The sequence below is a fragment of the Amycolatopsis sp. NPDC031561 genome (assembly GCF_055580625.1).
Genome location: NZ_JBVILA010000046.1, coordinates 1 through 41432 on the forward strand (window position 1 = coordinate 1; position 41432 = coordinate 41432).

The window sequence follows — 41432 nt, forward strand, 5'->3', positions numbered from 1 at the left end:
TGAGTGGTAAAGAGCGTTCTAACGCTCTTTACCACCCACGACCCCTTGATGGAATTGCCCATTCAGTAGCAAATCGGACATCCGGTCAGCGACAGATGCCCACAGTGGACGCCTGGCACTGGTCGGCTCCCATTGGTCAGGGCAACCAAGCATGTAACCTGCGACAATCATCACCAGCGATGATCAAGATCTGCCCAAGATCAACTTAAGCTACGTGCCATTGGATTCTAGCCCTCTTTGCCACTCACAACCCCCTTCGCAAAGCGTGCATATGGGCATCAACCGGACATTTGCCCGCCTGAAGTGTCCCGAGTGGACAGTCAGAGTGCGGTCAGCTCTCGCCGGCCAGCTTGGCTCGGCCACCTACCCTGCGACCGACGCCTTCACGCGTCCTACCACTCACGACGTCTCAGGCGAGTGGCTTGTCCAGCACCGCTTTCACGTGGCTGAAGTTGTCGATCGAGTAGCGGCCGTGATAGCGCCCCATCCCGCTCTCCCCCACCCCGCCGAACGGCAGCTCGGGGGCCGCGAGATGGATGATCGCCGCGCCGAACACCAGGCCGCCCGACGACGTCTCCGTCTCGATCCGGCGCTTCGTTTCATCCGACTCCGTGAAGGCATACAACGCCAGCGGTTTGTCGCGTTCGTTGACGAACGCCAGTGCCGCGTCGACGTCGGGCACCTCGATGATCGGCAGGATCGGGCCGAAGATCTCGTCCTGCATCACCGGGGCGTCCGGGGAGACGCCGGTGAGCACGGTGGGCGCGATGTACTTCTCGTCGCGGTCGGACTGGCCGCCGACGACCACGGTTCCGTTGTCCAGCAAGGCGGCGAGCCGGTCGTAGTGCCGGGTGGAGATGATCCGGCCGTAGTAGTCGCTGGTGGCCGGGTCCTCACCGAACATCCCCTCGACGGCCTTGGTCAGGTGCTCCGCCAGTTTCGGGCCGGTGTCGCCGATCGCGAGGACGTAGTCGGGCGCGACACAGGTCTGGCCCGCGTTGGCGAACTTGCCGTAGGCGAGCCGCTGCGCGGTCACGGCGAGATCCGCGCCCGGCTCGACGATCGCCGGGCTCTTCCCGCCCAGTTCGAGCGTGACCGGCGTGAGGTGTTTCGCCGCCGCGGTCATGACGATCCGGCCGACGGTCCCGTTCCCGGTGTAGAAGATGGTGTCGAACTTCTGCTCCAGCAGCGCCGTCGTCTCGGGAATCGCCCCTTCGACGACGCGGACGCCTTCGACGTACTTAGGCAGATGTTCGGCGATCGCGGCCGAGGTGTTCGGAGACAGTTCGCTCGGCTTCACGACCGCGCAGTTGCCCGCGGCCAGTGCCCCGACCAGCGGTGCCAGCACCAGTTGCAGCGGATAGTTCCACGGCCCGATGATCAGCGCGACCCCGAGAGGTTCGCGGACGACGCGACCGTTCGCCGGCCGCAGCTGCCGGGGAAGGTCGGCGGGCTCCGGATTCAGCCAGGAGTCGAGGTTCTCCAGCGTGTGGTCGATCTCGTTGCGCACGAGCACGATCTCCGCACGCTTGGCCTCGAGGGCGTTCTTGCGAAGGTCGGCGTAGAGCGCCTTGAGGAAGACGTCCTCCTGCTCGGACAGGAGCGTGCGCAACCCCGTGAGCTGCGTCCGCCGCCAGGCCACTGGTTTGGTGGTACCGGAGCGGAAGAGTTCGCGCAGGTCATCGACGACGCCGGGCGCATCACTGCTGGTCATGAAACAGAGCCTAACCGCTCACGGAGGCGGTCGCCCTGCGCGACGCGGTATAGGTCGTTATACAGTCTCGTGAGTGGTAAGGACGGTTAGAACCGTCCTTACCACTCACGAGGACTCGCGGCGTTACGGGTAGCTGACCAGGTTGCTCGGCGTGGTCCCCGGCGGGGTCACCGCCCCCGCGTCGTTGATCACGTGGGTGATGGTCCCCTTGTAGTTCAGCGAAACCGTCACCAGGTTGTGGAACCGGACGCCGGATCGATTCGGCACCTCGAACGCGTGGTACAGGTTCACCGACGGGTTGTCGTTGAAGAAGCAGTAACTGCCCAGGCCCCACGCTTCATGCGTGGTCACGTTGTCCCCCACCTTGTAGGCGGCGTACCCGTTGAGCCCGTTGGGACTCTTCCATCCGGCCTGATCCGGGACGTCGTAAGGGATTTCGTTCTGGAAGAAGATCGTCCGGCCGTTCTGACCGTTCCAGATCACCTGGTACTTCTGGTAATGCTCGACGAACAGGCCGGTCGCCAGCACGTTGTCCCCGTTCACGACCACCCCGGTGTCGCCGGTGTTGATCGGCCAGCCGTAGGTGCCCGCGTTGCCGTGGTCGGCCCGCCAGGCCCAGATGTGGTCGATGATCGTGTCACGGCTGTTGACGATCAGGCTGTTCGTCGCCTTCCCCGCGATCTGACCGCCGATCCGGAAGAAGACGTCCTGCAGGGTCGTCGGATTGGCCGAGTGGTTCGCCGTCGACCCCGCCGGGCCGACGGTCAGCAACGACTGCGAGTTGGTCGTGCCGGCGTCGAACAGCAGGCCCTTGAGCCGGACCCCGTCCACGTCGGCGACCTTCATCGCGTCCACCCCGTTGTCCGGCACGAGCGTCGGATACCCGACCCCGAGGACGACGGTGTTGGCCTTGGTCACGTTCAGCGTCTGGTTGAGGTGGTAAACGCCCGGCGTGAAGAACAGGTTGCAGCCTTGGGAAAGGGCGTTGTTGATCGACGAAGCCGTGTCCCCCGCCTTCACGACGTAGAACTGGCTCATCGGCAGCGAGCTGCCCTGCGTGCCACCATTGGCCCAGCTGGGCCCGGAAGCGTTGGTACGCAAGGAAGGCAGGAACACCCGGTACTTACCGGACCCGTCGAGGTAGAGATACGGGACGTCGCGGGACACCGGCGTGGTGCCGAGCGTGGTCTCCGGCGGGTTCGGGAAGGTGTTCGCCGGGGCGCCGTTCGTCCCGGAGAACACCATGTTCCAGACGCCGCCTTCCCAACTGCCGTAGCTGCTGTCGCGGGTGTACCACTGCTGCTGCGAGATCGACGCGGTCTTGCCGGAGACCTTGGTGTCGGCGGTGTACCCGCCGCTGGCGAAGCCGTAGCTGGCCGGGAAGAGGTTCAGCCCGCCGCGGATGTCCATCCGGCGGAACGGCGCGGCCTGCGCGACGGCCCAGCGGGTCGCGCCGCTGCTCGGCACGACGGCGAGGTTCTCCGCCGAGCGCCAGAAGTTCTGCAGCGCCACACCCTTGTCCGACTCGTTGAAGGCGTCGACGGTCACGTCGCCGTTGATCACGACATCGCCTGGGTTCTGCCCGAGACCCGCGACGGAGGTGTAGTAGCCGACATCGTCGTGGATGCCGTTGTACACACCGGGCTTGAACAGATGCGCGTACCGGCGTTCGGTGAACTGCGCGGTCAGGGTGTCCTTCTGCGCGTTGAAGTCCGCGTCGAGCTTGGCCTGGATGGACGACGCCGACATCCCCGGGTCGAAGATCCGCACGTTCGGGCCGAAGTCCGGGACCTCGGCCTGGGCGGGACAGGTCGCCTGCGTCGATCCGATCGTGTAGCTCGCCGACGCCACCGGGGAGGTCGTCGAGCCGGACTTGAGCGCGATCGCGGAAACCGTCGAGGACACGGAGACCGTGATCGGCCCGGTGTACTGAGTGGACGAAGCGGTCGGTGTGGAGCCGTCCACCGTGTACCGGATGGTCGCGCCCGCGGTCGCGGTCGACAAGGTCACCGAGCGGGCGCTCGGATAGCTGCCGCCCGGCGGGTCGAACGTCGGCGAGGCGACGGTCGTGCCGCTGCCGCCGTGGGTGTAGCCGAAGTGCGGGGTGTCGTACTGCGGACCGTTCTTCTCGTAGGTGAACCAGTAGTCGAGCACGGTGCCGGCGGCGAGCGAACCGACGGTGTGCCGCCAGGTCCCCCCGTTGTCGGTCATGCGGACGTTCTGCTGCCCCACCCCCGGGACACCGGTGTAGTGGATGTCGACGTACCGCGCGGTCGTCGCCGGTGTGAAGGAGAACTGCGCCTGGGTCGCGTTCAAGGACGCGGCGCTCTGGCTGTAGTCGGCGGCCGCGGCGGTGGCGCCGCCCAGGCCGGCGGCGATCAGGAGTGCGGAAAGGCCGAGGGCGAGCACGCCCCGAACCCCTTTCCGCCGTTTGGGCTGCACAAAGATCCGGTTCACGTCGTGACACCTCCGGCGTTGGAAATCCACGGGCGAAGCAATTCGTTGCGCGCCACAACAAAGTAACCGTCCGTGCGATATGTCCAGATCACGCTTCGGTAACAGTGGTGGTCCAAACCACTGACTGCTCCCACCGGCGGCCGGGCATACGGCCGTTCGGCGTCCTCGGGTGGCGCGATCGGGCGCCTGTCAGCGGTCCGGGACGACGTACAGCGTCGAAGCTTCCCCGCCGTGCATGGCGCTCAGGCTGGCCTGACAGGCCCGGAGCACCTCGCGGTTCGCGACCGTGTCCGGCGGGACGCCGCATCCGTCGCAGAAGAGTTCGACCGATCCCGGGAAGGTCTCGTCGACCTCGACGTCGATCGTGCGATCGCACCGGCGGCACCATCGGTGCCCGGTGACGACCAGGACGTGCATCGGATCGGAGACGCAGTGATGCACCCAGCAGCGGTGGACGTAGCAAGTGGTCCGGACGTGCGCGCTCAGCCCGTGCTCCTCGGCCACGTCTTCGGCGGCGAGGATCGCGGCCAGCCGCCGGTCCTCGATCTCCCCGTACAAGTCCCGGCGCCGGGCCGGAGGTGCCGCGTCCGCCTCCGCGAGCAGTCTGAGATGAGCCCTTGAGGGTGGCGAAGTCCGAAGCACCATGTGGGTCTCAACCTTTCGGCGTCCACGGGAAGTCTTATCAGGTCACTTCCGATTTCGCCGGAGTGACACCCGACCGGGCGACAACGGCGCGCCCGTTTGTACGGCCCTTGTATTCGCGCTGCTCATGCTGACCGGACAACGGGTGAGTTCGTTCAGGAGGCAGGAATTGTTGACCAAGGTAGCCGTGCTCGCGACCGCGCTCTCGTTCGGCGTGGCCGCACCGGCCAGTGCCGAGCCGACCGCGGCCGCGTTGCCCGCGGCCAGCATGGAAGCGGTGCTCAAGGCCGCCCAGATCGACCCGCGCCGGGCCGACAGCGCCTTGACCCCCGGGGCCAAGGACAGCGTGCAGCTGGTGGAGCAGGCGCTGGCGGCCAAGGGATTGCTCGACCAGCAGTACGTCGACGGCCACTTCGGCACGTCGACGATCACCGCGTACTCCAGCTACCAGAAGTCGCTGGGGTACACGGGAATCGACGCCTCCGGCCTGCCGGGCAAGACGTCGCTCGAGAAGCTGGGCGACGGCCGGTACACGGTGACCGCGACGGTCTCGGCGGGTAGCCGCCTGACCTACCACGGCAAGACCATGAACACCCGGACCAAGGCGATGCTGGTGAAGGCGGAGGGTCTGCTCGGCAGGCAGCTCACCATCACGCAGGGCTCGTACAACCCCGGCGGCGTCGGCGCTTCGGCCGGTACGCACGACGGCGGCGGCGCGCTCGACATCGGCGTCGAGGGCATGTCTTCGGCCACGCGGACCGACGTCGCGAAGAAGCTGCGTCAGGTGGGCTTCGCGGCTTGGGTCCGGACCCCGGCCCAGGGTTTCGCCTATCACATCCACGCGATCGCACTGTCCGATCCGGACCTGTCGTCCGGCGCGCAGCACCAGGCCGGTGACTACTACCTCGGCTACAACGGCCTCGCCGGCCGGGGTTCCGACGACGGCCCCGCCGTCTCGCCGAAGGTCACCTGGGAGGAGTACCAGCGCGCGTGACCCCGCTGCCCGAAGGCCACCTTTCGCCGACGTTGATCATCGGCGAAAGGTGGCCTTCGGGCCGTCCGCGAACGCCCGGGTAGGCTTCGGCGCGACGGCGAAATCAGTGGGAAGGGAACATCGCGTGGAGGCTCAACCGGTCGGTCAGTGGCTCGACGAGCTGGCTTCGAAGGCCTCGACGCCCGGTGGTGGCGCGGCGGCCGCGATGAACGCCGCCGTGGGTGCCGCCCTGGTCTCCATGGTGTGCAACCTGACCATCGGCAAGCCGAAGTACGCCGAGCACGAGGCGAAGATGACCGAGGCTCTCGCCAAGGCCGAAGACCTCCGCGCCCGCGCGCTCGGCCTCGCCGCCGACGACGCCGCCGCGTTCGACGCCGTGGTCGCCGCTTACAAACTTCCCAAGGCGACCGACGAGGAGAAGCAGGCCCGCAGCGCCGCGATCCAGGCCGCCCTGGTCGGCGCGGCCGACGTCCCGCTGCGGACGGCCGCCCTTGCCGCCGAGGTCGTCGATGTCGCCGCCTCGATCCTCGAAGGCGCCAACACCAACGTCATCTCCGACATCGCGGTCGCCGCTTCCTCCGCCAAGTCCGCGCTCGAGTCGGCCGTGGTCAACGTCGAGGTCAACCTCGCGTCGATGTCCGACGAGCAGCTGCGCAAGGAGACCGAAGCCCGGCTCGCCGAGCACATCTCCGCCGCCGGGCGCGCCGACGCGCTCGTCGCCGCCGTCCGCGAGAGGATCGCCCGATGACGCTGATCGACGGGCGCGCGATCGCCGCCGCCATCACCGCCGAGGTCACCGAGACCGCCGCCAAGCTGCGCGAGTCGGGCACCGCTCCGACGTTGGCCGTGCTCGTGCCGACCGACGACGACGCCACCGCCTGGTACGTGCGCTCGATCGAGCGCGCCGCGAAGAAGGTCGGCGTCGACTGCCGGGTGGTCCAGCTCGAGAAGCCGACCGGCGACGACGTCACCCGCGAACTCGACAAGCTGTCCGCGGACCCCTCGGTGCACGGCATCATCTGCCAGACCCCGCTGCCCGAAGGCGTGACGCTCGACCACGTCGGCGCGCACATCGACCCCGCCAAGGACGTCGACGGCGCCAACCCGGTCAGCCTCGGCCGCCTCACCGCGGGCCTCCCGACCTACGCTCCCGCGACCGCCGCCGCGGTGCTGGAGATCTTGAAGCGTGAGCAGGTCGCCCTGTCCGGCGCCCAGGTCGCCGTCGTGGGCCGCTCGACCGTCGTAGGCAAGCCCGCCGCGCTCCTGCTGCTCGGCGAGAACGCGACCGTGACCGTCTGCCACTCCCGCACCAAGGACCTCGCGGCGGTCACCAAGACCGCGGACGTCCTGGTCGTGGCCGTCGGCCGCGCGCACTTCGTCGGCGCGGACCACGTCAAGCCCGGCGCCGTGGTGATCGACGTCGGCACCAACCCGACGCCCGAAGGCGGGCTCGTCGGCGACGTCGATCAGGCCGCGGTCGAGGGGATCGCGGGCTCGATCACGCCGGTCCCCGGCGGCGTCGGCCCGGTCACCACTTCGCTGCTGCTGCGGCACACGGTCACCGCCGCGCAGGCCTGACCCCGGAGCCGACGACGGCGGCCACGGTCTTCCGGACCTGGGCCGCCTCCGGCCTGGCTCCCGTGCGATCGGCGAACAGCAGATGCGTCGCGCCGATGAGCGTGGCCGCCAGCGTGTCGACGTCGGCGTCCTCGGCGATCCTGCCCGCTTCGCGTTCCGCCTTGAGATAACCGGCGATCATCACGGCCGCCTGCGTCAGCACCGGGACCCCGGCCGGCCACTCGCGGCGCAACCGGGCACGGAGTTCGTCGCGGAAGATCACGAGCGGGACGATCGCGACCGCGACCGACTCGAACACCGCCGTGAGTGCCTCCGCCAGGTTGTCGACGACCGTTCCGGTACCGACGGCCTTGCGCAGGCTCTCTTCGTCCAGCTTCTCGATCCGGTCCAGCACGAACTCGGCGAGGAACGCGTCGAAGTCGTCGAAATGCCGGTGCAGCACGCCTTTCGCGCAGTCCGCCTCGGTGGTCACGGCGCGGCTCGTGAGACCGCTCGGCCCGTCCCGCAGCAGGACCCGCTCAGCGGCGTCGAACAACTGCGCGCGCACGGCGCGCAGGGCCACCCCGGTCGGCATAATACGGCTCCTTCGCGTTGACGAGTGGGCAAGCGCCCACTTAAGATGGGCGCATGCCCACTCTACCGTCGGGGCAGGAGCCCCACCGTCATCGGCAGGCCGCGGAATCGTTCGGCGTGGACGCCGAACGCTACGACCGGACCCGGCCCGCCTATCCCCCGGAACTCATCGACCACCTCGTCGCGGCCGCTCCCGGCCGCGAAACCCTCGACGTCGGTGTCGGCACCGGGATCGAAGCGCGCCAGTTCCAGGCGGCGGGCTGTCACGTGCTGGGCATCGAACCGGACCAGCGGATGGCCGAATTCGCCCGCCGGAGCGGGATCGACGTCGAGGTCGCCAAGTTCGAAGCCTGGGAACCCGCCGGACGCCGGTTCGATCTGCTCGTCTCCGGGCAGGCCTGGCACTGGGTCGATCCGGTGGCAGGCGCCGTCAAGGCCGCCGAAGTCCTCCGGCCGGGCGGGCTCTGGGCCGCGTTCTGGCACGTGCCCGAACCACCGGCAGAGGTCACGGACGCCCTGGCGGACGCGTACCGGCGGTTCGTCCCCGATGCCCCGATCGACCTCAAGAGCGTGCCGAAACAACCCACGGACCCGTACGGGCCGCTCATCGCGAAGGTCGCCGACGGCCTGCGCGAAGCAGGCGGATTCGGCGAACCGGAGCGGATCCGTCACGACTGGGACCGGGTCCACACGCGCGACGAATGGCTGGACCAACTCCCGACGTTCGGCTCGCTCACCTGGGTCGAACCCGGTGCGCGGCAGAAGATCCTCGCCGAAGTCGGCGAGGCGATCGACAGACTGGGAGGCCGGTTCACCACTTGCTACGCCACCGTCACGATCACGGCGGTCCGGAACTGACGCGCCGGTGGCGGGAGCCGCGCCGCTCCCGCCACCGGCGTCCGTCAAGGCGTGACGGGGATGTTGGTCAGCCCGTTCACCGCCCTGGACACGGTGTTGGACGCGTGGACGACGTTGGGCCGTTCCGGGCACTTCGACGTCGACGTGATCTTGATGGCGTACTGGCCCACGCCGCCGAGATCGGACTTGTTGCCCCGCCAGACGTTCCCGCAGCCGTTGGGGAAGGACGGGGTGGTGCCTGGGTTGTGCGTCTCGTAGCCGTTCACGAACGTCCCCGGCGCGGCGAAGGTGCCGGCGTTGTCCTCGATGAGGTAACCGAATCCCTTGACGTCGACCCAGGAATCGGCCGAGTTCTGCCCGGAGATCCCTTGGCCGTCGAAGGTGTTGCCCCGGATGACACCGCCCTCGGTGCCTTCCTTGACGTCGATGCCTTCCGCGGCGACGTACGGTCCGATGTGGTTGCCGAGCACCTGGATCCGGTCGCTGCGGTCGACTCCGCCGGAGTTGCCGTGACACGCCCAGTTCGAGTTCGCCGAACCGAGGTAGACGCCCTCGCCGTAGCCCGCCTGCACGAGACCGGTGTGGCTGATCGTCGAGTCACGGATGACGCTGTCGGCCGACGAACGCCGGAAATGAACGGCCTCTTCGTCGATCCGGTGCACCCGCACGCCGTCGATCACGGTGTGGTGCGAGTCGTCGGCGACGATGCCCTTCTTCGACTCCTGCACGGTGAAACCCTCGAGGTGCCAGTACGGCGCGCCGTAGAGCCAGAATCCGTACCCGGAGTCCCAGCCCGCAGTCGGCGCCGGACACGAGGGCGCCTCGCCCGACGGGCCGTCGTTGATCAGGACCGCCGTCGACGGCCCGGTCACCGTGATCGGCGCACCGGCCGTCCCGGGTTTCGTGGCCACGAAGGAACCCCGGTAGGTTCCGGCGGCCAGTCGGATGGTCCGACCAGGGCTCGCGCCCGCCAGCGCGGCCTGCAGCTCCGCCGCGGTGTCGACGTCGACGACGTCGCCCACGGGGACGGTCATCGTGGTGGTCGGCGGCTTGCTCGTGGTCGTGGTGGTGCTCGGTGGCGTGGTGGTCGTCGGCGCCCCTCCCCCGCACGGACTTCCGTTGACCGTGCACCCGGTCGGCAGGCCCAGCCCGGCGGTGTTGAAGCCGAAACTCGCCGTCCCGCCGGGTTTGATCGTGCCGTTGAAGCCGGCGTTGGTGACCTTGTAGTGCTGCCCGGTCCTGGTCAGCACCGAACTCCAGGAGCTGCTGACCGTGGTCCCGGCGGGGAGATCGAACTCGATCGTCCACTGTGCACTGTTCGCGTCCCCGGCGTTGGTCAGCGTGTACTTCCCGCCGTAACCGCTGTCCCAGGCCGAACTCTGGGCGAACGCGGCGGACAGGCTGGGCGCGGCGGCCTCGGCGGTGACGACGGCGCCGAACAGGCCCGCCGCCGACGCCGTGGCCGCGATCGCGGCGAGCAGTCGTTTCCTCGTCATTCCGTGCCTCCGCATTTCGTTCCGGCGATCGAACACGCCACCGGGAGTCCCTGACCGGCGGCGTTGAAGCCGAACGTCGCCGTGCCGCCGGGTTTGACGCTTCCGTTGTGCGCCGCGTTCCCGAAGCGGTAGTGCTGGCCCGTCTTGGTCAGCACCGAACTCCAGGAGCTGCTGACCGCCGTCCCGGCGGGAAGGTCGAACTCGATCGCCCACGAACCTACCGCCGTCGAACAGGTGTTGGTGATGGTGAAACCGGCGCCGTATCCGCTGTCCCACACAGACTTACGGACGAACGCCGCCGTCAGGCAAGCGCCGGGATTCGAGGTGGTCGTGGTGGTCGGCGTGGTCGTGGTGGTCGAAGTCGGTGTGGTCGGCGTCGAGGTCTGGCCTGTCGACGAGGACGGCGGAGTCCCGTCGACGGACTTCAGGAACAGCGAAGACGCGGCGTCGGTCTTGGTCGCGTCGACCCCGTGCCCTCCGGTGTAGTCCCGCTGCTCGTTCTTCGCCCAGTCGGCGATCGGCGTGCCTCCGGCGTCGAGGTGCTTGTACGCGGTGCCGTCCCACCCGAAGGCGTACACGCGATGGCGGTCGGCGTAGAAGTCGTTATACGGGCCGTTGTCCGCGAGCTGTTTGGTCATGGCGTTGTTGAAGAACACGTTGCGGGGGCCGGTGGCACCCGACCATTTGACGGCCTTCTTTCCCGCGCCCCACCAGATCGGGAACCAGTTCGAGTCGTCGGGACCGCCGCCGCCCTCTTCACCGCAGTTGGCCCGGCAGTTCCCGGAGCGGTGCGCGTAGGGGACCTTGACCGTGTTGAGCTCGAAGAGGTTGTTGCGTTCCCAGCCGCCGTGCAGGTTCAGGTCGGAGTCGAACGAGTTGCCGACCACCACGTTGCCCGAGGCGGACCACTGGAAGGTGAAGTGCCGCAACAGGGTGGAGATGTTCCCCGCGTAGAGCGAGTCCCACACCCGGGAGCCGCGGAAGTAGCCGTTGCCGCCCTTGCCCTTGTTCCACGAGCCGTTGAGTTCGTTGTCGACGATCTGGAGGTTCTTGGCCTCCTCGGTGACGATCGGATGCGACCCGGTCATGTCGGCGCGGACGCCCCGGACCCAGGAGTTCGCCGCCCACTTGAACACGATCCCGTGCATCTCGGCGGCGGGCGCCATGTTCCCGTAGTTGTTGTTCGCCTCCGCGGGGTTCAGGCCCGGCATGTCCTGGGTGAACCCGAGATTCTCGAACCCGACGCCCAGCACCGGGTCGACCAGCGGCGCCGCCTTCGAGTCGTAGGTGGCACCCTCGATAGGAGCAGAACCGTCCGAAGTGGAGTTCACCGGGACGTCGTACTCGAGCGGTTTGTCGAGGGTGATGGTGCGCGCTGACGTGTCCAGCGCCGCGATGGTGAAGATCTGCTGGCGCGTGTGCATGTTCAGCAACGGGAACGTGGTCGGCGTCGCCTGCTGCTGTTCGTAGAACTTCTGCGAGTTCGCCGCGCGGATGTTGACCAGGTTCCCGGCGGCGAGCGAGGTCAGGGCGCCGCTGCTCGCCAGGTGGACGACCCGGTCCCCCATTCGCGCGGCGAACGCGGTGTCACCCGGTTTGCCCCGCAGCTTCACCCCGGCCTTCCAGTGAACGTTGATCGTGCCTTCGAAGATGTCCTTGCGGTTGGCGGGCGCCGAGGCATGGTCGCTCGTGTAGGACGAGTGCACTCCCCTGGACTGGACGCGGAACAGTCCGCGCCCCGGCCACAACCAGCCGCCCTTGCCCGCACCCGAGGTCATCCCGTCCTCGTCCCAGTCCGAGCCGTCCGGGGTGAGGGTGTCGTACCGGGTGTTCGCGTCGGGCCGGTAGACGAACTTCGTCGCGTCCTTGCCCGCACCGCGCAGGATCAGGTAGTCGGCGTCGACGTGGATCTCGTGCGTGACGTCGAACCGGCCTGCCGGGAAGGTGATGGTGCTCAGTTTGGTGTAGCTCCCCGACGGCGAGCACGCGCTCTTGATCCCGTCGATCGCCGCCTGGATCCCGTTCGTGTCGTCGGCACCGTCGTCGGGTTTGACGTTGTGCTGGCCCGCCAGTTCCGCGGCGGTGACCTGGCAGGCGGCGTTCGAATTCACTTCACCGGAGCCGGGCAGCGCGGCGCCGCCCCGGTACCCGGCCTTGAACCAGTCGTAGAGTCCCGCGACCGGCGCGCGGCGGTTGGCCGCGCCGACATCGAGGCCGGTCAGGGCGCCGGGCCCCGGCGCCGCGTCCGCCACGTCGGGCGGTACCTGCAGGAGTGCGGCGGTGGCGACCACGGCGGCGACCACCGGGAGGACGGCACGACGAAGAGGACTTTTTCGGGGCACCCGAAACCTCCGTGACGGACTGACGGAAGGTGTTGCGGCGTGTACACCCGGACTCCGTCTTTATAGTTCACGTCCCTGTCACTCGTCAACGGATGTGAACAACATCCATGTATGTGAACGCGATGAGTTTCCGGGCCTCGCGGGGTTATCAAGTCGAACCCCATCAGAGGAGTACTTCATGGGCACCGACGAAAGCCGGATCCGCACCCTCATCGAGGACTGGGCCAAGGCCGTGCACGCCGGCGATCTCGACGCCGTTCTCGCCGAGCACACCGGCGACATCGTGATGTTCGACGTCCCGCCGCCCTACGAAGGCGTTCTCGGCATCGACACCTACCGCGAAACCTGGCCGTCCTTCTTCAGCTGGCAGGCGACGGGCGCGTCGTTCGAGATCGTCTCGCTCGACGTCACCGCGGGCGAGGACGTCGCATTCGCGCACGCCCTGCTGCGCTGCGGCACGGCCGAGGAGTTCGAGCGGAACCCGGCGAACCGGCTGCGGTTGACCTTCGGGCTGCGCAAGGAGTCCGGCCGCTGGCTCGTCGCGCACGAGCACCATTCGTTCCCAGCCGACGCCGGTTCGGACTGAACCCGCTCAGCTCTCACCGGTACGGAAACGGTCGAGCACCCGGCGTTCCCGCTTGGTCGGGCGTCCCGCGCCCCGCTCCCGCCGCGCGACCGGCACGGCGGACTCGGGCGGCGGCGCGGGCGTCCGGTCGATGAAACAGGTCGCGGCGTCGGCGGCACCGACCCGTTTCTGGATCACCCGCGTCACTTCCAAGATCCGCGTGGTGTCGTTGACCCGGGCGCGCACCTCGTCGCCCGCCACGACCGTCGTCGCGGGTTTGGCGAGTTTGCCGTTCACGCGGACATGGCCGCCGCGACACGCGGCGGCAGCGTCGGGGCGCGTCTTGGTCAGCCGGACGGCCCACAGCCAGCGATCAACTCGAGTGGACTCCACAGCAGTACATAGTGGCCCATCCACCGGTGCGATGCCCATCTGCCTGGCCCAAGCGAGTCGAAAGAACTTTCACTTTCATTGCCTCCCGGCAGCCCCGCAGGTATAACTTGTTCTAAATCCCTCAAAGGTGAGGACGATCACGTGAGCGACGAAACCATGTGGAGCAGCGCTTCCGGGCAGTTATCCCGCCGCGTCTTTATCACTGGAACTGGTTCTATCCTGGGGGCGACAGCCCTGGGTGGGACCGCCTTCGCCTCCGCTGAGAACAGGCCGTCGGCGAAGAGTTCGATCGCGGACGCCGCGCGAATCCCGGCACTCGTCATCGGTTCCGGATACGGCGGCTGCGTCGCCGCGCTCCGGCTCGCCGAAGCGGGCGTCGACGTCCACCTGGTCGAGCTCGGCAAGGCGTGGGACACCCCGGGCACGGACGGCAAGATCTTCGCCAACACCACCACCCCGGACTACCGGTCCTTCTGGCTGCGGACGCGGACCAAGCAGCCGCTGAGCAACTTCCTCGGCTTCCCGCTGGACAAGGACGTCCCGCGCCACACCGGGATCCTCGACGCCGAGGAGTTCAGCGGCATCACCGTCTACCAGGGCCGCGGCGTCGGCGGCGGTTCACTGGTCAACGGCGGGATGGCCGTCACGCCGAAGCGCGAGAACTTCGCTTCGGTTCTGCCGACGGTCAACGCCGACGAGATGTACGGCGTCTACTACCCGCGTGCCAACACGGGTCTCGGCGTCGCCACCATCGACCAGAACTGGTTCGAAACCGCGGAGTGCTACCAGTACGCGCGGGTCGGCCGGAAACACGCGCAGCGATCGGGTTTCCCGTTCCTGTTCGTTCCGGACGTGTACGACTGGGACTACATGAAAAAAGAGCAGGCGGGCACGGTGCCGAGGTCCGCGCTGGCCGGGGAGATCCTCTACGGCAACAACGCGGGCAAGAAGTCGTTGCAGCAGACCTATCTCCCGCGGATCAAGGCGACGGGACGGGTGACGATCTCGTCGCTGCACCGCGTCACGTCGGTCACGCCGTCGTCCGGCGGCGGGTACACCGTGGTGATGGAGCAGCTCGACACGGCAGGCACGGTGACCGCGACGAAATCCGTGACCGCGGACAAGGTGTTCTTCGCCGCGGGCAGTGTCGGCACGAGCAAGCTGCTGGTCAAGCTCAAGGCCACCGGCGCATTGCCCAACCTCAGCACCGAGGTCGGCAAGGGCTGGGGCGACAACGGGAACGTCATGTGCGGCCGGGCGAACCACATGTGGGACGCCACGGGCGCGCTGCAGTCGTCCATCCCCACCGCGGGCATCGACAACTGGGCCGCGGGCGGCGCGTTCGCCGAGGTCGCGCCGCTGCCGACCGGTATCGAGACCTACGCCTCGTTCTACCTGTCCATCACCAAGAACCCCAACCGGGCGGCGTTCTCGTGGAACGCGACTACCAACAAGGTCGACCTCAACTGGCAGACAGCCTGGAAACAACCGTCGATCAACATGGCGAAGACCATCTTCGACAAGATCAATTCCAAGGAGGGGACGATCTACCGGACCGACCTCTTCGGGCTGTACAAGATCTGGGGCGACCACCTCACCTACCACCCGCTCGGCGGCGCGGTACTGGGCAAGGCGACCGACAATTACGGCAGGCTCAACGGCTATCCGGGGCTTTACGTGATCGACGGCGCGCTGATTCCGGGTAATACCTCGGTGAACCCGTTCGTCACCATCACCGCACTGGCGGAACGGAACATCGAAAAGATCGTCACCACCGATCTCTGACGCCGTCCGGGGCGGCGGGTGCCTCTCGCTCGCGGCACTCGCCGCCCCTTTTCCGGTAGCGTGACGTCGCTCTGCCAGCTGACTCCGACCGGAGGCCCACTTCGGCGCGGCAAGACAAGAACTGTCGTTCTCTTGAGGGGTAAGGCAATCGTGGCGTGTTCGCGGGTAGGGGTGGCGGCGGGATGAAGGTGTCCTTCGCCGCGTCCGATGCCCAGCGGTCGTGTCGCGAAAGCCACTTTCGGGACATCAGACGTCACGGAAGTGGCTTTCGCGACATCCGACCCGCCCCACGCGGTGCGAGCCTTCAGCCCTGGCCAGGAACGGGGTCTTTGGCGGAAACCGATCTCACGGCGATCGGCGAGGATGCTCGGAAGTGGCTGGAAGTCGCTCGCGTTTTCCTCTGATCACTCAAATCTTCGGCAGAACGCAAACGGTGTCGATTCCCAGAACGTGGTTCAGCCGTCCGAAGGCGAGCCAGGCACCGATGCTCATGCTCAATTCGACGATTTCCGCCTGGCTGTAGTGCTCGCCCATCCGCTTCCAGAATTCGTCGTCGATACCGTGATGATCGAGCGCGTAGCGTTCGGCGTACTCGGCGGCCAGCCGCGTACGTTCATCGAACGCCTCGGTGGTGCGCCACTCGGTCACCGCGTCGGCGAACTCCTCTTCGACCTTCACTCCGTCGCGTTCGGTCCGCCAGTCCAGGCAGAAGACACAGCCGTTGATCTGCGCGGTCCGCAGCCGCGCCGCCTCGAACTCGCGGAGCCCCAGCGTGGTGTGCGAGTAGACCGCGAGCGAGAAGTTCGACGCCGCGACACCGATGCCGGGCACCATCTCGCCCCACACGTAGCCGATCGGGTCCTTGCCCTCGGGAATGTCGATGTTCATCGCGCGCTCCTTCCAAGCTTGCCGATGGCCGGTCGCAACGGGACGTCGAGTGCGTCGTAGAGCCCCGGTTTGGCGTCCACGAGCCAGTCGATGGCGCCGACCAGCCTGCCGACCGCGGTCGCGTTGCCGCCGGCGGACCGGTTCTCCCCCTCGTCCGTGGCCTCCACCGAGACCTCGATCCTGGGACGGCCTTCGATGATCACCCGGTGCGCCCCGTCGCCGCTGGGCGGCTTCGGCCAGTCCGGCGCGCACGACGCGTGGATGCGGGTGACGTGCTCGATGACGATGCGGGGCTCGCCGTCCACGATCCCCTGCACCTCGAACCGGACAGCGCCCTGCGTACCCGCCTCGAACTCGCCCATCGCCCGCGTGGTCACGGTTTCCTCGAGCGGACGGCGGTCGAGCGTCTCTCGGATCTCGTCCAGGTCGACACCGAGGCCGCGGGCGATCAGCCGCACCTGCCCGCCCCACACCATGGTGGGAACCGACGGGGCCAGCATCGGCGGCTGGTAGTCCATCGGCTGTCCCATGCCGACCAGGTAGCGCACGGAATCCGGCTGGTCGTAGGTCGAGTAATCGAAGATCTCCTGACAGCGGACCGCGTCCACGGTGGTGCCGAGCCCGCTGATCAGCAACGGCAGGATGTCGTTGCCCCAGCCCGGATCGACACCCGACACGAACAGCGAGCCGCCGCCCTCGGCGATCGCCGTGAGCACCGGTTCCCGCAGTTCCTCCGGCGCGTTGCGCTGGTCGTACAGCGCGTAGAGCGCGGGTGTCACCACCACCGCCCCCGCCCGGATCGCGCGGACGATGTCGGCCAGCGCGTCGGCGGGCCGGATGTCGCCGGACGCCGCGTACACCACCGCCCGCGGGCCCGCCGCGAGCATGGCTTCGACGTCATCGGTCGCCGCCACACCGAATTCGCCGTCGACACCGGCGAGCGCGGCCGCGTCGCGGCCGACCTTCGCGGCGTCGTGCACGAGCACACCGGCGAGTTCCAGCGCCGGATGCGCGTCCACGGCGCGGATGGAGGCACGGCCGATGTTGCCCGTACCCCAGACGACCGTTGGAATCATGGAGTCGAGGTTAACCGAATCCCGTAGCGGTTCCCAGTACCGAAACAATCACGAAAACCGCAGGTCAGACCGCATTACTCGGCTTTATTCAAGGGGGCAACGAAAGCGTTCCGGTACGCGGAACGGACACCGCTTTCTTCGGTGACCGGCAATACCCGTTAGGCCGTTCGCCACGGCCTGTGTAATGTGCGCACTCGTGACGAGCCCCGAGTCGGACAGAATCCCGCCGCCGGTCATCCGGCGGCGAGTCGTCGTGTCCGGCCGTTAGACGCCGTCCCCCTCGCTTCCCGGTGACCGGAGCGCTCTTCCGTGCGCCCGGCCGGTTTTCCTCCTGTCCCGCGCACGGCTCCTCCTGTTCACTTGTCGCTTGGGAGTCGTCCGTTGCCCCTGTTCGTCTATGTCCTCGGCCTTGCCGTCTTCGCGCAAGGCACCTCCGAATTCATGGCTTCCGGTCTCGTACCGGGAATCGCCGGTGACCTGTCCGTCCCGGTCGGCGCCGCCGCCGCGCTGACTTCGGCGTACGCGGTCGGAATGATCGTCGGCGCTCCCGCGATGGCCGTGCTCAGCGCACGCTGGCCGCGCCGCCGGGTACTGGCCGGGTTTCTGACCGCCTTCGTCGTGGTGCACGTCATCGGCGCGGTCACGACGAGTTTTCCGGTGCTGTTCGGCACCCGGATCGTCGCGGCGGTCGCCAACGCCGGCTTCCTCGCCGTCGCCATGCCCGTCGCGGTCGGTTTGGCACCGGCGGGAAAGCAGGCGCGGGCGACCGCGGTCCTGCTGGCGGGGATCACGCTGTCGTGTGTCGCCGGTGTGCCCGCCGGAGCCGTCCTGGGTGATCTCGCGGGCTGGCGCTCCGCGTTCTGGGCGGTCGCCGCGCTGTGCCTGCCTGCCTTGGTCCTGGTGTTCCGTTCGACACCCGCCGAGGCGGTGGACCGGCCCGAAGTCTCGATCAGGCGCGAAGCACGCGAACTGAAAGCGCCTCCGGTGCGGCAGGCGATGATCCTCGCGGCCTTGGTCAACGGCGCGACCTTCGCGACGTTCGCGTTCCTCGCCGTCATCGCGACGGACGTCGCCCACCTCCCCGCCGGGGCGGTTTCCCTGCTGCTGGCGGCCTTCGGCGTCGGCGCGTTCCTCGGGGTCACCGTGGCGGGCCGCAAAGGCGACGGTGAACTCCGGCGTGGCCTGATCCTCGCTTTGTGCGCCCTGCCGGTGGGCTGGGCGGTGCTGGCGGCGACGGGAGCGTACCCGATCGCCCTGTTCGCCGTGACGACCGTCCAAGGTGGACTGTCGTTCGGCTGCGGGTCGGCGCTGGTGGCGCGGGTCATGCACGTGGCGACCGGCGCGCCGACGCTGGGCGGTTCGTTCGCGACGGTCGCGCTCAACGCGGGCGCGTTCCTGGGACCGGTGCTCGCCGGTTTCGTCACGGAAGCGACGGACGACTATCGCCACGCCCTCTGGATCAGCGCGGCGATCGCCGTCATACCGTTGCTGTTGCTGTTCCGGCGGGCAACGGTGCCGAGTCGCCCCTGAGCCGCGCGTGGAGGTGGACGTCGTGCCACCCGTCCGCGTGCAACATCGACGAGCGCAGGGTGCCTTCGAGGCCGTATCCGGCCTTGTCCGCGACACGGCAGGAGGCGTTGTTCGCGGTGGAATGCAGGAGGGACAACCGGTTCAGCCGGACGGTCTCGAACGCCCACCGCGTCAACGCCGCCACCGCGCCACCCGCGATCCCGGTGCCGCGTGCGGAAGGGAGAACCCAATAGGACAACTGCGCCGACGCCTCGAAGAGTGAGATGGTGCGGAGGCCGACCTGCCCGACCGGCCGGTCTTCACAGGCGTCGACCACCGCCCAGCTCGCGTCAGTCTCGTCCTTCCAGCGCTGCTCCCACCCCGCGATCCAGACGTGTGCTTCGGCCGCACCGTCGACGCGGCGGACGTGCCAGCGCTGGATGGCGGGACAGGCGAAGGCGGCTTCGACGCTCTCCGCGTCGTCGGCGCACCAGGGTCGCAACACCAGCCTGTCGTCGACGACCAGGCACGGCTGCTTGGCGGCCCGGAACGTACCGGCGGGCAGGACGGGCTCGATGAGCAGAGGCACCCGCTCATCATGGCGCATCGGCACCGCCGCTCTGGGTATCATCGGCCGGACCATGGAGATGATCACTGTGCCGGCGGGCGAGGTAACGCTTTCCGACCGGCGGACGCAGCGGCGCTGGACCCTCGCCGTCGCGTCGTTCCTGCTCGCGCCGGTTCCGGTCACCCGTGCGGTCGATAGGCATCCCCTCGTCGAGGTTTCGTGGCCGGACGCCCTCCGGTTCTGCAACACGCTGTCCGAACGCGAAGGGCTGACCCCGGCCTACCGGCTGGAGCCCGAAGTGTCGTGGGACCGGTCGGCGAACGGCTACCGCCTGCCGTCCGAAGCGGAATGGGAGCACGCGTGCCGCGCCGGTACGACCGGTCCTCGCTACGGACCGCTCGACGAGATCGCCTGGTACCGCGAGAACTCCGCGGAGTCGGTGCACGAAGTCGGCGGGAAGACGCCCAACGCGTGGGGCCTGCACGACATGCTGGGCAATGTCTGGGAATGGTGCTGGGACGTCTACGACGCCGACGTGTACGGCGAGTACCGGGTCCTGCGAGGCGGCGGCTGGTTCGACGAACACTGGAGCTGCCGGGCCGGGGTGCGGCGCCGCAGCCACCCCACGTTCCGCGTCGACGACGTCGGTTTCCGCCTCGCCCGGACACCTTGACCCCGCCTGCGGCGCGCGATGATCACACGATTGAATGACGCCACGGACACCCGGCCCGGGTGTCGGACCCTGGAGGAAACCGTGACCGGAACCGCTCCCCGAGACGTCGAACGCGTCTACTCCACCGCCGACGTCGTCGCGAAACTGCGCCGCCTCGCCGACGCGCTCGAGTCCGAGACCTCGTTCCGCATCCAGATCGCCGGGGAACGGTTCCGCGTCCCCGCCCGCGCACAGTTCTCGATCGAGCACGAACGCGGTGATGGCGAGGAAGAGGTCGAGTTCCAGCTGAAGTGGAAGATCGAGGAGTCCGACTCCGACGACGACGCCGAAGGCACCGTCGTCTGATCTTCCGTCCACAAAGGACCTGACAGGGCGGGCTCGCTAATTCCGTGGCGGGCCCGCCTTGCTCTTCCCTACTGTTTCCCCGTGACCAAGAACTACGACCGCCGCGCGTTCGCTCTCGCCTACCTCCAAGCTCAGCCGGACTACGCGGACCGGTTCATCGATGACGCGGCCGAATCCGACGCCCTGCACACTCACCGGAAGCAGGTGCTCAAGGGGCTGGAGTCGCTCTTCGGCCTCGAACTGACCTTCGAAGGTGTCTCCGACAGGACCGATGGTTCGGTCCTGTTCATGATGTTCACCAGCGCGGCCCGGAGCCATCTGGCGATCCAGCCGTCGGGCATTCTCGAAGGCGGCTTGCTCGTCAAGGTACTGGAGCGGGCAGGCCAGGACGAACCGGTGCTCAAGTCGATGGGACGAAGCCTCGACCTGCGAGACCAACTGCTGGAGTCGTACGTCGACACGATGGAACCGCTGGTCGGCATCCTTCTCGGGGAGCGGTCGGACGCGGTGTTCACTTCGGCGGATCTTCGCGGGGTCGGGGTGGACGATACGGAGCCGCGGGCCTGGTGAAGGGTTATCGACCCGTCCCGAGCCATTAGTCCGGTTCAGTGAACCGACGGCTCCCGCACGAAACCGCGTAACGCTGCGCGCTCTTACCGAGATTCGGAAATAGCACTGGAAACAACGATCTTGGTCGGTGTCCTGGCCAGTGCCACACGGGGAGGAAGCAGCGTGGCGTTGTTCGGCAACAATCAGAGCGCGGAAGTCGCCGCACTTCATCAGCAACTGGCGGCGGCCCACGCGACGATCGCGGAGCTGAGGGGCTGGGTAGGGCACATTCGCGGGGCCGAGACCGGAGCGCTTGAAGCGGACCTTCGCCGTTTGAAGGCGGCGGTCGAGCAGGCCAAGGCGGAGCATTCGGCGCAGTCCGCCTCCCGTCAGCAACTCGCGGCCGAGCTGGAGTCTTGGCGCTCGCAGCTCGTCGAAACCCGCGAACTCGCCTTGCTGCAGCAAGTGGGTGTCTACGAGTACACGCATCCGCTTGAGGACGCGCTGGCCTACAAGGACGCGCTCAGCGACCTGCGGTTGCAGATCAAGGCCGCCGCGAAGACCGACGCCGTGACTTGTCAGGTCGACTGGGCGGTCAACGGATCCGTCAAAGAGGGGCAGAAACTGGGCCGTGACATGGCCAAGCTGATGCTTCGGGCCTACAACGCCGAGGCCGACAACGCGGTCCGCGGGGTCAAGCCGCATACGCTGGAATCCGTCAAGAACCGGCTGACGACCACTCGGGACACGATCGGCAAGCTCGGCACCCTGATGCGCATCGTCATCTCGAGCGACTACCACCGGCTCAGGCTGAAGGAAATCGATCTGACCGCCGACTACCTGATGAAGGTCGAGGCCGAACGCGAGGTGGCACGAGAAGAACGTGCCAGGCTCCGCGAGGAAGCCAAGGTCATGAAGGAGGTCGAGCGGGAGCGAGCACGTCTCGCCAAGGAACGTTCCCACTATTCCTCCGTCATCGCCCGGCTCGAGGCGAAGGGGGACACCGAAGGCTGGGCTCGGGCGAAGGAACAGCTGGCAGCCGTCGACGACGCCATCGCCGGTGTCGAGCAACGGGCGGCCAACGTCCGCGCGGGCTACGTCTACGTCATCTCGAACCTGGGCGCGTTCGGACCCGACATGGTGAAGATCGGGATGACTCGTCGTCTCGAACCGATGGACCGGGTCCGGGAACTCGGCGATGCCTCCGTGCCTTTCCGATTCGACGTCCACGGACTTTTCTTCTCCGAGGACGCGGTCGCGCTCGAGACCGCCCTTCACCATCAGCTGGCGGCCGATCGCGTCAACATGGTGAATCCGCGCCGAGAGTTCTTCTACGCCACGCCTGCACGGGTGAAGGATCTTCTCACCAAGCTCGGCGACGACCACATTCTCGAATACAAGGACATCGCGGACGCCGTCGAATGGCGGGCTTCCCGCCGCGACACCGATCCAGCGGGAACTGAACGCTCGCTCGCTCCGTCAGCCGTACCGTCGAACACCGACGCGGGCTACGACGGCGACCTGTCCTCGGACGGCGATCTGGTATGAATCACCCCAACATGCCGCCCGCTCCCCGGCCTCCGTCCTGGCTCCTCGATCCTTTGGACGACTCCCTCCTGCGTTACTGGGATGGGTATCACTGGACCTTCCACACCGCCGAGCGCCCGGCGCCCGCTCCTTCGGCGCCTGCACCCCAGCGACAGGCGCCTCAGCCCTCGCAAGCGGTTCGCCCTGACGTCGCGGCGGCCCTGCGGAATGTTCGCGGAGTGCTGGTGGGCTCGATGAAGGAGGTCAACCTCCTCGCCGGTTACCTCCGGCCTGAGGAGCAGGTTCTCGCACTGACCAGCGCACAAGGCGAAGGTCAAGGTGTACTCGCCTGCACGAACCGCCGGCTGCTCTTCCTCTTCGTCGGGGTCGTGCGCCGTCAATTCCTCGAGGTCGATTGGAACCAGACCAAGCACATCTTCTACTCCCAGTCCACCAAGACCTTCTCGGTCTACACCACGAAGTTCACCAAACGGGCCATCCCGGCTTTCACCGTCAGGGTCAACAACCTCAACGACGCCAATTCCATCGCTTATGCGGCCCAGTCCGCGTCTTCGGCACCGCGGCTGGACGTTGTCTGACACTCACGTAACCGCAGGCCTTCGCGGGTCGTCCAGCCCGATCCGCTTGGGAGCCGCGCCCGGACGCCGTCGACGATCGCTTCGGCGACATCGGCGTCGGGTAGCGCAACGTGTGCCGATTCCTGGGACTCGACGTCAGACGATGCCGCCGTTGGCGCGGAGGACCTGACCGTTGACCCAGCGGGCCGGACCGGCGAGGAACGAGACGACTTCGGCGATGTCGGACGGGGTGCCGAGGCGTTCGAGTGGCGGCTGCGCGGCCATGCTCGCGATGGTCTCCTCGTCCTTGCCGTCGAGGAACAGCGCCGTGGCCGTCGGGCCGGGGGCGACCGCGTTCACGGTGATGTCGCGGCCGCGCAGTTCGCGGGCGAGGACCAGGGTGATCGCCTCGACCGCACCCTTGGTGGCGGCGTAGGCGGCGTACCCCGGCAGAGCGAGACCGAGCACGGACGTGGAGAAGTTGATGATCGCGCCGCCGTCACGGACGCGGCGGGCGGCCTGCTGGTCGACCACGAAGGTGCCGCGGATGTTGGTGCGGTGCAACCGGTCCAACCGGTCGAGATCCAGTTCGGCCACCGGTGCGAGATACATGGTCCCGGCCGCGTGGACCACGACGTCGATCCCGCCGAAGGTCTTCTCCGCGGTGTCGAACACAGCCGCGACGGCGTGCTCGTCGGCGACGTCGGCCTGCGCCGCGATCGCCTGACCGCCCTTGGCGCCGATCGCGTCGACCGCGGCCTGCGCCTCGTCCTTGTTGCCGCCGTAAACGACGACGACCGCGAATCCGTCGGCGGCCAGCCGCTCGGCGGCCTCCCTGCCGATGCCCCGCGACCCGCCGGTGACGATCGCTACGCGTGCCATGAGGTGCTCCCATCCGAGTGTTTCCGTTGCTAACGTCATTAATGTATCACCGATACCGAACCAGCGCTACCGGTGAGGTGTTATCGTTGATACATGACGTTGACGACGAAAGACCGGTTGGTCCGCGCGGCGGCGGAGCTTCTGCTGGAGGGCGGACGCGAAGCGTTGTCGACGCGCGCGGTCAGCGCGGCCGCCGGAGTTCAGGCGCCGACCCTGTACCGGACCTTCGGCGACAAGGACGGCCTTCTCGACGCTGTCGCCACGTATGGCTTCCAGAGCTATCTATGTGAGAAGCACGGCCTCGGCGAGACCGACGACCCGGTGCTCGACCTTCGGCGTGGCTGGGACCTGCACGTCGAGTTCGGCATGTCCCAGCCCGCGTTCTACATGCTCATGTACGGCGAGCCCCGCGTCCGCGAAGCGCGTCAAGAGGCGGACGCGATGCTCCGCCGGATCGTCGAGCGCATCGCCGAGGCGGGCAGGCTGCGGGTACCCGTCGAGCAAGCCGCGCAACTGGTGCACGCGACCGGGATGGGCGTGATCCTCTCGCTCCTCGCGAGCCCTCCGGAACAGCGCGATCCGGGCCTGATCACCGCCGCGCGCGAACACGTGATCGCGACCATCACCACTGATATCACCGACGAAGCTTCGGACATCCCGAGCCGCGCGATCGCGCTCAAGGCCGCGCTGGAGAAGAAACCCGGGGACGCACTGACCCCGGCCGAGCTTGCGATGCTCGCCGAATGGCTCGACCGCATCGCGCGGTGAACTACCGGCCCGCCGCCCTCGCGGCCGCGACCGCCTGCCCGGCGTAGGACCGTCCGAAGAGGACGGTGTGCACGAGCAGCGGGAACAGCTGGTGCGCCCCGATCCGGTCGGTCCAGCCGCCGGCGAGCGGGTTGACCTCCTGGTAGGCGGCCAGCACGCGGTCGAGCAGCGGGCAGCCGAACAGTTGCAGCATGGCCAGATCGGTCTCGCGATGGCCGCCGTGCGCGGCGGGGTCGATGATCGAGGCTTCGACGGCACCCCACAGCACGTTTCCGTTCCACAGGTCACCGTGCAGCCGGGCGGGAGGTTCCGCCGGACCGGCCACCTCCGGAAGGCGCGCACAGGCCTGCTCGATGACAGCGGCTTCGGCGGCGTCCAGGGTGCCCTCGTCGACAGCGCGGCGAACATACGGCAGCACCCGATGCTCGGCGTACCACTCCGGCCAGTCCTCCCCCAGCGCGTTCTCCATCGGGGCCAAGCCGATCCACGCGTCGACGGGCCCCTCCGGCGGCGCCGCGCCGAACGCTGGCGCACCGGCCGCGTGCAACGCCGCCAGTCCCCGCCCCAGCCGCTCTGCCGCGTGGTGCGTCGGGCGGCCGCCGCCGACCAGTTCGGTCACCAGCCATTCGCCGTCGAACCCGCGGATCTCGGGCACCCGGACGGCACCGGCCTCACCGAGCCACCGCAGACCCGCCGCCTCCGCGGAAGTCGCGTTCCGCGCGTGGCCCCGTTTGACGACCACGGTGTCACCGCTGTCCAGCACCACTTCGGTGACGGCGCCTGAGAGACCCCTCTGCTCGACGACGGCTCGTCCAGTGATCCTCGTAGCCGCCTCGGCAGGCGACGAAACCTGGGTCATACCCGCAACCTACCTCCGCCGATCGAGTGAACGCTCGTTGTCTAGAGTGATCGGCGGGGGAAATCCACGCGCTTTCGCTTTCGAGGGGAGATCGGTCGTGCCCACACGTCCGAGAGTTCGTCATGCCGTCATCGCCGCGATGCTCGGTGCCGCGCTGGTCGGCTGCACGCCGCCGGCGAACACCGGCCAGGCCAGGAGCGCCAGCGCCACGACGTCCGGGGAAACGTCCGCCAGCGAGCCGACGACGACCGAAAAGCCTTATCTGACCACCACGCCCACGCTGGAGGTCACCGGCGACGCGGTCAAACCGGGCACGAAGCTGAAGTTCGGCGAGCAGGCGATCATCCCGATCTACAGCGACTACGCGAAGGGCTTCGTCGGAGTGACGGTCACCGTCGAATCGGTCAAGGCGGCCGACGCCGACATCGACGCCCTGCCGCTCAAGGACGAGGACAAGGCCAAACTGCGCGGCAAGCACTTCTTTTTCGTCCGCGAGAAGCTGACGAACGTCGACGGCACGAACCTGGCCAGGGTGGCCGCACCGATCCTGAGCGCGAGGACCAAGAGCGGCGGCTGGCCGGGCTCTCTGCTGGGGGTGGGGACTTCCGACGTCACCGGTTGCAAGGGCGGCAGCATCGCGCCGCACGACTTCTCGACCAAGGGGGCGGTCTTCGAGGCCTGCCGTCTGCACTTCGGGGTCCCGTCGGACCCGATCGCCTCGCTCGCGTACACGTCAAAGCCTTACGACACCGCCGATTCACGCGCCGTGACCTGGCGGAACAAATAACCCGGCCGGTTTCCCGACCTCGGTCGGGCTGCAGCCGGTCAGGGCCCTGAACTCCCGGACGAGATGCGCCTGATCGCTGTAGCCGCCCAGGTGCGCGACCTCCGCCCACCCGAGCGACGACGCCCGGTTCAGCAGCGCCATCACGCGGTTGAGCCGGGTGATCCGACCGACGGTCTTGGGGTTCAACCCGATCTGTGCGCGGAACCGGGCGTTGAGGTGCTGCCGGCTCCAGCCGATCTCGTCCGCGAGGGCGTCGACGCGGACCGGTCCGGCCGACAGGCGGTCCCAGGCGTACCGGACGGGTGCGGAGAGTTCCGGACCGCACGCGAGCCTCTTCATCAGGTATTCGTCGAGCAACCGGAACCTCTCCGGCCAGTCCGCCGCCTCCGCGAGCCGCTCGGTCAGGGGCCCGGACGCCATCAACTCGGACGCCGCGATCACCGAATTCGTCAGCTCCCGCAGCGGAATCCCGAACAATCCGTATGCGCCGAGCGGGGTCAGCGCGACAGCGATACCTCTCGAAACACCGGCCTGCTCCGCGAGGAGCGGCCGATCTCGCAACCCCAGTACGGGTGATTCCGGCATCGCACGTTCCGGCGCTTCGAGGTCGATCACCCAGATGAGCACCGAGAGCGGGGTGACCCGCCAGGAGTTCAGCCCCGCGTCGGGAAGGTCGTGCGCGACGTAACTCGAGACATGGGCGGCGAGGCTGGGATGCGGCAGCCGGAGCACCCGCTCTCCGGGCGCGCGGACGATGTCCCGCCGCGGCACCACGAGACTCCACCCGCCCATGCCGCCATCTTACTTTCGTTCAAGACCGGAAACTTGGCTCTGCCTAGCGTTCCTCGCATGACGAAAATCGGCAAATTCAGAGATCCGGCGGCGGAACGGCGCTACTTCGCCGCCTACGACCGCGCCATGGCCGAGTGCCCGGAGCCGAGCGCCATGTTCAACGTCGAGACGCGCCATGGCACCACCCGGGTCTACCGCTACGGTGGCGAAGACCCGCCGATCGCCCTGCTGCCCGGGCTCATGGCGACCTCGGCCTGTTACGCGGCGTTGATCCCCGCCTTGGCCGAACGGCACGCGGTCTACACGATCGACACCCTCGGCGAAGCGGGCCGGAGCGTGCAAACCGCGCCGTTCAAGGACATCCGTGACCGGGCGAGCGCGCTCGACGACGTCTTCGAGCGCCTCGGGCTGACCTCGGTGCACCTCGTGGGTGGTTCGAGCGGCGGCTGGCACGCGGTCAACCAGGCGATCCACGCGCCTGGCAGGCTCGCGTCCCTCGGCTTGCTGGACGCGACCACCGTCGCGGCGCCGTTCGCCCGGAAGGTGTTCTGGTACGGCGTGCCCGCGGCCGTACTCGACAGCGAACGCCTGTGGCGGCGGTTCTTGACGTGGTCGGCAGGAGAGGACATTTTCGACCAGCCCGCCGCCCGGCTGGTGCTCGCCGGAATCCGGTCGTACCGCGCACGGGTGCCGTTCCAGGTTTGCCCGGACAAGGGGGACTTGAGGTCCATCCAGGTGCCCACGCTCGCCCTGTTCGGCGGGCGTAGCACCGTGCACGATCCGGCCGCCGCCGCGGCACGACTCGAAAGCCTGCTCCCCCGGGCCGACGTCGAAATCCTGCCCGGCGCCGGGCACTACCTTTATCTCCGGCCAGAGGATCGCGACCTGATCATCGAGCGCGTCCTCAAGTGGGTCGGTTAGGCGGCCTTGGCGCCGGAGTGGCCGCGTGCCGCCTCCAGGCTGACCCGGCACGCGGCGATCAGCCGGGCCGAGGCGGCGCTTTCGCCGTGACCGCACCGGGGGCAGGACATCTTGACGTCGCCGGACAGCTCGTCGACGGAGACGATCAGCGCGGTCGCGCACGAGCGGCACCAGCGGTGCCGGGTGATCGGATTGACGTGCATCGGGGAGGCGACGCACTCGTGGATCCAGCGGCCGTGCACGTGGCAGGTCAGCCTGTCGTCCGGGGACAGGTGGCCGAGGTCTTCCGCGTCGTCCTCCAGCGCCAGCAGAACCGGAAGGGTACGGCGCACCGGGTTCAGCCGCGTTGTCGAGGCCAGTGTCGTGGTGGTCATCGCTTTCTCCTTCCGGCTCCTTTATCAGGACGTCGAACGGAGAACGCCAGATACGACACGGCCAGGGGCCTTTCTTCCGGAGCTCTCCCCCTGCCGGGTGAATTGATCTTGGTCGAATCCAAACCGTTACCCCATTCGGGTTAACCGCGCGTATCTTTCGGATCATGACGGTCCCGCTCATCCCACTGTCCACATCAGACAGTCGCGGCCCCGGCTACCTGCTGCTTCCGCCCGCGGGTGGGACTCTCCAGGCTTTCGGCCCACTCGCCGCCACGGCCGGTGCGGACGTCTGGGGCGTCGAATATCCCGGACACGGGGAACGGCCCTCGGAAACACCGGCGTCCTCGGTCGAGGAACTCGCCACACTCTTGGCCGATGCGACGTCCGAGGACTGGTTCTCCCGCACCGTGACGATCGGTTTCGGGATGGGTGCCTTCGTCGCGTTGGAAACGGCGCAACGGCTGGGCGTCGCCCCGGGCGCGCTGATCGTCGTGGACGCGTGCGCCCCGCAACGACGTTCACCGGACAAGGACGCCAAGGCGGGCGCGTCGGCCATGGGTCGGGTGTTCGGCCGCACCGGGCTCACCCCGGTCGCCGGCTACCGCGATGCACCCGAAAGCTGGGAGTACGCGCTGGACCTGCTGCTCGGCGATCTCCAGCTGGTGAACGCCTACCGCGGGCCCGTCAGGACACGGCTCTCGTGCCCGCTCGCGGCGATTCGCGGCACCGACGATCCCGCGTTCGCTGCGGGCGACGACGCCACGGGCGGCTGGCGGGTGTGGACCTCCGGGCCGTTCGTGGGCCGCGTCGTCCCCGGCGGGCATCTCGGCGTTCTCGAATCCGGCCGGGAGGCCGAGTTCTGGGCCCGGATCCGACGGCTGGAGGCGGCCTTCCTCGACGTCCAACCGGAAGTCGCGTAGGCGAGGCGACTTACACCGGTGACGTCGTCCGACGGTCGCCGCTCCCTGGCCGGACCCTTAGTTTCGATCCCGTACCAGGTGTTTCGCGGGAGGGATCAGGATGCTCAGCAGGAGAAGGTTCGCGCAGGCCGTCGTCGCCGCGACGGCGGGAGCCACGGTCGCGAGTTGCTCGTCCCAGCCCGCGGCGGCACCGGTGGCGGCGCCCGTCACGACCGGCGGGAACACCTCGTTCGGCCCGCTCAAGCAGGTCGACGCCGGGGAACTGAGCATCGGGTACGCCGAAGCCGGCCCCGCCGACGGTCCGGTGGTGGTCCTCCTGCACGGCTGGCCCTACGACATCCACAGCTACGTCGATGTCACCCCGCGCCTGGTCGCGGCCGGGTACCGGGTGATCGTGCCGTTCCTCCGGGGCTACGGGCCGACGCGGTTCCTGTCGAAGGACACCTTCCGCAACGGTCAGCAGTCCGCGATCGCCGCCGACATCGTCGCGCTGCTGGACGCGCTCAAGATCCAGAAGGCCGTCTTCGGCGGCTTCGACTGGGGCGCCCGGACGGCCGTGATCATCGCCGCGCTGTGGCCCGAGCGCTGCAAGGCGCTCGTCTCGGTGAGCGGCTACCTCGTCACCAACCGGGAGACGAACAAGCAGCCGCTCTCCCCCACCGCCGAACTCGGCTGGTGGTATCAGTACTACTACCTGACTTTTGAGCTAACATGCAGGTACGAGCCCTACAGCAGGCTTTCCAGAGTCCCCATCCATGTCATATCCATGTTTTACGGAGAAGATCTTGCCCCGCAAGCCACTCTCCCTCGGCACGTACGGCAACATCCGACTCTACGGATACCGCGACGGCCGATGGGTACCCAAAGCCGACCTACCGGCAGGCATCCGTCTCCCCCGCTGGCGCGCCATCGCCAACTACCGCAGCTACAACGGGGTCACCAAGCCGGTCGAACGTACCGGTACCAGCTCATCGGACGCATCCACGCGGTTACGCGAAGACTTGACGGCGTTAAGCCAGGCCCGGGCGCGACTGACTACGTCATCCCGCATTAGAGACGCAGTACCCGCGTATCGAAAGCGGATCCGAGAGGAGTGCGCGCCGTCCACCTGTGATCGATACGAGACCATCCTTGAGAATCACGTCATTCCAGGCATCGGAGGCCTGCTGTTTACCGAAGCCACCGTCACACAGCTGCAGAAGTTCGACGCGTCCCTCGTGAGTAGCCGGACGAAGAACGGCAAGACTCCGAAGAAGAAGCCACCGCTCGCCCCTGGAACGCGTCGAGTCGTAAGGGAGGTCGTCCGCGGGCTGCTTCAACTAGGTGTGGAAGACGACGTGCTACTGCACAACCCTGTAAGCAGCATGCGTAGGATTGTCGGAGGCACGCGCCACGCAGCGAAGGCTATGCCGGCAGATCAGGTGACAGGCTTCTTCACCAAACTCGACAACGACGCCTACAGTCGGCGCGCAGATCTGCCTGACTTCATCCGAACTTTGTTCGGTCTGGGTTCGCGGGTCGGGGAGACGCTCGCCCTGACCTGGCAGTACGTCAACCTCAGCGACGAACCGGTCGAGCGAACGGCCTTCGATGAGGTGCGGACGATTCCACCTCACTCACTGTGGATCTGCGCCACGATCACAGAGCCGAAGCGGGAAGCCCCAGCCTACGGGCCGGTCAAGACAAAACGTTCGAACCGCATCGTCGGGATCCCCGACTTCCTGCATTTCGTATTGGTGATGCGCAAGACCTTCGACGTGACCGAAACGGAACCTGTCTTTCCCAGCGGTGGCACCAAATATCAATGGCGGCGCCCGAAAGCTATCAGCAAGGCCATCATGCTGATGCGGAAGCGCCTGGATGTTCCCGACTTCCTGTCGCACACTGGACGAAAGACCGCCGCGACCGTGCTGTACCGCGCACAACACAGCTCGCACGACGTTGCCGACCAGTTTGGCCACGTCGACGGCGACTTCACTCGAACTCACTATGTCGACCCAGGCACAGCGAACCCGGAAACGGCGCGCACACTCGATCGGGCATACAGCAGCACAGGCTGAAACAGCACGGGGATCGACTGTGAAGGCACCCGGCACGTAGGTGCAACCCGTCACCATGTCCGACGTCGTTGAGTTGTCGCAAGCTTTCTCGGTCCCCAGCTCGCTTGCGACAAGCGTTATATGACGTTATACGGCGGCCTCGTCTCGGTCCCCCGGTTTGCCGATCTGTGAAGAGCCGCTCGAACAGCTCCACGGGCTTTCGCTGCTCGGCGAAGAGCCCGCCGAGGTCACTGACACAGTCGATGCTGGCGTCTCGACCGATATCGGTCGCGGCAGCGTCGATCGACCGCCGGAGATCTGGACCATCGTCGACGGCGTCGGGGGTGCCGCCCACGGTGGCGAGCACCTACTGCCAGGCGAACTCGCGAAACACCTGACGTCGGAGACGATGCAGGCGAAACTCGCCAAGCTCGGCAAAGACAACCTCGACGATCGGCACCTGTTCCTTTGGGTGCGCCTCTCGGCGTTCAGCTACGCGGTGATCGACAACCTGTACTTCGGCGGTCCGCTCCCGAGCGCCACACCAGATCTTCCCGGCGGGCTGACGCAGATCTGGCTAGCCAGCGGCTACAGCACCGGCGGTGTCATCAGAGCCATCAACGGCGACCACTGGACCCGAGACCATCCGTTCGCCAACTCCCCAAAGTGACGCGCGCGGTGAGGACCAGTGCGACACCGTTCCAGCATCCGTTCGGTCGACTTCGCGAACAGACAGGACACGTGACGTCTGTTCGGACGAGGACCGTGGTGGTCCTCGGACCAATTTAGCCTGATAAGAGAGGGCAGCGATGGCAGAGTTGCAGTTGGACGGGACGTTCTGGTTGCCCGCCGCCCCAGACCACAAGATCGCAGGGTGGGTGACTTTCACACCGACGGCGGGGGGGCTCGCTGACGCTGCTCGACAGCTTCGAGGGCATCGACGACTTTGACGGCCCGCGCCCGGATTACCACCGCATCCTGGGCGAGAACATCCACGGTGGCATGACCCTGGACGACTGCCGCCTCAAATTTCTAAACCCGTTCCAGCGGCGTCAGCGATTCGCGGTGGGCAAACTGCTGAACGGGGCTCACTACGAGAGCGGTGAGGCCGTCGAAACAGACCGGTTGGTCACCAAGCTCAGCGACCTGAGGCTCTGGGCACTGGACGGCGTCCCCGAGCTGGACTTCAAACCCGAGCAGCTGGCGGGCGGCAACATCCCACTCGTCAACGAACACAGCGAAGCCATCGACCTGAGCGACGGCGCCCGACTCAAAATGATCCACAGACTCGGCCTCTCTCGACTTGGGGCTCACCCAGCTCCGGAACACCACCACACCGCAGTTCGAGTTCGACGCACCGGTCGACCTGGACACGGCTCTGGAGCACGCGTTCGACCTTCTGGCCGCGGTCACCATCGCCGCGGACCGCGTTGTGGCGTTCGAGAACCTCACGTTCAGCCACCCAGACCTTCTCCGCCCGGGCGGATCACAGCGGGTGGCAGTCGGGCTGCACGAGCAGTGGCGTGCCCTGGCAGACCCGAGCCGCAGCCAGCTGAACAAGGACCTGGCGGCGTTCACCTACGGCCAGCTGGGGCGGGGCGAGGGGCTGCGGCGCTTCCTCGAAGCAGTGCGAAACCACCGCACACTCACCGCCAGATCCTACGGCCGCTCTACGACACGACACCGACCGTGCAGGACTCGTTCTTCACTCGGGTAGCGGCACTCGAAGGCCTTGACAAGCAGCGACACCCGCAGAGGACATATCTGGTCGACCGGTTGAAGCGGCTTGCCCGCAACGCTGGACCATCGTTCGAGTCGCTGGTGGGCGACGGCGACGCGGTCGAGCGCTGGTCTGAGCGTATGACGAAGCTGCGCAACAACATCGGCCACGGTAACCCCGTGCCGCTGCACCAGAGCGCTGCGGAGTTGTACGAGGCAGCCTACTGGCTGTTCGTCCTCAACCTGCTCGTCGAGGCTCACGCGCCCGCCGCCGTCTACACCAACCTGACGACCACGGCACGGCGATTCACTTTCCTGCGCAACCACGTCCGTCGGCACTTCTGAGGCCAAAGAATCCAGGCGCCGCCCGTTGGCGCGAGGTCGATGAGGGGCGAAGTCGTCCGAAGGCTCGCTAGGTCAGCGTGACGTCGCCGCAAAAGCGACCGTAGCCAACAGCAGGCCGACAGAGGTGAGGAGAAGCCAGGTGGCCTTGCGCAGCTTGAGGTAGCGATAACGATGCAGCTGGGTAACCCGCCATAACTCGTCGAGAGCTCCTGCCAACTGCTGCTCAGGCGATTGCTCCATCATCGTGGCCCTGAACTCCGCGAAGGTCGCCCACCTGCGGCTGATGCCAGACAGGTTGTACAGCGTCGAGGCGTCACTGCGGGGCCCCGAGAATCGACGCCCAGTGCGACGCAGCATGACCAGCGCCTGCGACGCATAAGCGACCGAGCCGGCCACGACCAACAGCGTCATCAGCGCAGATAAGGACACCCAGAGGGGCAGCGATCTCGCCCCGCTCAACGACAGGGCCAGTGCTGTACCTGCAACGACCAGCGCGTTGGTGCTCAGCACCGCCCCAGCACGTGTCGATATTGCAAAGCGCTGGCCGTCCTCCCGCATGAGATGCCAGTGGACGACGTCGAGGTTCACGCCTCGCGACCTCTGGGTTTGCACCTCGACACGCTCGCACTCGGCCACCGCGTCGATCTCAGGGTCGAGGGAGTCATCGCTCACCCCGCCAGTGTGCCCTGACGACGGACTGGGGGCAGGGGCCGAGATGGGCGGCCGAGCAGGCTGACAGCTGGGAACTGTGGTCGACCTGACCGGCTGGCTTTACCGGCCCATGGCGGTACAGGTCAGCTCCGGCAGCAGGACGATCCGCTGATCAGCGTTTCAGGACTCGTCTGGTCGTTTTCTGGCAGGCCAGGGGTAGGCGTTCCACGCGTTGACCAAGATCGGGTTCTCAACTCCGGCCTTCTTTCCGAGATCACGGAGGCTGACGACACCAGTGCTGCTCTTCGCGATCTGCGCAAGCAGCATGGGTTCGATGTCAGCTCCGTGAGTGACCAGCAGCTCGATGTCGCGTGCACTGGCCGCTGCGACGGGGACATCGGGCAGCGAACCGCCGGGAATGACTGCCCCGTCTTGGTCAAGCATGTAGGCCGTTCCGGTGTAGAAAGGCTCGGCAGTCACGATCAGTCCGAGGATGGGACGGTCGGTCGGGATGTGTACGAAGGCCGGATGGCGTTCGGCGAGGTGACCTACCGTGCGAGTCAGCTGATTCCTGGCGGAGCCCAGCGTCGCGTCGAGCGAGGCCAGCAGCGTGGCATCGCCAGCGCGCGCCGCGGGGCCGAGTCGGCGCGACTTGACCTCGACAAGGATGAGGAGGTTCGGGAGGATGACGAACCAGTCGACACTCTTGTGGCCGCCGCCCTTACCGAACACGATCTCGCCCTCGACTTCCGCACCGGTCATCAGCTTGAGCTGCCGACCGATGTAGTGCTCAAACAGACCACCGAGGTCATCTGCGAAGGCCTTGCCGTGCGCGGCCAAACCGGCGTAGGTGACGGTGCGCATGATGAGCCGGGTTACAGGGGCAACGGGGCCGTCGCCGAGGTCGACGAACGGCGTCGCGACGAGCGGGTTGTAGTCGAAGCGAGCCGCCTCGAGGGACCCCACCGCATGCTCCTTGAACGCAGCCTTAAAGGCCTCGGGTGTAGTTGTCAGCCGAGTTGCGATCTTCTCGATGTTCGACCGTGGGTAGACGTTCAGCACCTCGGCGAAGTTCGGCTGATCGAGCCAGCTCGGCAGGTAGACGCCGCCGTTCTGCAGTGCGCCCACTTGAAGGAAGAATGTCGCACCGATTGCCTCCCGCAACGGAACCCCGTCCAGCATGGCAGCCAGCGACTCCTCGGTGATCACCTTCGTTTCGACGTCAGGGAGGCCCTCCACCATCCAGGCGTGCGACCGGGCGAGTTCCTCGAACATCGGCTCCTGGTACGGGAACTGCTCATACGTTATACGGGTTAGCACGCTGACAAGGAAGTTCTCATCTCTCGCCTCGGCATCGCTCAGGTCCTCCGCGATCTGGAACTTCTGCATCAGCGTCCGCAGAGCAACGGTGTCGACAGGCTTGGAACGGTACTCGTTGCCATACAGAAGCGACTCGCGCGCTGCCGCAGCCAATCCCCATGGAGGCATCTGACGCGTCACTTCGTCCGGATAGGGCGGTTCGCGGAGGGCCGCGGACGCGCGCGCAATGGCTGGCACCAACTCGCTCGGCCGGAAGGCACGGCACGCCTGCCGAAACGCCGAATACGGCAGACTCGGGTCGGGCGAGTAGCTCATGGGCACCAGTCTCTCGCAGAGGCGCCGCTGTCAACCCGGGTAGGTCCCTCGCCGATCTCCTCAACGCGGGCGGGACACGGGCTGCTACCCACCGAAGACGCGACGGTAATACGAGACCAGGTGCAGACGCTCCTCGCCGGCGCTAGTCGGCACCCGGACGTTGCACGTGCGCGAAATCCTAGTCTGACCACGCCCCGCGAAGAACTGGCCACGCAGCAGCGATTCGGTGCCGTGATTGACCGGCTCGATCGCTGTGATCTGCAGCGGCGCGAGGTAGGAGGTCCGGTGTACGACCCGCGCGTTGACGCGGCGGGCGTGCCTGGAGCCGGCACCCGGTATGACGATGAGGTCCGTGTCGTCCGGGACGCAGTGCGCGGCGGTAAGGTAGGTGTACGGACTGAGGAAGGCGCCGCAGGAGCCGGTGAACGTCGTCGGCTTGTTGCCGAGGCCGGCCAGGCGGGCGGTCAACGACATCGTCGATGCTGGCCTTCTTGATCACCTCAGTCCGAGCGTCGCAGCCGTTAGCCACATACCACGAATCACCCTCGATCCTGCACAACGCCACATCACATGCTGGCGGGCGCCCAACCCACGATCGAACCGGTTGACGCCAGGCCCCAGTCGTCGAGGAGGTTGGAGGAACCCTCTCGGGCGAGCGCAGTCGCCTCGGTCAGGCTGCGCCCAGCGGCGATGTGGGTGACCGCAGCAGCGACGAGGCGAGAAGTGGGAGCCTGCGGAACCATCCAGATCCCGCCGACGCAGTGCGTGCACCCTCGCATGAGCAGGCTCGCCGGCAGGTTGATCGGCAGAGCCACTGGAGGCGGACGCCTGCCAGCAAGTCGGCCCTCTACATGACTGCCGATCACCGAGTCGACCTTCCCGCGCCTATCTCGATGTGGTTTGCGCTATCTGCGGCAACGAGCTGTCGGACCTCCTGGTGGCGCGTAAGCAGAGGAGCCATACTCGCGAATCGCGTGACGTAGTCGGCGTCGCCGACCAGCGCTTCCTGCGCACCGCGCCAAGCACTCATCGCGCTCGTGAACCGTTCCCGAACTGGCTCCGATACACCCGGCAGGTACCTGTCGATAAGCAGCTGATGTAGCGGCTGCGGCAGGCTTTTCTGGCGCACAGGTGGCATAAGCCCGGGAATGGCATCGCGGCGGGCCTCCACCTTGCGGCGTAACAGGTCGAGCGGGCTTGGCCCAAGCCGCGAACGCTCGGCTTTGCGGCGTTCGTGCTCGATCCGCACCTCGCCGACCTCAGCGAGCAGGCTCGGTTCGACGCCGTCGCACAAGGTGTCGACCGGTAGCTCGATACGCTGGGTCGCGGCGATCGCCGACGGGCGGAGGGCCAAGGAGATCGAACCGGGTGACTCGAAGACGTTGAGATATCGGAGGACGTCGGCGTCGCCGAGGTCGTCTTGGCTCAGGCGCGCCGCGTTCTCGGTGTTCTCGTCTCGCCAACCCCGCTCCACCGTCAGGTCTCTGGCTCGGAGTGCGACGCGGTACAGGAAGAACTGGGCGCCGCCGTCGTCCTGGTCATCCATCCGGCGCAGCATCGACTCGATCGCCGCTTCGTACGTGCCAACATGCAGTGCCTGATTCTCATGACGGGCACGGGCGCCCTCAGCCGCTCCCGCCGGCATGTGTTCCCGGTACGCCTCGAGGGTCGCGGCCGGCATCGTGCGGCTCCCCAGGGGCCAGTCGGAATACGTGCTGGTGTGATACCAGGCAACGGCGGTGAGGTAGCCGTCGTCGAGGACCGGGTCGTCGGCGTTGCGCAGCGTCATCACAGCTCGCCCGAAGTAAATGTCGGCGCCACACCCGCGGCACGCGATGTGCGCCTGGTTGACTTCCTGGTGGTAGTCGGTGCTGGTGAGCGGGGTGATCGCCGGGCAGGCCGAGCACGCCATGTTGAAGTCGTAGTTAAACGTCACCGGTCTCTCAGCGAGGTCGCGCATGGCTCATTCTGCCTGTTGAGTGGTTTGCACGGCGGAGGTGGCATGGACGCGGGCGGGTCGGTGCTACTTGATCTCATCGGCGCGTCTCGTTGACTAGCGATCGACGCGGCGGTGTGCCTGCATCGTCGTCCGCCGCGTCGGAACCGCCGACGTCCTGCCCGAACACCCAGACAGCACCGACCTGATCATCGGCGAACCCGAATCACAGGTTCACGGCTCACCGCCCCACGAAGTCCTCGATCACCTCGGTCGGCACAGGATTCCCGTGACCGCCTGACACCTGCCCGAAACACGGGGTGTCAAGCCCTGGGTTTCGTGGAGACTGGATTAGCTGGTTTCCAAGGTTGCGGTGACCGGGCGGGTCATCGCGTGGAGCGTCTCGTATTCGCTGGGTGGGAGGTGTCCGAGTTCGCCGTGCAGGCGTCGGTTGTTGTACCAGTCGATGTACTCCACGGTCGCGATTTCCAGGTCGTCGAGGCCGCGCCAGGGCCCTTTGTTGCGGACGAATTCGGCCTTGTAGAGCGAGTTGAACGCCTCGGCCATGGCGTTGTCGTAGCTGTCGCCTCGAGACCCGACCGAGGTGACGGCGTCGGCTTCGGCCAGGCGCTGGGTGTAGCGGATCGCTCGGTATTGCACTCCGCGGTCGCTGTGGTGGACCAGCCCGGTCAGGTCGGCGCCGGCGGCGTGGCGACGCCAGATCGCCATCTGCAGCGCGTCCAGCGCCAGATCCGTGTAGAGGCTGGTGGCGACCTGCCAGCCGACGATCAGGCGGGAGAACACGTCCAGCACGAACGCGGCGTAGACCCCAGCCCGCGGTGGTGCGCACGTAGGTGATGTCCGCGACCCACAATTCGTTCACCCGCGTCGCCGTGAAGTCACGTCCCACCAGGCGGTCGGCCTTCCGGTCTCCGGCGCCGGCCGGGTCGTGCGAGGAGACTTGTCGCGCAGCAGGCCGCGTAACCCGGCCTCACGCATGAGCCGCTCGACCGTGCACCGGGCCACCTCGACGCCGTGGCGGTTCAGCTCAGCCCAGACCTTCCTGGCCCCGTAGACGCCGTAGTTCGCCTCGTGCACCTGCTTGATCTTCTCGGTCAGCTCCCGGTCGGACGCCGCCCGAGCGGACTCGGGACGGGTCTTGGCGGCATAGTAGGTCGACGGTGCGATCTGGGCGGGCGTGCCCTCAAGCACCCGCAGGACCGGCTGGACACCGTGCTCCTTTCGTTGTGAGTCAACGAATTCCACCTTCATCGCGATGGACGGTCCAGCTCCGCCGCGAAGAAAGACGCCGCTGACTTCAGGATCTGGTTCGCCCGACGCAGCTCACGGACCACACGCTCCAACTCGGCGACCCGCACCGCTTCTGTCGAGGTCGTGTCCGGCCGTGCCCCTTCGTCGGTCTCAGCCTGCTTCACCCACGTCCGCAACGTCTCCGGGTGCACACCGAGCTGATCCGCGATCCGCTTGATCGCCCCACCGGCCGACTGGGGGTCGCGCCTGGCCTCGACTGCCAGACGCGTCGCCCGTTCACGCAACTCGTCGGGATACTTCCGTGGTGCCGCCATGACTGTGAATCCTCCGGGTGTTCGATGTCTCCATCAAACCCGGGGCGGGACAGAGGGCTGGTACAACACCCGCCGTCGGCATTCCAGCCTCGACTACCTCAGCCCCGCAGCCTACGAAGCCACCCACGATCCCGCTGCCTCACATCAGGTAGCCTGACAACACCTTATCGTCCCTGTCCGTCCAAACGGGATAGGCCCACATCAGCCAGTGCTAACTGGCCGACCACCACGGCTGAACCTACTTCGAGCGCACGGTCATGCACTGAAGGCTAGCTGTTGGACAACCTTGCTTTCTGCGGTTCTTCGGCGTACGTGTGGCCGCCACAGAGCCTCGAGAGACTAAGAGTGCGTAAGGGTCGGCCACGGCCTCTGCCCGGGCTAGTTCGAGCTCGCGTTGGTGTCGGTGTCGATTTCCGGAGAGCGAGAGGGTGCGACACCCATTATTGGCCCGCTGGACCCATCGAACAGGGGATCGGCGGTGAAGGTCGCGTCACTGAACCTGACGCCGTGGGTGAAGGTTGCGCCGCCGAAGTAGGCGTCTCCGGAGAAGGTCGCTCCGCGAAACGAGGCGTCTCCGGAGAAGGTGGTTTCGCTGAAGACAGCAATGTCAGGAAAGGTCGCTCCACCGAACAGGGCGCCGCCGGAAAAGGCCGCTCCACGGAACAAGGCGCCGTCAGAAAAGGTCACTCCGCTAAAGAAGGCGCTTCCAGAAAAGGTCGCTCCGTTAAAGAAGGCGCTTCCAGAAAAGGCAGTTCCACTGAACGAGGTGTCACCGATAAAGGTCGCACTAGTGAAGATGGCAGTTCGTAGGCGCGCATCGTTCAAGCTGAAGTTGATGAGTTGGGCGCCGTTGAGATCGACATCGAGCGGCCCCCAGTAGGTAGTGCTGTGTTCGGGTTTGAGGTGTGTGCTGAGCAAACGTTGGACGGTGAGTCGGACCTCGCGTTCCTGTGCTTGCTCGCGGTAGATCTCATTTTGCTCGGCGCTGGCTCCGTCTTCGCGATTCTTCTCTAGCGGGAGGTCGTACGGCATGCGCAGGTAGGCACAGAAAACGTTGGCGATGCTCTGGCGCTGGGACTCGGTGTCCTGGGCGAGACGCTCGAGGGCATAGAGACTGCCGAAACGGACCGGCGCCTTATCCGAGCCGAGCTGCTCGATGGCCTTAGTGTACAGGTCTGTGATCCGACGTTCGGTCGCGTCGGCGCGGGCGTCGTCGGCGACTCGTTCCTGGTGCATCTGGGTGGCGGTGGCGACATGCTGCTGGTGGACGAGGGTGCGCTCGCGGTTGTCGAGATCGGCTTCGGTGGAGTGCTGGCGGCGCCAGGCGAGGTAGAGCGCGACCACGCCCCCGCTGCCGACGCCGATGCTGAGCCCGATCTTCAGCGCGTCAAGCCGCGCCGTGACCAGGTCCGCGCCGGCGAGCCCGGCGGTGGCCGGCCACCACAGTAGGGTCACCGCCGCCGCGGTCAGGACCGCGATCACGATGGCGGTCCACCACATCGCGGCCCGGGTCAGCTCAGGCAGCCGCTTCACCGACGCAGACGTCGAATTCGGCGCCACAGTCGCACTGGCGGCTTCCAGCCGCGCATCCTTGGTCATGGCCATCATCGTCGCGTAAACCGATGACGACCTTTCAGACCGACGCGCCAGCGGAATCCTTGGCCGGTCCGAATGGACGGCGATCTCGGCAGGATCGACTGCACCGATCGCACCATGGGATCCGTGTTCCGCTGGGGGGCGAACCCCTTCACCTGCACGTTCCCGCCGAACTCTGCCACCTTTCCGCACTTCTGGCCCGGGTGGCGAGTTGCCCGCCCGTAGATATCTTCGCGATCAGGGAGTCACCAGAAGCTAACTTTTTGGTCGTCGCGGCACCAGTAGTGTGCCGTCCAATCTCGATGGATGGCCCGCTGCCGCGCTCGGACGGAAAAGAACACGCAGTGCAAGAGCCGGGTTGGCCGCGCTGGTGAGCGCTGCCATCGACACGGTCACCTTCACCTACGGCCTCAGTCGTCTAGATGATTGATTCCAAGGTGTCAGTGGTCGTAGGCGGTTAACGACCGCATGACTGGCTGTCCGGTTTTGTCGTTGTGCCAGATCGCGGCGGT

The 41432-nt window shown here is 67.1% G+C and carries 40 protein-coding genes, 2 pseudogenes and 1 other annotated feature; of the genes and pseudogenes, 21 read left to right on the plus strand and 21 right to left on the minus strand.

Annotated features, from left to right (window positions below):
• Positions 1–409: 409 nt before the first annotated feature.
• The 3 genes from ACZ5IK_RS43760 to ACZ5IK_RS43770 form a co-directional block, all read right to left on the minus strand.
• Entirely contained in the window at positions 410–1714 is a 1305-nt protein-coding gene (locus ACZ5IK_RS43760) for an aldehyde dehydrogenase family protein (RefSeq protein ID WP_465493119.1), read from the minus strand.
• Positions 1715–1837: 123 nt separating this feature from the next.
• Positions 1838–4171 (minus strand): chitobiase/beta-hexosaminidase C-terminal domain-containing protein, encoded by a 2334-nt coding sequence (locus tag ACZ5IK_RS43765; protein WP_465493120.1) that lies wholly within the window; start codon positions 4169–4171, stop codon positions 1838–1840.
• Positions 4172–4360: 189 nt separating this feature from the next.
• The gene (locus ACZ5IK_RS43770) at positions 4361–4816 is read right to left on the minus strand and encodes a hypothetical protein (protein WP_465493121.1); all 456 of its coding nucleotides are present in this window, start codon (positions 4814–4816) and stop codon (positions 4361–4363) included.
• 166 nt (positions 4817–4982) lie between these two features.
• On the opposite strand from ACZ5IK_RS43770, the gene ACZ5IK_RS43775 reads away from it, so the two are divergent.
• The 3 genes from ACZ5IK_RS43775 to ACZ5IK_RS43785 all read left to right on the plus strand — a co-directional run bounded on the left by ACZ5IK_RS43775 (position 4983) and on the right by ACZ5IK_RS43785 (position 7385).
• A complete protein-coding gene (locus tag ACZ5IK_RS43775) occupies positions 4983–5807 on the plus strand; it encodes a peptidoglycan-binding protein (protein WP_465493122.1) in 825 nt (274 codons plus the stop codon).
• Between the two features lie 124 nt (positions 5808–5931).
• Positions 5932–6555: a cyclodeaminase/cyclohydrolase family protein gene (locus ACZ5IK_RS43780; protein WP_465493123.1), complete on the plus strand. Its 624-nt coding sequence runs from the start codon at positions 5932–5934 to the stop codon at positions 6553–6555.
• Positions 6552–7385 (plus strand): bifunctional 5,10-methylenetetrahydrofolate dehydrogenase/5,10-methenyltetrahydrofolate cyclohydrolase, encoded by an 834-nt coding sequence (locus tag ACZ5IK_RS43785; RefSeq protein ID WP_465493124.1) that lies wholly within the window; start codon positions 6552–6554, stop codon positions 7383–7385. The genes ACZ5IK_RS43780 and ACZ5IK_RS43785 overlap by 4 nt, the downstream gene beginning before the upstream one ends.
• Here ACZ5IK_RS43785 and ACZ5IK_RS43790 read toward each other — a convergent pair.
• Positions 7366–7959 (minus strand): TetR/AcrR family transcriptional regulator, encoded by a 594-nt coding sequence (locus ACZ5IK_RS43790; protein ID WP_465493125.1) that lies wholly within the window; start codon positions 7957–7959, stop codon positions 7366–7368. The two genes, ACZ5IK_RS43785 and ACZ5IK_RS43790, sit on opposite strands and share 20 nt — an antisense overlap.
• Before the next feature lie 116 nt (positions 7960–8075).
• On the opposite strand from ACZ5IK_RS43790, the gene ACZ5IK_RS43795 reads away from it, so the two are divergent.
• Positions 8076–8816 (plus strand): class I SAM-dependent methyltransferase, encoded by a 741-nt coding sequence (locus ACZ5IK_RS43795; RefSeq protein WP_465493154.1) that lies wholly within the window; start codon positions 8076–8078, stop codon positions 8814–8816.
• Positions 8817–8860: 44 nt separating this feature from the next.
• Here ACZ5IK_RS43795 and ACZ5IK_RS43800 read toward each other — a convergent pair whose 3' ends face one another.
• Together ACZ5IK_RS43800 and ACZ5IK_RS43805 are read right to left on the minus strand one after the other, a co-directional pair.
• Complete coding sequence (locus ACZ5IK_RS43800; RefSeq protein ID WP_465493126.1) at positions 8861–10312, minus strand: cellulose binding domain-containing protein; 1452 nt, start codon at positions 10310–10312, stop codon at positions 8861–8863.
• A complete protein-coding gene (locus tag ACZ5IK_RS43805) occupies positions 10309–12654 on the minus strand; it encodes a cellulose binding domain-containing protein (RefSeq protein WP_465493127.1) in 2346 nt (781 codons plus the stop codon). The genes ACZ5IK_RS43800 and ACZ5IK_RS43805 overlap by 4 nt, the downstream gene beginning before the upstream one ends.
• A 178-nt stretch (positions 12655–12832) precedes the next feature.
• On the opposite strand from ACZ5IK_RS43805, the gene ACZ5IK_RS43810 reads away from it, so the two are divergent.
• Positions 12833–13240 carry a nuclear transport factor 2 family protein gene (locus ACZ5IK_RS43810; protein WP_465493128.1) on the plus strand — a complete coding sequence of 136 codons (408 nt, stop codon included), beginning with the start codon at positions 12833–12835 and terminating at the stop codon, positions 13238–13240.
• Between the two features lie 6 nt (positions 13241–13246).
• Here the strand turns inward: ACZ5IK_RS43810 and ACZ5IK_RS43815 are convergent, their stop codons facing one another.
• Positions 13247–13612, minus strand: coding sequence for an RNA-binding S4 domain-containing protein (locus ACZ5IK_RS43815; protein WP_465493129.1), 366 nt, complete (start codon positions 13610–13612; stop codon positions 13247–13249).
• Between the two features lie 141 nt (positions 13613–13753).
• Between ACZ5IK_RS43815 and ACZ5IK_RS43820 the strand changes: the two genes are divergently transcribed.
• A complete protein-coding gene (locus tag ACZ5IK_RS43820) occupies positions 13754–15397 on the plus strand; it encodes a GMC oxidoreductase (protein ID WP_465493130.1) in 1644 nt (547 codons plus the stop codon).
• Positions 15398–15805: 408 nt separating this feature from the next.
• On the opposite strand, the gene ACZ5IK_RS43825 is transcribed toward ACZ5IK_RS43820, so the two are convergent.
• Both ACZ5IK_RS43825 and ACZ5IK_RS43830 read right to left on the minus strand, forming a co-directional pair.
• Positions 15806–16285, minus strand: coding sequence for a carboxymuconolactone decarboxylase family protein (locus ACZ5IK_RS43825; RefSeq protein WP_101608051.1), 480 nt, complete (start codon positions 16283–16285; stop codon positions 15806–15808).
• Complete coding sequence (locus tag ACZ5IK_RS43830; RefSeq protein ID WP_465493131.1) at positions 16282–17361, minus strand: NAD(P)H-dependent amine dehydrogenase family protein; 1080 nt, start codon at positions 17359–17361, stop codon at positions 16282–16284. Before ACZ5IK_RS43830 ends, ACZ5IK_RS43825 begins: the two co-directional genes overlap by 4 nt.
• A gap of 381 nt (positions 17362–17742) precedes the next feature.
• Between ACZ5IK_RS43830 and ACZ5IK_RS43835 the strand changes: the two genes are divergently transcribed.
• Positions 17743–18891: a Cmx/CmrA family chloramphenicol efflux MFS transporter gene (locus tag ACZ5IK_RS43835; protein WP_465493132.1), complete on the plus strand. Its 1149-nt coding sequence runs from the start codon at positions 17743–17745 to the stop codon at positions 18889–18891.
• Here the strand turns inward: ACZ5IK_RS43835 and ACZ5IK_RS43840 are convergent.
• The gene (locus ACZ5IK_RS43840) at positions 18839–19459 is read right to left on the minus strand and encodes a GNAT family N-acetyltransferase (protein WP_465493133.1); all 621 of its coding nucleotides are present in this window, start codon (positions 19457–19459) and stop codon (positions 18839–18841) included. The two genes, ACZ5IK_RS43835 and ACZ5IK_RS43840, sit on opposite strands and share 53 nt — an antisense overlap.
• 52 nt (positions 19460–19511) lie before the next feature.
• Here ACZ5IK_RS43840 and ACZ5IK_RS43845 point away from each other — a divergent pair, with 52 nt between their 5' ends.
• The 6 genes and pseudogenes from ACZ5IK_RS43845 to ACZ5IK_RS43870 all read left to right on the plus strand — a co-directional run bounded on the left by ACZ5IK_RS43845 (position 19512) and on the right by ACZ5IK_RS43870 (position 23131).
• Positions 19512–20111 (plus strand): formylglycine-generating enzyme family protein, encoded by a 600-nt coding sequence (locus ACZ5IK_RS43845; protein ID WP_465493155.1) that lies wholly within the window; start codon positions 19512–19514, stop codon positions 20109–20111.
• A gap of 81 nt (positions 20112–20192) precedes the next feature.
• Positions 20193–20456: an amphi-Trp domain-containing protein gene (locus ACZ5IK_RS43850; RefSeq protein WP_465364397.1), complete on the plus strand. Its 264-nt coding sequence runs from the start codon at positions 20193–20195 to the stop codon at positions 20454–20456.
• 81 nt (positions 20457–20537) lie between these two features.
• On the plus strand, positions 20538–21026 hold the full coding sequence (locus tag ACZ5IK_RS43855) for a hypothetical protein (RefSeq protein WP_465493134.1): 489 nt from the start codon (positions 20538–20540) through the stop codon (positions 21024–21026).
• 162 nt (positions 21027–21188) lie between these two features.
• Positions 21189–22553 carry an SNIPE associated domain-containing protein gene (locus ACZ5IK_RS43860; protein ID WP_465493135.1) on the plus strand — a complete coding sequence of 455 codons (1365 nt, stop codon included), beginning with the start codon at positions 21189–21191 and terminating at the stop codon, positions 22551–22553.
• An 11-nt stretch (positions 22554–22564) separates the two neighbouring features.
• Positions 22565–22672, plus strand: a pseudogene (locus tag ACZ5IK_RS43865) (DUF2510 domain-containing protein); the annotation flags it as partial.
• Positions 22673–22786: 114 nt separating this feature from the next.
• The gene (locus tag ACZ5IK_RS43870; protein ID WP_465493156.1) at positions 22787–23131 is read left to right on the plus strand and encodes a PH domain-containing protein; all 345 of its coding nucleotides are present in this window, start codon (positions 22787–22789) and stop codon (positions 23129–23131) included.
• Between the two features lie 135 nt (positions 23132–23266).
• Here the strand turns inward: ACZ5IK_RS43870 and ACZ5IK_RS43875 are convergent, their stop codons facing one another.
• Positions 23267–23992: an SDR family oxidoreductase gene (locus ACZ5IK_RS43875; protein WP_465493136.1), complete on the minus strand. Its 726-nt coding sequence runs from the start codon at positions 23990–23992 to the stop codon at positions 23267–23269.
• Between the two features lie 93 nt (positions 23993–24085).
• On the opposite strand from ACZ5IK_RS43875, the gene ACZ5IK_RS43880 reads away from it, so the two are divergent.
• Positions 24086–24760: a TetR/AcrR family transcriptional regulator gene (locus ACZ5IK_RS43880; RefSeq protein ID WP_465493137.1), complete on the plus strand. Its 675-nt coding sequence runs from the start codon at positions 24086–24088 to the stop codon at positions 24758–24760.
• A 1-nt stretch (position 24761) separates the two neighbouring features.
• Here ACZ5IK_RS43880 and ACZ5IK_RS43885 read toward each other — a convergent pair whose 3' ends face one another.
• Positions 24762–25619, minus strand: a complete 858-nt coding sequence (locus ACZ5IK_RS43885; RefSeq protein WP_465493138.1) for a fructosamine kinase family protein — start codon at positions 25617–25619, stop codon at positions 24762–24764.
• 97 nt (positions 25620–25716) lie between these two features.
• Here ACZ5IK_RS43885 and ACZ5IK_RS43890 point away from each other — a divergent pair, with 97 nt between their 5' ends.
• Positions 25717–26406 carry a hypothetical protein gene (locus ACZ5IK_RS43890; RefSeq protein ID WP_465493139.1) on the plus strand — a complete coding sequence of 230 codons (690 nt, stop codon included), beginning with the start codon at positions 25717–25719 and terminating at the stop codon, positions 26404–26406.
• Here ACZ5IK_RS43890 and ACZ5IK_RS43895 read toward each other — a convergent pair.
• Positions 26377–27198 (minus strand): helix-turn-helix domain-containing protein, encoded by an 822-nt coding sequence (locus tag ACZ5IK_RS43895; RefSeq protein ID WP_465493140.1) that lies wholly within the window; start codon positions 27196–27198, stop codon positions 26377–26379. The two genes, ACZ5IK_RS43890 and ACZ5IK_RS43895, sit on opposite strands and share 30 nt — an antisense overlap.
• 57 nt (positions 27199–27255) lie before the next feature.
• Between ACZ5IK_RS43895 and ACZ5IK_RS43900 the strand changes: the two genes are divergently transcribed.
• The gene (locus ACZ5IK_RS43900; protein WP_465493141.1) at positions 27256–28119 is read left to right on the plus strand and encodes an alpha/beta fold hydrolase; all 864 of its coding nucleotides are present in this window, start codon (positions 27256–27258) and stop codon (positions 28117–28119) included.
• Here the strand turns inward: ACZ5IK_RS43900 and ACZ5IK_RS43905 are convergent.
• Positions 28116–28493 (minus strand): hypothetical protein, encoded by a 378-nt coding sequence (locus ACZ5IK_RS43905; RefSeq protein ID WP_465493142.1) that lies wholly within the window; start codon positions 28491–28493, stop codon positions 28116–28118. The genes ACZ5IK_RS43900 and ACZ5IK_RS43905 overlap by 4 nt on opposite strands.
• A 164-nt stretch (positions 28494–28657) precedes the next feature.
• On the opposite strand from ACZ5IK_RS43905, the gene ACZ5IK_RS43910 reads away from it, so the two are divergent.
• The 4 genes from ACZ5IK_RS43910 (at position 28658) to ACZ5IK_RS43925 (ending at position 32122) form a co-directional block, all read left to right on the plus strand.
• Positions 28658–29413, plus strand: coding sequence for a thioesterase II family protein (locus ACZ5IK_RS43910; protein ID WP_465493143.1), 756 nt, complete (start codon positions 28658–28660; stop codon positions 29411–29413).
• Positions 29414–29513: 100 nt separating this feature from the next.
• A complete protein-coding gene (locus tag ACZ5IK_RS43915; protein ID WP_465493144.1) occupies positions 29514–30467 on the plus strand; it encodes an alpha/beta fold hydrolase in 954 nt (317 codons plus the stop codon).
• A gap of 352 nt (positions 30468–30819) precedes the next feature.
• The gene (locus ACZ5IK_RS43920) at positions 30820–31473 is read left to right on the plus strand and encodes a site-specific integrase (RefSeq protein WP_465493145.1); all 654 of its coding nucleotides are present in this window, start codon (positions 30820–30822) and stop codon (positions 31471–31473) included.
• A 157-nt stretch (positions 31474–31630) separates the two neighbouring features.
• A complete protein-coding gene (locus ACZ5IK_RS43925) occupies positions 31631–32122 on the plus strand; it encodes a hypothetical protein (RefSeq protein ID WP_465493146.1) in 492 nt (163 codons plus the stop codon).
• A 362-nt stretch (positions 32123–32484) separates the two neighbouring features.
• Here the strand turns inward: ACZ5IK_RS43925 and ACZ5IK_RS43930 are convergent, their stop codons facing one another.
• Entirely contained in the window at positions 32485–32904 is a 420-nt protein-coding gene (locus ACZ5IK_RS43930) for a hypothetical protein (protein ID WP_465493147.1), read from the minus strand.
• Positions 32905–33141: 237 nt separating this feature from the next.
• On the opposite strand from ACZ5IK_RS43930, the gene ACZ5IK_RS43935 reads away from it, so the two are divergent.
• On the plus strand, positions 33142–33516 hold the full coding sequence (locus ACZ5IK_RS43935; RefSeq protein WP_465493148.1) for a hypothetical protein: 375 nt from the start codon (positions 33142–33144) through the stop codon (positions 33514–33516).
• A 72-nt stretch (positions 33517–33588) separates the two neighbouring features.
• On the opposite strand, the gene ACZ5IK_RS43940 is transcribed toward ACZ5IK_RS43935, so the two are convergent.
• The 6 genes and pseudogenes from ACZ5IK_RS43940 to ACZ5IK_RS43965 all read right to left on the minus strand — a co-directional run bounded on the left by ACZ5IK_RS43940 (position 33589) and on the right by ACZ5IK_RS43965 (position 40923).
• Entirely contained in the window at positions 33589–34188 is a 600-nt protein-coding gene (locus ACZ5IK_RS43940) for a Pycsar system effector family protein (protein WP_465493149.1), read from the minus strand.
• Between the two features lie 159 nt (positions 34189–34347).
• On the minus strand, positions 34348–35802 hold the full coding sequence (locus ACZ5IK_RS43945) for a hypothetical protein (RefSeq protein ID WP_465493150.1): 1455 nt from the start codon (positions 35800–35802) through the stop codon (positions 34348–34350).
• A gap of 84 nt (positions 35803–35886) precedes the next feature.
• On the minus strand, positions 35887–36276 hold the full coding sequence (locus tag ACZ5IK_RS43950; RefSeq protein ID WP_465493151.1) for a hypothetical protein: 390 nt from the start codon (positions 36274–36276) through the stop codon (positions 35887–35889).
• Between the two features lie 388 nt (positions 36277–36664).
• The gene (locus tag ACZ5IK_RS43955) at positions 36665–37762 is read right to left on the minus strand and encodes a hypothetical protein (RefSeq protein WP_465493152.1); all 1098 of its coding nucleotides are present in this window, start codon (positions 37760–37762) and stop codon (positions 36665–36667) included.
• A gap of 327 nt (positions 37763–38089) precedes the next feature.
• A pseudogene (locus tag ACZ5IK_RS43960) lies at positions 38090–39324 on the minus strand (IS3 family transposase).
• Positions 38918–39049, minus strand: a sequence feature (AL1L pseudoknot). (Overlaps the previous pseudogene by 132 nt.)
• 378 nt (positions 39325–39702) lie before the next feature.
• Positions 39703–40923: a pentapeptide repeat-containing protein gene (locus ACZ5IK_RS43965; RefSeq protein ID WP_465493153.1), complete on the minus strand. Its 1221-nt coding sequence runs from the start codon at positions 40921–40923 to the stop codon at positions 39703–39705.
• Between the last annotated feature and the right edge of the window lie 509 nt (positions 40924–41432).

Bases quoted from the DNA above. Each gene is read 5' to 3' on its own strand.
- ACZ5IK_RS43760 (WP_465493119.1), bottom strand. From the start codon at position 1,714: ATGACCAGCAGTGATGCGCCCGGCGTCGTCGATGACCTGCGCGAACTC.
- ACZ5IK_RS43770 (WP_465493121.1), bottom strand. From the start codon at position 4,816: ATGGTGCTTCGGACTTCGCCACCCTCAAGGGCTCATCTCAGACTGCTC.
- ACZ5IK_RS43785 (WP_465493124.1), top strand. From the start codon at position 6,552: ATGACGCTGATCGACGGGCGCGCGATCGCCGCCGCCATCACCGCCGAG.
- ACZ5IK_RS43790 (WP_465493125.1), bottom strand. From the start codon at position 7,959: ATGCCGACCGGGGTGGCCCTGCGCGCCGTGCGCGCGCAGTTGTTCGAC.
- ACZ5IK_RS43800 (WP_465493126.1), bottom strand. From the start codon at position 10,312: ATGACGAGGAAACGACTGCTCGCCGCGATCGCGGCCACGGCGTCGGCG.
- ACZ5IK_RS43810 (WP_465493128.1), top strand. From the start codon at position 12,833: ATGGGCACCGACGAAAGCCGGATCCGCACCCTCATCGAGGACTGGGCC.
- ACZ5IK_RS43825 (WP_101608051.1), bottom strand. From the start codon at position 16,285: ATGAACATCGACATTCCCGAGGGCAAGGACCCGATCGGCTACGTGTGG.
- ACZ5IK_RS43830 (WP_465493131.1), bottom strand. From the start codon at position 17,361: ATGATTCCAACGGTCGTCTGGGGTACGGGCAACATCGGCCGTGCCTCC.
- ACZ5IK_RS43845 (WP_465493155.1), top strand. From the start codon at position 19,512: ATGGAGATGATCACTGTGCCGGCGGGCGAGGTAACGCTTTCCGACCGG.
- ACZ5IK_RS43870 (WP_465493156.1), top strand. From the start codon at position 22,787: ATGAAGGAGGTCAACCTCCTCGCCGGTTACCTCCGGCCTGAGGAGCAG.
- ACZ5IK_RS43875 (WP_465493136.1), bottom strand. From the start codon at position 23,992: ATGGCACGCGTAGCGATCGTCACCGGCGGGTCGCGGGGCATCGGCAGG.
- ACZ5IK_RS43880 (WP_465493137.1), top strand. From the start codon at position 24,086: ATGACGTTGACGACGAAAGACCGGTTGGTCCGCGCGGCGGCGGAGCTT.
- ACZ5IK_RS43885 (WP_465493138.1), bottom strand. From the start codon at position 25,619: ATGACCCAGGTTTCGTCGCCTGCCGAGGCGGCTACGAGGATCACTGGA.
- ACZ5IK_RS43895 (WP_465493140.1), bottom strand. From the start codon at position 27,198: ATGGGCGGGTGGAGTCTCGTGGTGCCGCGGCGGGACATCGTCCGCGCG.
- ACZ5IK_RS43900 (WP_465493141.1), top strand. From the start codon at position 27,256: ATGACGAAAATCGGCAAATTCAGAGATCCGGCGGCGGAACGGCGCTAC.
- ACZ5IK_RS43905 (WP_465493142.1), bottom strand. From the start codon at position 28,493: ATGACCACCACGACACTGGCCTCGACAACGCGGCTGAACCCGGTGCGC.
- ACZ5IK_RS43910 (WP_465493143.1), top strand. From the start codon at position 28,658: ATGACGGTCCCGCTCATCCCACTGTCCACATCAGACAGTCGCGGCCCC.
- ACZ5IK_RS43915 (WP_465493144.1), top strand. From the start codon at position 29,514: ATGCTCAGCAGGAGAAGGTTCGCGCAGGCCGTCGTCGCCGCGACGGCG.
- ACZ5IK_RS43920 (WP_465493145.1), top strand. From the start codon at position 30,820: ATGCCGGCAGATCAGGTGACAGGCTTCTTCACCAAACTCGACAACGAC.
- ACZ5IK_RS43945 (WP_465493150.1), bottom strand. From the start codon at position 35,802: ATGAGCTACTCGCCCGACCCGAGTCTGCCGTATTCGGCGTTTCGGCAG.
- ACZ5IK_RS43950 (WP_465493151.1), bottom strand. From the start codon at position 36,276: ATGTCGTTGACCGCCCGCCTGGCCGGCCTCGGCAACAAGCCGACGACG.
- ACZ5IK_RS43955 (WP_465493152.1), bottom strand. From the start codon at position 37,762: ATGCGCGACCTCGCTGAGAGACCGGTGACGTTTAACTACGACTTCAAC.
- ACZ5IK_RS43965 (WP_465493153.1), bottom strand. From the start codon at position 40,923: ATGACCAAGGATGCGCGGCTGGAAGCCGCCAGTGCGACTGTGGCGCCG.